This is a genomic window from Microbacterium songi (assembly GCF_042747925.1).
Classification (GTDB): Bacteria; Actinomycetota; Actinomycetes; order Actinomycetales; family Microbacteriaceae; genus Microbacterium.
Genome location: NZ_JBHZIE010000001.1, coordinates 168507 through 221061, shown reverse-complemented (window position 1 = coordinate 221061; position 52555 = coordinate 168507). Strand labels below are relative to the sequence as shown.

The 52555-nt window shown below is 66.1% G+C and carries 69 protein-coding genes, 2 tRNA genes and 1 pseudogene (2 of these 72 only partly in view); 29 read left to right on the top strand and 43 right to left on the bottom strand.

Annotated elements, in window-relative coordinates:
• On the bottom strand, positions 1-14 hold the 5' end (the start) of the coding sequence (locus ACFM35_RS01195; protein WP_378837318.1) for a hypothetical protein. The gene continues 322 nt to the left of window position 1, outside the view; only the first 14 of its 336 coding nucleotides appear in the window; its start codon is at positions 12-14; the stop codon falls past the left edge of the window.
• 104 nt (positions 15-118) lie between these two features.
• Positions 119-820 carry a TetR/AcrR family transcriptional regulator C-terminal domain-containing protein gene (locus ACFM35_RS01190; protein WP_378837316.1) on the bottom strand — a complete coding sequence of 234 codons (702 nt, stop codon included), beginning with the start codon at positions 818-820 and terminating at the stop codon, positions 119-121.
• 146 nt (positions 821-966) lie between these two features.
• On the opposite strand from ACFM35_RS01190, the gene ACFM35_RS01185 reads away from it, so the two are divergent.
• Positions 967-1746: a mechanosensitive ion channel family protein gene (locus ACFM35_RS01185; RefSeq protein WP_378837313.1), complete on the top strand. Its 780-nt coding sequence runs from the start codon at positions 967-969 to the stop codon at positions 1744-1746.
• A 119-nt stretch (positions 1747-1865) separates the two neighbouring features.
• Here the strand turns inward: ACFM35_RS01185 and ACFM35_RS01180 are convergent, their stop codons facing one another.
• The gene (locus ACFM35_RS01180) at positions 1866-3431 is read right to left on the bottom strand and encodes an MFS transporter (protein ID WP_378838605.1); all 1566 of its coding nucleotides are present in this window, start codon (positions 3429-3431) and stop codon (positions 1866-1868) included.
• Between the two features lie 65 nt (positions 3432-3496).
• Between ACFM35_RS01180 and ACFM35_RS01175 the strand changes: the two genes are divergently transcribed.
• The gene (locus tag ACFM35_RS01175) at positions 3497-4027 is read left to right on the top strand and encodes a MarR family transcriptional regulator (RefSeq protein WP_378837311.1); all 531 of its coding nucleotides are present in this window, start codon (positions 3497-3499) and stop codon (positions 4025-4027) included.
• An 18-nt stretch (positions 4028-4045) separates the two neighbouring features.
• Here ACFM35_RS01175 and ACFM35_RS01170 read toward each other — a convergent pair whose 3' ends face one another.
• Positions 4046-4900, bottom strand: a complete 855-nt coding sequence (locus ACFM35_RS01170; protein ID WP_378837309.1) for an NmrA family NAD(P)-binding protein — start codon at positions 4898-4900, stop codon at positions 4046-4048.
• Positions 4901-5102: 202 nt separating this feature from the next.
• Here ACFM35_RS01170 and ACFM35_RS01165 point away from each other — a divergent pair, with 202 nt between their 5' ends.
• From ACFM35_RS01165 to ACFM35_RS01150, 4 genes are all read left to right on the top strand, one after another.
• Positions 5103-5552 (top strand): SRPBCC domain-containing protein, encoded by a 450-nt coding sequence (locus ACFM35_RS01165; RefSeq protein WP_378837307.1) that lies wholly within the window; start codon positions 5103-5105, stop codon positions 5550-5552.
• Between the two features lie 14 nt (positions 5553-5566).
• Positions 5567-5923 carry a YciI family protein gene (locus ACFM35_RS01160; RefSeq protein WP_378837305.1) on the top strand — a complete coding sequence of 119 codons (357 nt, stop codon included), beginning with the start codon at positions 5567-5569 and terminating at the stop codon, positions 5921-5923.
• A 5-nt stretch (positions 5924-5928) separates the two neighbouring features.
• Positions 5929-7149 carry an RNA polymerase sigma factor gene (locus tag ACFM35_RS01155; RefSeq protein ID WP_378837303.1) on the top strand — a complete coding sequence of 407 codons (1221 nt, stop codon included), beginning with the start codon at positions 5929-5931 and terminating at the stop codon, positions 7147-7149.
• 80 nt (positions 7150-7229) lie between these two features.
• On the top strand, positions 7230-7760 hold the full coding sequence (locus ACFM35_RS01150; RefSeq protein ID WP_378837301.1) for a hypothetical protein: 531 nt from the start codon (positions 7230-7232) through the stop codon (positions 7758-7760).
• Here ACFM35_RS01150 and ACFM35_RS01145 read toward each other — a convergent pair.
• Both ACFM35_RS01145 and ACFM35_RS01140 read right to left on the bottom strand, forming a co-directional pair.
• The gene (locus ACFM35_RS01145; RefSeq protein WP_378837299.1) at positions 7736-8590 is read right to left on the bottom strand and encodes an MBL fold metallo-hydrolase; all 855 of its coding nucleotides are present in this window, start codon (positions 8588-8590) and stop codon (positions 7736-7738) included. The genes ACFM35_RS01150 and ACFM35_RS01145 overlap by 25 nt on opposite strands.
• Entirely contained in the window at positions 8590-9177 is a 588-nt protein-coding gene (locus tag ACFM35_RS01140; RefSeq protein ID WP_378837296.1) for a dihydrofolate reductase family protein, read from the bottom strand. The genes ACFM35_RS01145 and ACFM35_RS01140 overlap by 1 nt, the downstream gene beginning before the upstream one ends.
• A gap of 73 nt (positions 9178-9250) precedes the next feature.
• On the opposite strand from ACFM35_RS01140, the gene ACFM35_RS01135 reads away from it, so the two are divergent.
• From ACFM35_RS01135 to ACFM35_RS01125, 3 genes are all read left to right on the top strand, one after another.
• The gene (locus tag ACFM35_RS01135) at positions 9251-9631 is read left to right on the top strand and encodes a winged helix-turn-helix transcriptional regulator (RefSeq protein WP_378837294.1); all 381 of its coding nucleotides are present in this window, start codon (positions 9251-9253) and stop codon (positions 9629-9631) included.
• A gap of 180 nt (positions 9632-9811) precedes the next feature.
• Positions 9812-10717, top strand: coding sequence for a pyridoxal-phosphate dependent enzyme (locus ACFM35_RS01130; protein ID WP_378837291.1), 906 nt, complete (start codon positions 9812-9814; stop codon positions 10715-10717).
• Between the two features lie 126 nt (positions 10718-10843).
• Positions 10844-11569, top strand: coding sequence for a CPBP family intramembrane glutamic endopeptidase (locus ACFM35_RS01125; RefSeq protein ID WP_378837288.1), 726 nt, complete (start codon positions 10844-10846; stop codon positions 11567-11569).
• Here ACFM35_RS01125 and ACFM35_RS01120 read toward each other — a convergent pair.
• Positions 11566-12000: a YybH family protein gene (locus ACFM35_RS01120; RefSeq protein WP_378837286.1), complete on the bottom strand. Its 435-nt coding sequence runs from the start codon at positions 11998-12000 to the stop codon at positions 11566-11568. The genes ACFM35_RS01125 and ACFM35_RS01120 overlap by 4 nt on opposite strands.
• Before the next feature lie 814 nt (positions 12001-12814).
• Here ACFM35_RS01120 and ACFM35_RS01115 point away from each other — a divergent pair.
• On the top strand, positions 12815-13249 hold the full coding sequence (locus ACFM35_RS01115) for a fibrillarin-like rRNA/tRNA 2'-O-methyltransferase (RefSeq protein ID WP_378837284.1): 435 nt from the start codon (positions 12815-12817) through the stop codon (positions 13247-13249).
• 25 nt (positions 13250-13274) lie between these two features.
• Here the strand turns inward: ACFM35_RS01115 and ACFM35_RS01110 are convergent, their stop codons facing one another.
• Positions 13275-13856, bottom strand: coding sequence for a histidine phosphatase family protein (locus ACFM35_RS01110; protein WP_378837282.1), 582 nt, complete (start codon positions 13854-13856; stop codon positions 13275-13277).
• A gap of 332 nt (positions 13857-14188) precedes the next feature.
• On the opposite strand from ACFM35_RS01110, the pseudogene ACFM35_RS01105 reads away from it, so the two are divergent.
• The 3 genes and pseudogenes from ACFM35_RS01105 to ACFM35_RS01095 form a co-directional block, all read left to right on the top strand.
• Positions 14189-14584, top strand: a pseudogene (locus ACFM35_RS01105) (GNAT family N-acetyltransferase); the annotation flags it as partial.
• A 65-nt stretch (positions 14585-14649) separates the two neighbouring features.
• Positions 14650-15225, top strand: coding sequence for a dihydrofolate reductase family protein (locus ACFM35_RS01100; protein ID WP_378837279.1), 576 nt, complete (start codon positions 14650-14652; stop codon positions 15223-15225).
• A 398-nt stretch (positions 15226-15623) separates the two neighbouring features.
• Positions 15624-15926, top strand: a complete 303-nt coding sequence (locus ACFM35_RS01095; RefSeq protein WP_378837276.1) for an alpha/beta hydrolase — start codon at positions 15624-15626, stop codon at positions 15924-15926.
• A 66-nt stretch (positions 15927-15992) separates the two neighbouring features.
• Here the strand turns inward: ACFM35_RS01095 and ACFM35_RS01090 are convergent, their stop codons facing one another.
• The 3 genes from ACFM35_RS01090 to ACFM35_RS01080 form a co-directional block, all read right to left on the bottom strand.
• Positions 15993-16511, bottom strand: coding sequence for a tetratricopeptide repeat protein (locus ACFM35_RS01090; RefSeq protein WP_378837273.1), 519 nt, complete (start codon positions 16509-16511; stop codon positions 15993-15995).
• A 76-nt stretch (positions 16512-16587) separates the two neighbouring features.
• Positions 16588-17286: a Type 1 glutamine amidotransferase-like domain-containing protein gene (locus ACFM35_RS01085; RefSeq protein WP_378837270.1), complete on the bottom strand. Its 699-nt coding sequence runs from the start codon at positions 17284-17286 to the stop codon at positions 16588-16590.
• Complete coding sequence (locus tag ACFM35_RS01080) at positions 17283-17855, bottom strand: GNAT family N-acetyltransferase (protein ID WP_378837268.1); 573 nt, start codon at positions 17853-17855, stop codon at positions 17283-17285. Before ACFM35_RS01080 ends, ACFM35_RS01085 begins: the two co-directional genes overlap by 4 nt.
• A 375-nt stretch (positions 17856-18230) precedes the next feature.
• On the opposite strand from ACFM35_RS01080, the gene ACFM35_RS01075 reads away from it, so the two are divergent.
• On the top strand, positions 18231-18917 hold the full coding sequence (locus ACFM35_RS01075; protein WP_378837266.1) for a 4a-hydroxytetrahydrobiopterin dehydratase: 687 nt from the start codon (positions 18231-18233) through the stop codon (positions 18915-18917).
• 160 nt (positions 18918-19077) lie between these two features.
• Here ACFM35_RS01075 and ACFM35_RS01070 read toward each other — a convergent pair whose 3' ends face one another.
• Positions 19078-19374, bottom strand: coding sequence for a hypothetical protein (locus ACFM35_RS01070; RefSeq protein ID WP_378837264.1), 297 nt, complete (start codon positions 19372-19374; stop codon positions 19078-19080).
• A gap of 256 nt (positions 19375-19630) precedes the next feature.
• On the opposite strand from ACFM35_RS01070, the gene ACFM35_RS01065 reads away from it, so the two are divergent.
• Positions 19631-19978, top strand: a complete 348-nt coding sequence (locus ACFM35_RS01065; protein WP_378837261.1) for a DUF5655 domain-containing protein — start codon at positions 19631-19633, stop codon at positions 19976-19978.
• A 111-nt stretch (positions 19979-20089) separates the two neighbouring features.
• Here the strand turns inward: ACFM35_RS01065 and ACFM35_RS01060 are convergent, their stop codons facing one another.
• From ACFM35_RS01060 to ACFM35_RS01050, 3 genes are all read right to left on the bottom strand, one after another.
• Positions 20090-21235, bottom strand: a complete 1146-nt coding sequence (locus ACFM35_RS01060) for an RNA polymerase sigma factor (RefSeq protein ID WP_378837258.1) — start codon at positions 21233-21235, stop codon at positions 20090-20092.
• Between the two features lie 5 nt (positions 21236-21240).
• Positions 21241-21648: a YciI family protein gene (locus tag ACFM35_RS01055; RefSeq protein ID WP_378837256.1), complete on the bottom strand. Its 408-nt coding sequence runs from the start codon at positions 21646-21648 to the stop codon at positions 21241-21243.
• A 246-nt stretch (positions 21649-21894) separates the two neighbouring features.
• Positions 21895-22905: a DUF5937 family protein gene (locus ACFM35_RS01050; RefSeq protein ID WP_378837254.1), complete on the bottom strand. Its 1011-nt coding sequence runs from the start codon at positions 22903-22905 to the stop codon at positions 21895-21897.
• 46 nt (positions 22906-22951) lie between these two features.
• Here ACFM35_RS01050 and ACFM35_RS01045 point away from each other — a divergent pair, with 46 nt between their 5' ends.
• Entirely contained in the window at positions 22952-23353 is a 402-nt protein-coding gene (locus ACFM35_RS01045) for a cupin domain-containing protein (RefSeq protein ID WP_378837251.1), read from the top strand.
• Between the two features lie 118 nt (positions 23354-23471).
• Complete coding sequence (locus ACFM35_RS01040) at positions 23472-23759, top strand: DUF4287 domain-containing protein (protein WP_378837249.1); 288 nt, start codon at positions 23472-23474, stop codon at positions 23757-23759.
• Positions 23760-23962: 203 nt separating this feature from the next.
• Here ACFM35_RS01040 and ACFM35_RS01035 read toward each other — a convergent pair whose 3' ends face one another.
• Both ACFM35_RS01035 and ACFM35_RS01030 read right to left on the bottom strand, forming a co-directional pair.
• Complete coding sequence (locus ACFM35_RS01035; RefSeq protein WP_378837246.1) at positions 23963-24859, bottom strand: alpha/beta fold hydrolase; 897 nt, start codon at positions 24857-24859, stop codon at positions 23963-23965.
• Positions 24856-25002: a hypothetical protein gene (locus tag ACFM35_RS01030; protein WP_378837244.1), complete on the bottom strand. Its 147-nt coding sequence runs from the start codon at positions 25000-25002 to the stop codon at positions 24856-24858. The genes ACFM35_RS01035 and ACFM35_RS01030 overlap by 4 nt, the downstream gene beginning before the upstream one ends.
• A gap of 1 nt (position 25003) precedes the next feature.
• On the opposite strand from ACFM35_RS01030, the gene ACFM35_RS01025 reads away from it, so the two are divergent.
• The gene (locus ACFM35_RS01025) at positions 25004-25603 is read left to right on the top strand and encodes a winged helix-turn-helix transcriptional regulator (RefSeq protein WP_378837242.1); all 600 of its coding nucleotides are present in this window, start codon (positions 25004-25006) and stop codon (positions 25601-25603) included.
• A 152-nt stretch (positions 25604-25755) separates the two neighbouring features.
• Here ACFM35_RS01025 and ACFM35_RS01020 read toward each other — a convergent pair whose 3' ends face one another.
• Together ACFM35_RS01020 and ACFM35_RS01015 are read right to left on the bottom strand one after the other, a co-directional pair.
• Positions 25756-26352: a GNAT family N-acetyltransferase gene (locus tag ACFM35_RS01020; protein ID WP_378837240.1), complete on the bottom strand. Its 597-nt coding sequence runs from the start codon at positions 26350-26352 to the stop codon at positions 25756-25758.
• Positions 26353-26716: 364 nt separating this feature from the next.
• Positions 26717-27520 carry an aspartyl protease family protein gene (locus tag ACFM35_RS01015; RefSeq protein WP_378837237.1) on the bottom strand — a complete coding sequence of 268 codons (804 nt, stop codon included), beginning with the start codon at positions 27518-27520 and terminating at the stop codon, positions 26717-26719.
• A 164-nt stretch (positions 27521-27684) separates the two neighbouring features.
• Between ACFM35_RS01015 and ACFM35_RS01010 the strand changes: the two genes are divergently transcribed.
• Entirely contained in the window at positions 27685-28068 is a 384-nt protein-coding gene (locus ACFM35_RS01010) for a hypothetical protein (RefSeq protein ID WP_378837235.1), read from the top strand.
• Positions 28065-28511: a MarR family winged helix-turn-helix transcriptional regulator gene (locus tag ACFM35_RS01005; protein WP_378837232.1), complete on the top strand. Its 447-nt coding sequence runs from the start codon at positions 28065-28067 to the stop codon at positions 28509-28511. Before ACFM35_RS01010 ends, ACFM35_RS01005 begins: the two co-directional genes overlap by 4 nt.
• 329 nt (positions 28512-28840) lie before the next feature.
• On the opposite strand, the gene arr is transcribed toward ACFM35_RS01005, so the two are convergent.
• Positions 28841-29302, bottom strand: a complete 462-nt coding sequence (gene arr, locus ACFM35_RS01000) for an NAD(+)--rifampin ADP-ribosyltransferase (RefSeq protein ID WP_378837230.1) — start codon at positions 29300-29302, stop codon at positions 28841-28843.
• A 640-nt stretch (positions 29303-29942) separates the two neighbouring features.
• Positions 29943-30797 carry an NAD(P)/FAD-dependent oxidoreductase gene (locus ACFM35_RS00995; protein WP_378837227.1) on the bottom strand — a complete coding sequence of 285 codons (855 nt, stop codon included), beginning with the start codon at positions 30795-30797 and terminating at the stop codon, positions 29943-29945.
• A gap of 566 nt (positions 30798-31363) precedes the next feature.
• Between ACFM35_RS00995 and ACFM35_RS00990 the strand changes: the two genes are divergently transcribed.
• Positions 31364-31834: a hemerythrin domain-containing protein gene (locus ACFM35_RS00990; protein WP_378837225.1), complete on the top strand. Its 471-nt coding sequence runs from the start codon at positions 31364-31366 to the stop codon at positions 31832-31834.
• A 146-nt stretch (positions 31835-31980) separates the two neighbouring features.
• On the opposite strand, the gene ACFM35_RS00985 is transcribed toward ACFM35_RS00990, so the two are convergent.
• Positions 31981-32517, bottom strand: a complete 537-nt coding sequence (locus ACFM35_RS00985) for a hypothetical protein (protein ID WP_378837223.1) — start codon at positions 32515-32517, stop codon at positions 31981-31983.
• Positions 32514-32975 carry an SgcJ/EcaC family oxidoreductase gene (locus tag ACFM35_RS00980; protein WP_378838602.1) on the bottom strand — a complete coding sequence of 154 codons (462 nt, stop codon included), beginning with the start codon at positions 32973-32975 and terminating at the stop codon, positions 32514-32516. The genes ACFM35_RS00985 and ACFM35_RS00980 overlap by 4 nt, the downstream gene beginning before the upstream one ends.
• A 72-nt stretch (positions 32976-33047) precedes the next feature.
• Here ACFM35_RS00980 and ACFM35_RS00975 point away from each other — a divergent pair, with 72 nt between their 5' ends.
• The gene (locus tag ACFM35_RS00975) at positions 33048-33524 is read left to right on the top strand and encodes a MarR family winged helix-turn-helix transcriptional regulator (RefSeq protein WP_378837220.1); all 477 of its coding nucleotides are present in this window, start codon (positions 33048-33050) and stop codon (positions 33522-33524) included.
• A 37-nt stretch (positions 33525-33561) separates the two neighbouring features.
• On the opposite strand, the gene ACFM35_RS00970 is transcribed toward ACFM35_RS00975, so the two are convergent.
• The 3 genes from ACFM35_RS00970 to ACFM35_RS00960 all read right to left on the bottom strand — a co-directional run bounded on the left by ACFM35_RS00970 (position 33562) and on the right by ACFM35_RS00960 (position 36761).
• Complete coding sequence (locus ACFM35_RS00970) at positions 33562-34080, bottom strand: GNAT family N-acetyltransferase (RefSeq protein WP_378837217.1); 519 nt, start codon at positions 34078-34080, stop codon at positions 33562-33564.
• 114 nt (positions 34081-34194) lie between these two features.
• On the bottom strand, positions 34195-35814 hold the full coding sequence (locus ACFM35_RS00965) for an ABC transporter permease (RefSeq protein WP_378837215.1): 1620 nt from the start codon (positions 35812-35814) through the stop codon (positions 34195-34197).
• Positions 35811-36761, bottom strand: coding sequence for an ABC transporter ATP-binding protein (locus ACFM35_RS00960; protein WP_378837213.1), 951 nt, complete (start codon positions 36759-36761; stop codon positions 35811-35813). Before ACFM35_RS00960 ends, ACFM35_RS00965 begins: the two co-directional genes overlap by 4 nt.
• Positions 36762-36888: 127 nt before the next feature.
• Here ACFM35_RS00960 and ACFM35_RS00955 point away from each other — a divergent pair, with 127 nt between their 5' ends.
• Complete coding sequence (locus ACFM35_RS00955; protein ID WP_378837211.1) at positions 36889-37335, top strand: VOC family protein; 447 nt, start codon at positions 36889-36891, stop codon at positions 37333-37335.
• Between the two features lie 228 nt (positions 37336-37563).
• Here ACFM35_RS00955 and ACFM35_RS00950 read toward each other — a convergent pair whose 3' ends face one another.
• The 7 genes from ACFM35_RS00950 to ACFM35_RS00920 form a co-directional block, all read right to left on the bottom strand.
• Positions 37564-38016 (bottom strand): DUF1801 domain-containing protein, encoded by a 453-nt coding sequence (locus ACFM35_RS00950; RefSeq protein WP_378837208.1) that lies wholly within the window; start codon positions 38014-38016, stop codon positions 37564-37566.
• Positions 38017-38033: 17 nt separating this feature from the next.
• Positions 38034-38306, bottom strand: coding sequence for a YegP family protein (locus ACFM35_RS00945; RefSeq protein ID WP_378837206.1), 273 nt, complete (start codon positions 38304-38306; stop codon positions 38034-38036).
• A 61-nt stretch (positions 38307-38367) separates the two neighbouring features.
• Positions 38368-38441: transfer RNA gene (locus ACFM35_RS00940), tRNA-Met, on the bottom strand.
• A gap of 35 nt (positions 38442-38476) precedes the next feature.
• Positions 38477-38548: transfer RNA gene (locus tag ACFM35_RS00935), tRNA-Thr, on the bottom strand.
• Between the two features lie 64 nt (positions 38549-38612).
• Positions 38613-39716 (bottom strand): M23 family metallopeptidase, encoded by a 1104-nt coding sequence (locus tag ACFM35_RS00930; RefSeq protein WP_378837203.1) that lies wholly within the window; start codon positions 39714-39716, stop codon positions 38613-38615.
• Positions 39717-39904: 188 nt separating this feature from the next.
• Complete coding sequence (locus tag ACFM35_RS00925; protein ID WP_378837201.1) at positions 39905-40708, bottom strand: inositol monophosphatase family protein; 804 nt, start codon at positions 40706-40708, stop codon at positions 39905-39907.
• Positions 40708-41682, bottom strand: coding sequence for a hypothetical protein (locus ACFM35_RS00920; RefSeq protein WP_378837199.1), 975 nt, complete (start codon positions 41680-41682; stop codon positions 40708-40710). Before ACFM35_RS00920 ends, ACFM35_RS00925 begins: the two co-directional genes overlap by 1 nt.
• A 163-nt stretch (positions 41683-41845) precedes the next feature.
• Here ACFM35_RS00920 and ACFM35_RS00915 point away from each other — a divergent pair, with 163 nt between their 5' ends.
• Positions 41846-42286 carry a hypothetical protein gene (locus tag ACFM35_RS00915; protein WP_378837197.1) on the top strand — a complete coding sequence of 147 codons (441 nt, stop codon included), beginning with the start codon at positions 41846-41848 and terminating at the stop codon, positions 42284-42286.
• A gap of 792 nt (positions 42287-43078) precedes the next feature.
• Here the strand turns inward: ACFM35_RS00915 and ACFM35_RS00910 are convergent.
• Positions 43079-43591, bottom strand: a complete 513-nt coding sequence (locus ACFM35_RS00910) for a helix-turn-helix domain-containing protein (protein ID WP_378837195.1) — start codon at positions 43589-43591, stop codon at positions 43079-43081.
• Positions 43592-44028: 437 nt separating this feature from the next.
• On the opposite strand from ACFM35_RS00910, the gene ACFM35_RS00905 reads away from it, so the two are divergent.
• Entirely contained in the window at positions 44029-44556 is a 528-nt protein-coding gene (locus tag ACFM35_RS00905; RefSeq protein ID WP_378837193.1) for a hypothetical protein, read from the top strand.
• Between the two features lie 61 nt (positions 44557-44617).
• On the opposite strand, the gene ACFM35_RS00900 is transcribed toward ACFM35_RS00905, so the two are convergent.
• Together ACFM35_RS00900 and ACFM35_RS00895 are read right to left on the bottom strand one after the other, a co-directional pair.
• Positions 44618-44926 (bottom strand): hypothetical protein, encoded by a 309-nt coding sequence (locus ACFM35_RS00900; protein WP_378837191.1) that lies wholly within the window; start codon positions 44924-44926, stop codon positions 44618-44620.
• A gap of 70 nt (positions 44927-44996) precedes the next feature.
• A complete protein-coding gene (locus ACFM35_RS00895) occupies positions 44997-45164 on the bottom strand; it encodes a hypothetical protein (RefSeq protein ID WP_378837189.1) in 168 nt (55 codons plus the stop codon).
• Positions 45165-45566: 402 nt separating this feature from the next.
• Here ACFM35_RS00895 and ACFM35_RS00890 point away from each other — a divergent pair, with 402 nt between their 5' ends.
• Positions 45567-46472 (top strand): hypothetical protein, encoded by a 906-nt coding sequence (locus tag ACFM35_RS00890; protein WP_378837187.1) that lies wholly within the window; start codon positions 45567-45569, stop codon positions 46470-46472.
• 11 nt (positions 46473-46483) lie between these two features.
• Positions 46484-46975: a hypothetical protein gene (locus ACFM35_RS00885; RefSeq protein WP_378837185.1), complete on the top strand. Its 492-nt coding sequence runs from the start codon at positions 46484-46486 to the stop codon at positions 46973-46975.
• A gap of 128 nt (positions 46976-47103) precedes the next feature.
• Here ACFM35_RS00885 and ACFM35_RS00880 read toward each other — a convergent pair whose 3' ends face one another.
• The 7 genes from ACFM35_RS00880 to ACFM35_RS00855 all read right to left on the bottom strand — a co-directional run bounded on the left by ACFM35_RS00880 (position 47104) and on the right by ACFM35_RS00855 (position 50937).
• Entirely contained in the window at positions 47104-47763 is a 660-nt protein-coding gene (locus ACFM35_RS00880; RefSeq protein WP_378837183.1) for a hypothetical protein, read from the bottom strand.
• A gap of 70 nt (positions 47764-47833) precedes the next feature.
• Positions 47834-48094, bottom strand: a complete 261-nt coding sequence (locus ACFM35_RS00875; RefSeq protein ID WP_378837181.1) for a hypothetical protein — start codon at positions 48092-48094, stop codon at positions 47834-47836.
• A complete protein-coding gene (locus tag ACFM35_RS15985; RefSeq protein ID WP_489672258.1) occupies positions 48091-48441 on the bottom strand; it encodes a WhiB family transcriptional regulator in 351 nt (116 codons plus the stop codon). Before ACFM35_RS15985 ends, ACFM35_RS00875 begins: the two co-directional genes overlap by 4 nt.
• Positions 48442-48469: 28 nt before the next feature.
• Positions 48470-48715 carry a hypothetical protein gene (locus ACFM35_RS00870; RefSeq protein ID WP_378837179.1) on the bottom strand — a complete coding sequence of 82 codons (246 nt, stop codon included), beginning with the start codon at positions 48713-48715 and terminating at the stop codon, positions 48470-48472.
• Positions 48716-49061: 346 nt separating this feature from the next.
• A complete protein-coding gene (locus ACFM35_RS00865; RefSeq protein ID WP_378837177.1) occupies positions 49062-50192 on the bottom strand; it encodes an AAA family ATPase in 1131 nt (376 codons plus the stop codon).
• Positions 50189-50530 carry a hypothetical protein gene (locus tag ACFM35_RS00860; RefSeq protein ID WP_378837174.1) on the bottom strand — a complete coding sequence of 114 codons (342 nt, stop codon included), beginning with the start codon at positions 50528-50530 and terminating at the stop codon, positions 50189-50191. Before ACFM35_RS00860 ends, ACFM35_RS00865 begins: the two co-directional genes overlap by 4 nt.
• A gap of 200 nt (positions 50531-50730) precedes the next feature.
• The gene (locus ACFM35_RS00855) at positions 50731-50937 is read right to left on the bottom strand and encodes a helix-turn-helix domain-containing protein (RefSeq protein ID WP_378837172.1); all 207 of its coding nucleotides are present in this window, start codon (positions 50935-50937) and stop codon (positions 50731-50733) included.
• A 158-nt stretch (positions 50938-51095) separates the two neighbouring features.
• Here ACFM35_RS00855 and ACFM35_RS00850 point away from each other — a divergent pair, with 158 nt between their 5' ends.
• The gene (locus ACFM35_RS00850) at positions 51096-51839 is read left to right on the top strand and encodes a hypothetical protein (RefSeq protein WP_378837169.1); all 744 of its coding nucleotides are present in this window, start codon (positions 51096-51098) and stop codon (positions 51837-51839) included.
• Between the two features lie 5 nt (positions 51840-51844).
• Positions 51845-52555, top strand: the 5' portion of a protein-coding gene (locus ACFM35_RS00845; protein ID WP_378837167.1) for a site-specific integrase. It continues 537 nt past the right edge of the window; the window shows 711 of its 1248 coding nt (coding positions 1-711); the start codon lies at positions 51845-51847; its stop codon lies beyond the right edge, outside the window.

The following is a 52555-nucleotide window of genomic DNA, read 5'->3' as shown; positions in this document are numbered from 1 at the left end:
GTCAGCGACTTCATGACCACCCCTCTCGACCGGCGCGTTGCCGTACGACAGGGATACCCGGCGAGGCGCGGGTATGTCTTGCGTCTTGACCTTCGGCGTCTTGTGTGAAGCGTGCTCGCTACTGCGACAGTTCGCGGTCCAGCCGGTCCAGCAGAACTTCGAGGGATACTTCGAACTCTTCTTGGCTCCGATCCTCGCTGAGGAGCGACCGGAGGCGCCGCACCTGGGGCGCGCTGTCCAGCGAGATCCGTCCGTCCTTCTGCGGGATGCTCGCGTCGCCTTCGTCGAGAGGCTCTTCGACCGGGCCGGTCTGCGCCCCGCGAACCGCGGACTCCAGAAGGAGTTGGCCGAGGAGGAAGCTGCTGAACGACCGATACGCATCCACCGCCTGCGCGTCCGTGAAACCCTGGCCGATGAGGGCCGACAGGAACGTGTCGACCACTTCCACGCTGCGCAGGGGAGGACGCAGCCACGGCGCCGCAGGATGCCTTGTTGCGACGAGCGGAAACGCGAGCGGGTGGTCGCTCGCTATCCGGCGAACCTCATGGGCGACGGTCTGCAGGAATGCCTGCCAGTGCTTGTCGGCCTCCTTCTCCAGAGCGGAGACCAGGCCGCTCATCAGGAGCGCCACCACGCCTTCGAGAAGGTCCTCCTTCCCGTGCACATAGCGATAGAGCGACATCGCCTCGACGTTCAGCCGCTGCGCAAGGGATCTCATCGAGAGGCCTTGCGCCCCCGACTCGTCGATCATCTCGAGCGCGCTGTCCACGATGAGGTCGCGACTGAGCTTCGTCGACGTCGATCGCGGGGACTCTCTCACCACAAGTGCACCTCCGTGTCAATCCTCCCCCCTCCGATCGACCCGGATGCGGAAGCTTACAGCGTAAGTCTTATGCTTACGGTGTAAGTCTGCGCGTCAAACCCGTCGACGTGCGGCATCCACCCCTGTGAAGAAAGACAGATCCCATGAATATCCCCCAAGTCCTGCAGGACGCGCTGGCCGTGGTCATCGCCTTCGTCCCGCTCGCACTGCTGTTCCTGCTGATCCTGATCGTCGGGCTGATCGTCGCGAAGCTCATCTCGAAGGGCCTGGAGAAGCTCCTCGAGAAGGTCGGCTTCGATCGCCTGGTCGAGCGCGGCGGCATCAAGAAGGCGCTCGCATCGTCGAAGCTCGACGCGTCCGACATCGTCGGGAAGATCGTGTACTACACGCTGGTTCTCTTCGTGCTGCAGTTCGCATTCGGTGTCTTCGGGTCGAATCCGGTCAGCGATCTGCTCGCCGGCATCATCGGCTTCCTGCCGAAGATCATCGTCGCCATCATCATCATCGTCATCGCCGCCGCGATCGCCGCCGGAGCGAAGGGACTCATCCAGAACACCCTGGGCGGGCTCTCGTACGGCAGGATCCTCGGCAACATCGTCGCCGTCTTCATCCTGTTCCTCGGCGTGACCGCGGCGCTGAACCAGATCGAGGTCGCGACGACGGTGACCACGCCGATCCTCATCGCGGTCCTCGCGATCATCGCCGGTGTCATCATCGTCGGCGCCGGCGGTGGACTCATCAAGCCGATGCAGCAGCGCTGGGAAGCCATGCTGACGAAGGCCGAGGAGGAGGCCCCCAAGATCCAGCAGGAGGTGCAGAAGGCGCCGAGTGTCGCCGAGCAGGCTCAGCAGGTGACGGCGCGGGCCCAGAGCGCGACCCGCAGCACTCAGCCGCCGCGTCCGACCCTGCCGCCCCGCGCCTAGGCCGCACCGCACACGCGGTCGTGCGGATCCGGGCTTCCCCTGGATCCGCACGACCGTTCGTGGTTTCCGTGCGACTCCCCCGGCCCCTGCCTCAGCGGCGCGCACGCGAATCGAACGGTTCACACGGGTGATGCGTCCTCGAAGGCGCCCACGGCCGTCGAACCGGGTGCCATGACGACGACGATCACCGCGGCGACCGCCAGGACGACCGCGCCCGCGAACATCGACGCGCTGAGCCCGACGGCGAAGGCCTCACGGGCGGCGACGGCGAGCGCCTCACCCTGGGGCCCGATCGCCCCCGCGATGCCGAGGGCCGCGCCGGCACCGCTGTCGGCGGCATCCTGGATCTCGGGTGGGAGGCCGTCGAGCGCCGGCGCGATGTCGTCGCGGTAGGACGCGACGAGGATGCTGGAGAGGACGGCGATGCCGAGCACCCCGCCCACCTCCCGTGTGATGTCATTGACGGCACTCGCGACGGAGCGACGCTCGGCGGGGAGTCCATCGATGATCAGCTGGGTGCCCGGGGTGATGCCCATCCCGAAGCCGATGCCGAACACCAGCACTCCCCCGGCCAGCACCCAGAGCGAGGGTTCGAGGCCGCCCAGGAGTCCGCGGCCGAAGACCGCGAACCCGATACCCATCAGCAGCAGCCCCAAGGACCCCGGCACACGCGCGCCCAGACGCTTCGAGAGCGCGGCGGACGCGCCGATACCCGCACCGACCCCCACCGGCACGACGAGGAGAGCGAGTGCGGCACCCAGCGGGGTGTACTCGAGCACGATCTGCAGGTACTGCGGTGAGAGGACGAAGAACCCGAGCGAGGCGAAGAACTGGATCGTGACGATGATCGAGCCGGCCGCAAGTCCTCTGTTCGTGAACAGCCGGACGTCGAGCGAGGGAACCGTCGCCCGCAGCTGGTGCACCACGAAGGCGATGAAGCCCGCGACGCCGACGGCGAGGGCGACCAGGGTCACCGCATCCGTCCAACCGCGCTGCGGACCCTCGACGACCCCGTAGACGAGACCTCCGAGGGCGACGACCGACCAGAGCGCACCGACCGCGTCCAGCGAGAGTGCGGGGTTGCGGTTCTGTGCCACCAGGAAGAGCACGGGAAGTATGAGGACGAGGGCGACGCCCCCGAAGAGAAGCTGCACGCTCCCCCACCAGAACGCCTCGAGAAGAGCGCCCGAGATGATCGAGCCGGCGACGGCGCCGGCTGAACTCACCCCCGACCACACGCCGATCGCGAAGCCGCGGCGTTCCTCGGGGTAGGCGTCCACCAACGCGGAGAGCGTGACGGGGAACACGGCGGCTGCCCCCACGCCCGACAGCGCACGCAGTGCGACGAACCACTCGGGGTCGGGCGAGAAGGCGGAGGCCACGCTCGCGCCGCCGAAGATGATGAGGCCGATCACGAGGACCGTCCGGCGGCCGACTCGGTCTGCCGCCAGCCCGGCGGTGAGCAGCAGAGCAGCGAAGGTGAGGGCGTAGGCATCGATGATCCACGTGAGCTGCGACTGGTCGGCGCCGAGATCGTCGGCGATGTCGGGCAGCGCGATGGCGAGCGCGGAGTTGCCCGCGACCACCAGGGCGAGTGCTGCGCACAGCACGACGAGCAGGGCGCGTAATTGAGACAGAGTCAGAGTGGCCTTCGTGGCCCCGGGCGAAGCAGTGGACATGTCGATCCCTTCATTTAGTTCCGAAACCGAGTGTCTCGGTAACGGAACTAAATGTCAAGTAGGATGTCGGCATGGATGCGACGAGCGAGCCCCGCCGGACCGCGCCGTGGTCGGCTGAAGACATCGAACGTGGCCGGATGTCGGCGGACGAGCTGTCCTGGGCGCTCCGGTCGGTCAACCGTGCCGCGACCCGGCTCGACCACGCTCTCGCCGCGAAGATGGGACTGCGCGCGCTCGACTACGAAGCGATGGGTCACATCATGGATCGCGAAGGAGCGATGCTCGGGCCCGCCGAGCTGGGTCAGAGGCTCGGCATCAGCACCGGATCGGCCACGGAGCTCGCCGACCGGCTCGAGCGTGCGGGCCACATCCTGCGCGCACGCGATGAGGCCGATCGCCGCCGCGTGGCGCTCGTGCCGCAGCAGAGCGCGGTGGGACGGATCCTCGACGAGCTCGGTCCCCTGTTCGAGGCCCTCGACGATGTGGCCGCGGGCTTCACCCGAGACGAGCGTGCAGCGATCGAGCGATATCTCCGGCTCGCGGCGAAACGCCTGGAGACGCGCGCCGAAGAGCTCGGCGGTTCCCCGCATCCGTCTCCGTAGCCCGCGAAACCTCACCCGTCAGGTGATCCATGCCGTCCGGTAATCGTCCACGAACTGCTCGAGCGACGTGGCGGGCTGGCCGGTGAGCCGCCGCACCGCACGGTTCGGGAACGCCGAGATGTTGAGCCGCACGACCCGGTGGATCATCTTCTGCACCTCGAGGTAGTCCTGCGGCGCGCCGGCGGATGCGAGCCGGGCCAGATACGCGTCTTCGCGTGGCCGTGCGTAGCGGATCGGGCGGTCGAGCACCGCGCTCATGATCTCGGCGACCTGCCGGTAGCCGAGGCTCTGCTCACCGGAGAGTGTGTACGCCTTGCCGATATGCCCGGGCTGCGTCAGTGTCGCCGCCGCCGACCGCCCGACGTCTCTGGCATCGATGAAGGCGGTGCGCGACCTGCCGGCCGGGACGAAGATCTCCCCGTCCCGGCGAATGGCCTCGGCGTACGTGGTGGAGAGGTTCTGCATGAAGAAGTTCGGCCGCAGGAAGGTGAAGGGGCTGCGGGTCTCACGGAGGTACTGCTCGACCGCGTGGTGCGGCGTCCTGCGATTGGCCTGCACCCCCTGCAGGCTCAGGAAGACGATCTGGCGGATGCCTCGCCGAAGGGCCGCGTCGATCACCGGGAAGAGCGTCGCCTGCACATCCGCGATCGCGGGCGGCCGCAGGAGGAAGAGCCGATCCACCCCGTCGAGGACATCTCGGATCTCGCCGGCGCCGGCCCCGTACGAGAACTCCCTCTGTACAGCGGCATCCGGGATCCTCTCGTCCCGCGTCGCCCGCACGCCGGCGATGACGTCCTGCCCGCGAGCGAGAAGGTCCGCGACGACGGCTGATCCGACGGTGCCGGTCGCGCCGGTGACGAAGACCGCGCTCACGGCGCCCTCCTGACTCTGGTGATGCATGCCGCGAGACCGGCGAGCTCGTCGTCGGACCCGTATCCGCTTTCCGCCTGGGCCATCAAGCCACCGTACCCATGCGCGTACCGCACTGTTCGGGAGGAATTTCCTCGGGAATGTCGAAATGCGTGGTGCTCAGACGTCTTCCTGGTGCGTCACCGTGGCGCACAGAGAGGACATCATGACCACGCAGAAGATCCAGCTCGCCATCAAGGCCGCACCCGAGGAGGTCTGGCGGGCCCTGACCAGCGCCGAGGTCAGCCCGGCCTATTACTACGGCTTCGAGGCCCACTACGACCTCACCGAGGGCGCGGCCTACTCCTACGTCGTGGAAGGACAGCCCGTCATCGAGGGGCGCGTGGACGAGATCATCGAGAACAGGAAGCTCCGCATGACGTTCGTCGGTCGATGGACACCCGATGTCGCCCGCCTTCCCGTCAGCACGGTGACCTATGAGCTCGGGGAGACGGCGATGGCCGTTCCCGGTCTCACGGCCCTCACCCTCACGCACGAGGGACTGCCCGACACCGAGACGGCACGCGATGTGGAGAAGGGGTGGGTCCTGATACTGTCCGGCTTGAAAACGCTTCTCGAGACCGGGCACCCCCTCGTTCCCGCTCCCGCGGCCTGAACAGGAGGACCAGCATGCAGTACGCGATCTTGGCCATGGAGGCAGAAGCCGACTACGCCGCACGCACCGATCCCACCGAGGCCGACGAATACTGGGCGTCCTGGGCGGCGTACGTGGCCGCGTTGAACGCCAGCGGGGTCATGACGGCGGCGGCGGGCCTCCAGCCGCCGAACCTGGCGACGACTCTCCGGACCCGCGGCGGGTCGACGGACGTGCAGGACGGTCCGTTCGCCGACGTGAAGGAACACCTCGGCGGCGTCTTCCTGGTCGACGTACCCGACCTGGATGAGGCGATGCAGTGGGCCGCGCGGTGTCCCGCAGCAGTGCGGGGCAGTGTCGAAGTGCGGCCGGTCCTCCCGCCGATGCAGTGATGCGGGTGGCCTCCCCCACCGACGAAGCGCTCGAACGGGCCTACCGCGGCTCGTTCGGGCGCCTCGTCGGATCGCTGTTCCGCAGCAACGGCGACCTCCAGCTGTCCGAAGACGCGGTGGCGAGCGCGTTCACCTCGGCGGTCTCGGCGTGGCGCGCCGGTGGCATTCCCGAGGCGCCCGAAGCGTGGCTTCGGGTGGTCGCCCGTAATCACGCGCTCACCGCCCTTCGGAAGCGGTCCCGGACGAACACCGTGGCGCCGGAGGTGATGGATGGTCTGCCCGCGGAAGCGGAGACGGACGACGGGTCGGATGTCGACGAGCGGCTCGCTCTTCTGATGGTGTGCGCTCACCCGGCGATCGATCCGCGCATGCATGCCCCGCTGATGCTGCAGGCGGTGCTGGGGGTGGACGCGGCGCGCATCGCCTCGGTCTACCTGGTGCCCGCGTCCACGATGGGTCAGCGGCTGAGCCGGAGCAAGGCGAAGATCCGTGACGCCGGTCTGCGCTACCGGGTTCCCGATCGGGAGGAGCTTCCCGGACGACTCCAGGCGGTGCTTCAGGCCGTGTACGGCGCGTACGGACTCGCCGACCCGATCGCAGACGCGGAAGAGGATCGAGATGTCGCACTGCGCGCCGAGGCCATCCGGCTCGTCGAGGTCATCACCGATGTTCTCCCTGACGAGCCCGAGCCCTGGGGACTGCTGGCGCTTCTGCGGCACACCGAGAGCCGCCGGCCAGGCCGCTTCGTCGATGGCGAGTTCGTGCCCCTGCCCGCGCAGGACACGCGGCTGTGGTCGCCCGACCTCCGCGTATCGGCAGACGACGCGCTTCGTCGCGCAGCAGGACTCGGCGGCGTGGGCAGATTCCAGATCGAGGCTGCCATCAGCGCCGTGCACTCCGCGCGGGCAGATCGGGGGACGACCGACCACGGCGCCCTGGTCACCCTGTACCGCGGCCTCCTCCGCGTCGCGCCCTCGACCGGTGCGACGATCGGAGCGGCCGCGGCCTTCCTCGCCGCAGACGATGTGGACGGTGCCGTCCGGACGCTCGGGAGCATCCCGTCCGACCAGGTCGCGACGCATCAGCCGTACTGGGTCTGTCGCGCGCAGATCGACAGGCGCCGCGGCGACGACGGCGCGGCACGTGAGGCGGCGGAGCGCGCCATCGGACTGACTGCCGATTCTGCGGTCCGTCGGTATCTGATCGCAGAATGGTTGCGAGGATGACTTCCGCCGACCGACGCGGGAGCGGTGGGCCGGCCCGCTAGCCCCCCAGGGGTGTCGGACGGTCGTGGCATGGTGTCGGCATGACGGATCACGATGAGCGGCCCCCGATCGGTGACGTCGTCGACGAGCGGATGCTGCGTCGGTGGTATTGGCTGAAGTCCGAGCTCGTCGAGATCGCGCGCGCCAGGGGCATCCCCGCTGTCGGAGGGAAGGTCGAGGTGACGGACCGGATCGCCGCCCATCTTTCCGGCCGCCAGCTGACGCCGGTGAAGAGGGTGGAGCGCAGAGACGTCCTCCCCGCCGTTCTCGGCGCCGACACCATGATCGAACCGGGTCAACGCTGCACGCAAGCGCTGCGGGAATGGTTGCGCGGCCGGATCGGGCCGTCCTTCACCTTCGACGCGGCGACCCGCGCGGCGGTCGCCGCGGGCGGGATATCGCTGGGCGAGCTCGAGATGCTCTGGCGGCAGCCGCGCCGCGAGTCTTCCGAGCCGGCGGAACAGTTCGAGCTCAACCGGTTCTCGCGCTCGTGGCACCACGACCATCCCGGAGGCGGTCACGTCGAGATGCTCGACGCATGGAGGGTTCATCGATCGCGACCCCGGGACTGATGCGACGCGACGCTTCGTTCGCGCAGCAGGGCGGCTCGTTCGACGTTTCCCTCGTGGATGTCCCGCACCCACTCCCATCCGGGGCGAGGAGCGGTGACACGGGCGTCGGCGGTCGTCCGCGCATCACGGAGGTCGTGTATGTACGCCCGATCCGCGGCAATCCGGGCGTGGAGCTCGTCGACATCGCCTACGGAGCCGTGCCCGGGCACGAAGAGGTCGGCCCCTGACGCGGCCTGTTCGAGCAATTCCAGACCGAGGAGGTAGTCGCCCAGCGGGTCGAGGCCGTCGCCGTACAGGTCAGGCATCGGCACGAGCACATCGGAGAGCATGTCGCCCGCGACGATCACTCGGCACTCCTCGATGAGCAGTGCGGCATGCCCCTGCGCGTGGCCGCTGTGCTCGAGGATCCTGACGGAGGGGCCATCCCAGGGAAGCTCGACCGTGCCCTCCGACAAGGGTGTGAGCAGACCGAACAGGTGCAGCGGGACGTCGTCCGCGATCTCGGGTGGAAGACCTGCGGCTATCTGCGACCGCCAGTCGGGTTGTGCCCGCAGATGCTCGAGCGCGTCGTAGGCGCGCGCTGTGCCGTAGCGGGGCACGTCGCCGAGGAGCGGGTGCCAGAGTGCGTGGTCCCAGTCCGGGTGCGTCGAAAAACCCGCCACGACCTCGAGGCCGAGGGCGCTGACCCCCGTGGCGAGGTCGATCAGTTCGGAGGTGGTCAGACCCGGGTCGATGATGAGGGCCCGCGAGCCGTCGTCGACGACGGTCGAGTTCGTCTCGATGCACTCGCTGGTGTGCACCCGCACGCCCGCCGCGATCCGGGTGAGCATCAGTGGGCACCCCCGTTCCGCAGGATCGCGTAGTGCCGCATGGTCACGCCCGAGTCGAACCTGGCGTCTCCCAGCAGTTCGAGGTCGAGCGGTCGGTCGTAATCGTCGAACAAGGTGCGCCCGAAGCCGAGGTACGCCGGGTGTGTCCAGAGAAGCAGCTCGTCCAGAAGCCCGTGACGCAGCAGCTGGGTCGCGATGTTCGCGCCGCCCACGCCGATCCGGCCCTGCGTCACCGCGCGCAACTCGGCGAGCTGCTCCAGAGCACCGCGGGCCATGATCGTCGTGTTGTGCAACGCCGTCGTACGGGTGCGGGAGACCAGCACCTTCGGCTTCGCCGTCCAGATTCGACCGTAATCCTGCAGGAAGTCGGGTAGCGAGTCGTCGTCGGCCGCTCGCGGCCAGAACTCCTCCATCGCCTCATAGAACACACGGCCATGCACGATCGCCGACACCCCGCGCGCCTGCTCGTTGGCGGCGCGGTGGTACTCCTCATCTATGCGGAGCCACTCGCCCGCTCCGTTGTCCCCCGGCACCTGCTCGATCCGCAGATCGATCGACACGTTCATCGAGTACACGAAACGACCCATGCGGAGCTCCTCATAGTGATTGCGATTTGCAACCACTATGCTCGGCTGTGCACGCAACTGTCAAGGAGGCGGTATGGATCCCATCGGAGCGGCGGTCGACGTACTCGGCGACCGCTGGACACTGCTCATCCTGCGCGACATCGTGTTCGAAGATCGGCGCTATTTTCGCGCGCTTCTGAACGGCTCGCCCGAGGGCATCGCGACGAACATCCTCTCGGACCGGCTCGCGCGCCTTCTGGAGGCCGGCATCCTGGTGCGCGGCGCAGCCGGACGAGGGCAGCGGGCCCGTTACAGCCTCACGGAGGCGGGTATCCGCACCGTCCCGATCCTGATGGCGTACGGCGCCTGGGGAAGCGCCTGGAGATCGAGCGATGCGGAGGCCGAGGCATCCCCCGTGCCGTCTGAAGTCGACCTCACGCGTGACCTGCGCATCCGGCATGAGCGCCCCCTCTGACACGGTTCTCCCTCTCTCTGCATGGCGCATGATGAGCCTGCGAACTTCGACGGGCTCGACCGCCCTCTCGGGGTATTCGCGTACATCGACCACGCACTGCGCCAATGCTTCGAGCCGACCCGCTCGAACCCGCGGAGCACAAACTGCGCCTCAAGCGGGGCGGGTCGACATACTCGGGGGATGTTGTCTTTCCTCAGCGGGCCCACCCCGGTCGAACGCGCCCCGCGTCTGAGCGTCGAGATCGGGCTTCGCGCAGACCAGCTGCTGATCAAACGCGACGACCTCATCGGTCTGGGCGGCGGCGGCAACAAAGCGCGGAAGCTCCAGGTCACTATCGAGGAAGCCCTCGACGCGGGCGCGACCACCGTCGTCACGACGGGCGCACTGCAGAGCAACCACGCGCGGCTGACCGCCGCCGCGGCCGCTCGGGTGGGGTTGCGCGCAGTCCTCGTACTCGAGGGCGAGCGGCCCGGAAGGCCGACAGGTAACCTTCTGCTCGAAGAGGTGATGGGCGCCGAACTCGTCTTTGCAGGATCAGGCGACATCGATGGGGCCGTCGCTCAGGTCATGCGACGGGGAGCGGTGCACCGGATCCCGTTCGGCGGCACGTCGCCGAAGAGCGCGCAAGCCTATCGAGCGGCCGGACTGGAGCTGCTCGAGCAGGTTCCGGATCTCGGAATGGTGGTCGTCGCCGTCGGGTCGGGCGGCACGATGGCAGGCCTGGTCGCCGCGTTGGGCCCAGAACGCGTGATCGGCGCTCATACGGGTGCCGTCGAGGATCCGTTCGGGATCATCGCTGGTCTCCTTGCCGACATGGGAGCGGCGGGCGGCGACCGGCTGCGCATCGCCGTCGACCACGTGGGTGCCCATTACGAGACGCCCGGACCAGAGGTGCGCGACGCCCTCCTCCTCACCGCGCGTTCCGAGGGCGTCATCCTCGATCCGATTTACACAGCACGTGCGATGGCCGCGCTCGTCAGGGCCGCGGGTCGCGGCGAGATGGGTGACGCGCCCGTCGTCTTCTGGCACACCGGCGGGATGCCAGGCCTTTTCGGACATCCGGAACTCGTACTGGCAGATGCGTAGCATCGTCGTCGCACACACAGCGGCGGGATCGCCAACGGGCTGGCACGCTCCGGCGAGCGCCAACCTGCCGGACCGGCAGCCCACGCGGCGAACCCCGCTCGCAGCAGAATCGAGGAGAGCGAGAGGATGCTGAAAGGGGATCAGTGGCGAGCGATCGCGTTCGGCGTCACTGTACACGCGGCGCGCTTCGGCGTGATCATGGCGGCGCTCTCCACCGCAGCCGTTTTCGGCGTCTCCGGCTGGTACTTGGGGCTCGCGGCCAATGCCGCATGCGTCGTATTCGCGATTGTCCTCGTCTCGATGCGGGGACTCTGGCGCACAAGTGGCCTGTTCGTCGTTTGGCGGGGTCGAGTGGCGGCGCTTCTGCTTCTGCCGCTTGTGGCCGAGGTATTGCTGTGGGTCGTGCCATACGGGTTGGAAGACCGCCCGCCCGGGTTCGGGCTGTGGGGACTGACATTGCTTCTTGTGGGAATCAACGAGGAGTTGATCAGCCGCGTCGTCGTGCTCGAGCGGATGCGCTCCTCCTTCACCGCCCCCGCGGCCGTGACCGTGACCGCGGCGCTTTTCGGGCTGCAGCACCTGTCGGCGCTCGTCACGACCAGCCGGAGCGTCGAGGACGTGATGCTGAACGTTGTCGTCTCGGCCGGGTACGGGGCGGCGCTTGCTGCATTCCAATACCGATTCCGCTGGGTGCTGCCGCTGATCCTGATTCACGCCGCAGCCGACTTCACGACGGTTCTCACCCGAGCCCCGTTGCCTGACCTGCTGGTGGCAGGGACGGTGGTGATGTTCGTGGCCCTGGCCGCGGTCACGCTGCGCGGGCGGCGAACGGAGGCCCGCGGCGCGGTCTAGGGTTCGAGGGTCGTGAGTCCCTGGCCGGTGGTGGGGTCCCAGGGGACCGATTCATGATCGTGAACGATCTTCCATCGGCCGTCGGCCCGCTTCCAGACGAGCGTGGCGCGGACCCACATGGACACCTCGTCTCCCGAGTGGAGGACGCCGGTCACGTGGTAGAGAAACGCTGTCGAGCCGACGTTGCCGTCGACATAGATCTGCAGGTCGCGCACCTCGTAGTCAGGACCGCTCGCGTATCCGTCGAACCACGCGCGTGTCTGCTCCGCCACCTGCTCGGAGCCGCGAAGCCGCAGTGGTGGCAGAACGTTGTACGCAAGGACGTCGGCGGCCTGCGCGTCCGCAAGGTACTGAGCGTCGCGAGCCGCGATCGCTTCCACTCGCTCGCCGATCAAGGTCCGAAGTTCGTGTCCTAGCGTGTAGTCAGTCACGAATCAAGAGTTGCACCAGGTGAGGCTCTTGGCTAGGTCCCTGCGAAGCGGCGAGAGGTCCAGTCACCGCCGCGCTACGTCCACACCACGGGCGACCCCTGCGGGTGCATTCTCTGGACGGTACGACAGAGCGACCGTGCTGGAGTCTTTCCATGTGCGCACTCCGAGGAGCCTGAGATTGATCTGCGGAAGCCCGGTGTAGGCGCGGGCGTCTCCTGCGACGATTTTTCCCATCGGTTCCTCCTCATGCATAGCGTGCCGAGCCTGTCGAGCCCCGCTCAGCATCGTGCCTTCGACCCGTCCGATCAATACCCTCCTCGCGATGCCTACCTCGCGATTTCGAGAGCGACAGCGATGGCTGCCGGCGTGTGACTCCTCTCGGCGGCCCGTCCGTGAACGGCAATCCGCTGCCCCGCAGTGCGGAGGGTCAACGGCGCGGCGCTGAGTGATGAGCCGACGAGGCCTCGTCGCTGAAGGGGCGCATTCCTGTCGAGCCCTCATCCGTGTAAATGGCGATCGCTCCTACCGCGACGCCGGACACCTCGTCCGCACGGTGACCGAAAAGCAATTCCGCCCCGCTATCCCAATACACAACCCGGCCGACGGCATCAGTCATCACTACGGCGTGCACCATGGGCCGATCGTATCCAATCGCGTCGCGCGCGTATCCAATCGCGTCGCGCGCACGGGAGGTTCATCGGGGGGTGTCCTCCGCGGGACTGACGGCGCATGCGTCATGCGGGTGGCATTCACGCCTCGGCAGGACCAGACTCGATGGCGTGGGCGCGAAGTGTGCGCCGGCGGCGAGGGAGCGATGACTGACAAACTGTCTCCTCGATTGCGTCAGGTCGTGGATGCGCTGCCACTCGAACCTGGCATGCGAGTGCTGGAGATCGGTGGGGCGCCAGGCGCGGCTGCGCGCGCCGTGGCCGACATCATCGGGCCGCGAGGTCACATCATGGTCATCGATCGATCGCCTCGAGGTATAGCCCTGACGAGCGCGGCTTGCGTCAGCGAGATCGCCGTCGATGTGTTGTCGGTCCTGCAGGCGCGGGTGGAGGATTTCGTCCTGCCGCCAGGTACCGGATTGTTCGATCTGGCGTTCGCTTGCCGAGTGGGGGCGCTCGACGGCCGTCACCCGCACCTCTGCCAGCCCGCCGTCGCCAGCATCACTAAAGCCCTCACACCTTCTGGACGACTCTTCGTGGACACGGGTGACCCGTTACGCGAGCTCGAACTCTCCTGCTGAGTGATCGTTCAGCGGGCGATGTGCCCTAGCCGACCTGCCCGTGGGATGGGAGCGGGATGTGGGTTGTGTCGTTGAAGAGGCGCAGCATCAGGTCACCTGCCGCGTCCTCGTGGAGGATGGTCAATCCGGCGTTGGACACCGTGAGCCGTAGCCAGCTCGAAGGACGTGCTTCGACGGCGAGCGCCACGAATTGCGAGATGACGAAGCTGTGGGTCACCATCACGACGCGGCGAGGTCGATCTCGCGAGCGCAGTTGCGACCACGCGGCTGCCAGAGCGAGTCCGTCCTCATCGCGCTCGTCTTCCGGTACGGCATCGAACCAGTCGAGTCGGCGCCGCGTGTATTCGTTGCGGAATCGGGCAGAGGGGACGGGGGTTCGATCATCGAGAAGGTCGGTGGACCAGGTGTCGATTCTCAGGTGGGATGCAAGGAGGCCGGCGGTCTCTTGTGCACGACGTTTCGGCCCGTGCCAAACAGCACCGATTTCTTGGTCGGCGAGTCGACCAGCGAGGGCGAGCGCTTGTAGGCGACCTGTGCTCGACAGTCCCGGATCGGCGCTGTCATCTCCCGACGCTTCACCATGACGCACTAGCAGGATGCTGCCCACCCGCAGATTCTATTCACACCGCCTCCGCACGCCGCGAGAGATCTGCGACGTGCCTCGGAGACCCGGCTCAGACGATCTACCATGCTCCCGTGGGCCCACCAGTTGTCGCGGCGAACGATCCCGCTGCGCGATGTGGCTGCGGTCCTCACGGCGGAGTGCGCGAGAAGATCGATGCGGTAGACATGGCAGATGATCTCGGGGCCGCATTCACCTGATGAGACGGTGCTGAGCTTTCAACGACTCAGTGACGACGACCTGGACGCGGTGCACCGGCTGCACGGCGACCCCGCGACGAATGTCCACAACCCCTATGGGCGTCACCGGACGAGGCAGCGAGTGCGGCGACACTTGCGGATTGGGTGGAGCACTGGCGTCGACGCGGATACGGTTACGAACTCGCATTCGCGCGAGACGAATTGGCCGGAATCGAGGGAGGACGCCGAGACGTGTGGCGCGGCATGCCCGTCGTGAACCTCTATTGGCGCTTACTCCCCTCGTTTCAAGGGACAGGATTGTCCGTCGCCCTGGCGCAGCGGGCCCTCCAACTGGCGACAAGTGCGGAGACGACGGACCTGATCGTCGCCCGCATGCTTCCGGCGAACGTCGCGTCGATGCGGGTGGCGCAGCGGCTCGGCCTGCATCGGCGTCCGGACCTCGACGACGTCCACGACGGTTTCGCATGGGTGATCTACGCACACAGGCCCGACCCTCGCAGCTCGTCCGCGTGAAAACGGCCGGCGGGCAGCATCCTCCCCGGGTTGAGGGACGGTTGATCCACTTCTAACATTCACGAATGGCCGTGATCGTTGTGAACCACGTCAGTCTCGACGGCGTTATGCAAGCCCCGGGGAGAGCGGATGAGGACACCCGCGGGGGGTTCACCCACGGAGGCTGGGCGGCGTCCGCCGACGATCCGAAGATGGGCGAGGCCATGGGTGTCGCCATGGGGGGTCAGTTTGCGTGGCTGTTCGGACATCGCACCTACAACGACCTGCTGGGCCATTGGAACGAGGTCGGAGGTCCATTCAAGGATGGCCTCAATAACGTTCCGAAGTACGTCGCCACGTCCGACCCGACGACAGAACTGCCCTGGCCGAACTCCTCTGTGGTGAGCGGCGACGTCCCTGCGGCAGTCACCGCACTTCGCGCGGAGGTCGACGGCAATGTCGTGATCATGGGAAGCGGCGAACTCGTCCAGTCGCTCCTGCCACACGGTTTGGTCGACGAGATGCTTTTGATGATCCATCCGGTGACACTCGGAAGAGGGCGCAAGCTGTTTCCCCTCGACGGTGCGCTCAGGCACTTCGCACTGGAGAGTGCGGAGACTACGGATGACGGCATCCTCCTCGTAAAGTACCGCGGTAAATAGACGCCCGCGCCCGACCGTTGACATGCCCCCCGGGTCTAAATCACGGTGGTTGATCGAGGCGATTGCCCGAGAATCAAGATGTGAGAGAGTCGATCTTTCGGGCCGGTACAGACAGAGGTCACGCCCCTCTGATCGTTTTACACGGTTCGGATGGAAGCGCGTGCGACCTGCTGCCCCTTGCCGAGGCGATCGCTCCCGCGGCCCCCGTTCTGGCCGTCCGCGGAACAGTCGCCTCAGAAAGCGGACACGCATTCGTCCGTCGGTTCCCGGACCGTCGGATTGACGAGGAGGATCTTCACCTTCGGACATCTGAGCTCGCTGCGCTCATAGCCGATTCCCTTGCTCGCCACGATCTCCAGAGTCCCCCGCTGGCAGTGGGCTTCTCCAACGGAGCGATCATGACCGCAGCCCTGTTGATGACACACCCGACTCTCCTCGCCGGCGCCATCCTGCTGCGACCGACGGCGCCCTTCGCTTCGATCCCGGACGTGCGCATCCCCGGCAGTCCGGTGATGATCGTCGACGGAGCAGCGGACGATCGCAGAACGCCAGCTGACGGCGTCCTCCTCGCAGATCAACTTCGCCAGCTCGGCGCGATGGTCACACACCACGTCATCGACACCGGTCACGGTCACACCGACGTCGACCGCCAATTGGCGCGCCGGTGGCTTGGAAGCACGACGTTCCGCTCCCCGGACTGACCTCGTCTCACATTCCGTGCACGCGGAGGTCCCTGGTTCCGCCTCGAAAGTCAGCACGCCGATCTTTCACCGGGACATTCCTGGCGACCCTGCGTCCAGCGAAGCCAGGTACTCGGCGTTACCGCGTATGGCCGGCTTGTATCTGTTCAGATCAGGCGTGTCGACATGGTCGGCGAGAACGTTGAGGAGGATTGCGAGCGCGGCGTTTGCGTGCCCAGAAGCGTGTAGCGCGAGGGCTTCGAAGACTCCGAGTGCTACGGACTCCGGGAACTCACCGCGCGCCCGGGAGAAGACCGCCCTCGACTCGTCGATCCGGCCGAGGTTGCGGAGCGTGCTTCCGAGCTGCAGGAAACAGCGGCGGCGAACATCTCCTGACAAGCCCTCTTCCATGGCCTGTTCGTAGAAGCGAAGCGCAGTCGCTTCTTCCCCTGCCGTGTCATAAGCGCCACCGAGTTCGTAAAGCACCCGCGGATGCCGAGGGTGGTCGTGGTGGAGGGGCAAGAGAGCCTCGATGGTGGGACCCATGTTGTCGCGGTCACGTGCGGCGAAGATGCTGTCGAGCTGAGCGTCAAGCAAATCTGTCATGGTCGAATTTTCCTATCAACGTCGGCCAGGACCGCGGTCATCGTGAGCCCGCTGACGCGTCTCGATAGCAGACCCTTCATGACGCGGAGTCGGCTCCGTGGTCGCTGATCGGGAAGAGCTTCCAGCGGCCCTCTGTGATGATGTCGACCACGCCGTCGGTGACGCTGATGGCCGTCTGGTCGTCGATGGCGTACGACCGGCGGTCAATGCCTGCCGCCCATTTCTCGGCCGCAGCGAACGAGTTGCCCGGTGCCCCCTCGAGCGCGAGGTGCGGGCAGATCGAGAAATCGACGAGCCCGAGCGCGCTGTCGCCCCCGAGCGGCGGTTTCCATCCGACGAACTCTCGACCGATCTGCGGCGTCATCACCATGCTCCCCGCGCTCATCCCCACCCACACTGTCTCGGCCAGTGTCGGGAACATGTCCACCAGTCCCGACTCGACGATCCAGTGACTCAGGTAGAGAGCATCGCCGCCGGCTGCGAGCAGTACGTCGGCCTCGGCAACGAGCGGCTTCCACCGCTCCTCGTCGATGCTCGGCAGTGCGGTCAACTCCAGCACGCCCACGGACTTCCACCCGAGATCGACCATCGGATTCTCCGATCGCCCGCTGATGAACTCCCACGCCTTGATCCCAGGGCCGAGCCAGGGGTGCCCATACTGGGCGGTGGGTATGCACAACGCCGTCGACGTCGCTATCGGTTTGCCGAGCAGTCGTTCCAAAGCCCCACGGATGGAGGGATTGGTCACTCCTGCCGACGTGAGAAGCAGCTTCACGGTGTCCCTCCGAGGCTGCGACGGGACGCGGCACCCGACGGGCCGACTCCTGCCGTCTGCGCCACATCGAATTTGAAGCCCACGTGCGAGTCGACGAACCCGAGCCTCCGGTAGAACCGGTGGGCCTCGTCGCGGGCGGCGTCGGAGGTGAGTTGCACGAGCGGCGTCTCCAGATCGATCGCCGCTCGTTCCACAACCCACCGCATCATCGCGCTCCCGATACCGGAGGAACGGTTCGTGCTCGCGACACGAACGGCCTCCACGTGCAGCCTGGTACTCCCCTGACGCGCCATCCCAGGAATGACCGTCAGTTGCAGGGTTCCGACGACGCTCTTCTCTCGGTTCACCGCCACGACGACTTCGTTGCCGGGATCGTGGATGATGCGATCGAGGGCAGCCCCGTACGCGGGTTCGCCTTCATCGTTCGCAACGTCCCCGCGACCGGCACTGACGGGGTCGTCGGATAGCAACCGGATGATCGCTTCCAGGTCATCGAGCGTCGCACGACGGACGAGCATGCGTTCGTCTCCGACTTCGATGGACGTGGGAAGGGCCAGACGCTCAATCACGCTCCATTCTCTCGACTGCGGCCGGTTTTGTGGTCACGGCCCGCTGCATCCCCCTCTCGATCCCTTGCGCGGCGGGGCCTGTCACGCTGACCGACCCTTCCTTGAAGCGAGACGGTCCTGGACGCCAGTGATCTGGCTGACGGGTGGTTCGTTCACCACGCCTCGTTGCAGGAGACGTGCGTCCCCTGTTCGTTTACGACGAAAGTGTTGTGCCCACCGGTCTTCATTGCGGATGCCGGTATAGGCGAGGTCGTCGCGCTGGCCCCTGAGGGGTCTAGCGCTGACAGGCGGCGCGGGAGATACTTACCTCTCTCCGGGCGAGGCTCGGCCCTGCGCATCGATACGAACGACGCGATCAGAGATGGGATGTAGTCGATGGATATGTTGACGGGCGCGGAGATCGCGCAGGCGGGACTGAGCGACTGGCGCAAACTGGCGCAGGGTCTGCATGCCCGCTATCTTGTCGACGACTTCGGCGCCGGGGTGCGGTTCATCACCGCGGTCGGCGCGGCCGGCGACTCTTTCGGGCACCACCCGAGTGTCTCGATGGGCTCCGGGTATGTCGACCTGAAGCTCGTCAGTCCCGACGCCGTCTACAGGGATGACGCGGGCATCGAGCATGTCGTCGAATGGGTCACTCAAGCGGACGTCGACGTCGCGCGGACCATCTCGGACCAGGCCGCAGACCAGGGTTTGGTCGCAGACCCGGCCGCGGTCAGCGTGATCGAGCTCGGCCTCGATGCAACGAACTCTGCAGCCGTGGCGCCGGTGTGGGCAGTGCTGCTCACGGGGAATGCCGAGGCACAAGGTCACGGTTCGCCTAGCGACGAGATCAGGGACGCGACGGGGCGCGTCCCCAACCTGTGGTTCGGGGACGCCGATGTCGAGGCGACATCCACGCAGCGCTTCCATGTTGAAATCTACGTGCCAGCCGAGACAGCCGACCGACGAATCGCTGCTGCGATCGCCGCCGGCGGGTCCATCGTCGATGACAGCGGTGCGCCGTCGCTCACCGTGATCGCCGACCCGGAAGGGAACACCGGAGTCATCTGCATCGCCTGACCTGATCACCGCAGATGCGACCACGAGAACGCTTCGCTCTCGACGCCCAGACTCCCCGAAACGAAGAAACCCCCAGAATCTTCCGGAAATGGGGGTGGTCTCGGACACCCGGCGGCGCCGGGTGAACCGAGTCCCGGGCAACCGAGCCATTGCCGACCGGTCAGCGAGACAGTGGGCGAAGCAGATCCTCGGTAACGGGGAGCGACACTGAGTAGTAGATCTGGTCTGCGGTCATGTCACCCCAATCATCCTTCTTCACCCGTACTGCCGCGGACGAGACCTCTGCGATCCGCACACGAAGCCACGAGCCGTCGTCGAGCCGCAACTCGTAAGGGTCGGCAAGATACCCCAGGCCGAGCTCGTCAAGCGTCTCCTCTGCGAGCATCCATTCCACGGCGTCTGTTCGCTGACGCCCCAACAGATCGACTGCCACGAATCCCTCGCCGACGGGCTTCATCCACCCGACTCGTTCCCCGTCATCGGAACGTCGATGTTCGATCCAGTCCTCTTCCACCCGTCAAAGATAGCGACCCACCAGAAGAGCATGTCCGCAGGACGACCGGCTTGCGGGCGTGACGCGAGGAAGGCGACCGGCGTACTGTCTGCTGCATGGGTGAGCGCTTTTGCAAACCGCGTCACACTACCCGCTCGGACGGCCGTTCCACATTGGTCACGACTAGTGATCGGGGCGTCTATGGGTCACGATAGTGAGAGTGGATGCGCAACATCTGTTTCCAGGGACGCTGAAAGCGATATACGACACGCTCCGCTCCCATGTGCTTGCCGTGGACGGCGGCATCATCGAGGAGTTTGCGAAGACCCAGGTGAGCTACGGAGCAGCTCGGAAGTTCATCTGGCTCAGTCCGCTCACGAAGAGCAAAGCACTTCTTACGGTTGACATGTGGGACGAGCATCGGGATCCGATGATCCGGGACGTCATTCGCTATCGCGAGGACAAATTCACCCATCAGATCGAGGTGCGTACGGCGGAGGACGTCGAAGCCGTATCGACGCTTGGTTGGTTCGCAGAAGCCGCTCGCTGGGGGCGCAAGGAGCGCTGACGGCACTGCCCAAGCTCGCGAATGCAGCGCCCATATAGGGATGGTCGCCCGGGAAACAAGGACGCCCCTTCTCGCACGTCATCCCGCGCGCGATCGAAAGAGTGCCTGGCCTCAATTAAGGCCCTGGCCCAGACGAAGGCGCTCCGCCTGGCGCAGAAGATGCTGTTGTTCGAGGGTGCTGGTCGCGCGCCATGCGGCCTCCGCGTACTCGGCGGCCGCCGCATCTACTTCGCCGGTCCGTTCGTGGAGGTACGCGAGCACGGCGTGGTACCGCGGGACATCATCGCCGACAGGGTCGAGGGCGGCGAGGCCCGCGTGCGGCCCGTCAGCCTCACCGATCGCGACCGCTCGGCCCAGCCGGATGACGGGCGAATCCCCGAAGACGAGAAGCTCGTCGTACCATTCCACGATCTGCACCCAGTCGGTCTCGGTAGCACTCTGCGCATCCGCGTGCAGCGCCGCGATCGCGGCCTGCGCCTGGTACTGCCCCAGCCGATCCTGTGTGAGCGCCGACTGCAGGATGGCGACTCCTTCGGTGATCGCATCCACGTCCCACAGGGCGCGATCCTGCTCGGCGAGCGGCACCAGCTGTCCACCTACTACACGCGCCGGCTGTCTCGCATGGTGCAGCAGCATGAGCGCGAGGAGCCCGGCGACCTCTGGCTCATCAGTGAGTGCGGCGAGCTGCCGCGTCGCGCGGATCGCCTCGGCAGCGATGTCGATCTCCCCTGAGTAACCCTCGTTGAACAGCAGGTAGAGCACGCGCACCACACGGGACAGATCGCCCGGCTGATCGAGCGGGATGCCGACGAGCCGCTGCTTCGCGCGACTGATGCGCTGCGCCATCGTCGCCTCGGGTACGAGGAAGGCATGGGCGATTTGCTTCGTCGTCAGGCCGGCGACTGCACGCAATGTGAGTGCGATCGCCGACGTCGAGGTGAGGACCGGATGCGAGCACAGGAAGTAGAGCCCGAGCGTGTCGTCATGCTGCGGCACGGCGCCGGGTTCGGGCTCTTGCGCGAACAGCTCCTGGCGGGCGGCGCGCGCCGCATCGCTGCGCACTTGATCGAGGAACGCACGCCACGCGACGGTGACGAGCCACGCACGGATGTCGCGCACTCCCTCGAGGACCGGTCGCTCGAGCGCTCGCACCAGGGCGGTCTGCACCGCATCCTCCGCCGACGAGAAGTCCGCGCCGCGCCGGACGAGGATGCCGACGACCTCCGGAATCGCACGGCGCAGTGCCGTTGCATCCACCTGCGTCATCCCACGTCGGCCGGCGGCGCGCCCATCACCTCACGCAGTTCCAGCCACTCCCCGAGAGGCTTGCCGCCCGCCCACGGAGCAGCAGACAGCTCAGACGCAAGCTCGAGCGCTCGAGGGTAGGAGTCGACCTCGATGAGCATCCAACCCGCGATGAGGTCCTTCGTCTCGGCGAACGGACCGTCGACGACGGGCGGGCGCCCCTCGCCATCGAAACGGACCCACGCGCCCCCCATCGAGAGTCCCTCCGAGGAAACCATTTCCCCCGACGCGATCAGCCGCTCCTCCATGTCCTGCATGTACTGCACGTGCGCGGCCCACTCATCCGGCGTGAGCTGATCCATCGGGACCGCGTTCACCGCAGGACGTCCGCCCCGGTAGTGCTTCAGCATCAGATACTTGGCCATGACAGCTCCTTTTCGGTGCAGCCCATTCTGGCCGCCTCAGATAGGAGACGGAACTGATCCGGCGATCTCTACATCGGCCGGCGAAATTCTCGGCGTTGTTGCTGCGGCCCGCTCATGGAGTCGCCCGCGCGAGCATTTCGGCCTTCGACCAGTGTGGGATTGTCCGATCGCGCACATGCGCGATCAACGTTCGCTTCGAGCGGCGCGCAGATGGATCTTCGACGTGCGCTCGCCCGAACCCGCGCGTCAGCGGTTCACGACGAGGGCTTCACCGAGGGGCGTGCGGACATGGAGAACCCGGGGCCCGTCGCGTGCGCTGTCGACAAGGCCGTTGGCGCGCAGCACGCCGAGATGATGGGAGGCGGTCGACACGGAGAGCGCGGCAGCTGCGGCGGCCTGGGTCGTCGAGCAGGGATGGTCGAGTTGAAGCAGCAGGCGCGCCCGCCCCTCGCCGAGTAGCGCTCCAAGGGCCGTCGCCGTGCTCTGACCCCGGTTGTGCCAGTCGGTCGTCACGCCGTGCGCAGGATAGAAGAGTGCGGGTACAGCGGGTTGCTCCGTGATGACCGCGCATCCACGGCCCGCCATCATGACCGACGGTACGAGCACGAGGCCATTGCCGGCGCAGTCAACCGTCTCGCTGTGAAAGCGGGTGCGCACACGAACGACACCGTCGTTCCACGTGATGGTCTCGTGGATGCCGGCGATCATGGCCCCGAGGCCGAGGTCGGCGACCTGCCGAGCCCGGACGGCAATGTCCGCCCGAGCCACGCGGGTGAGCTGTTCCCAATGTGGCGCGAGCACAGCATCCCAGACCGTCCGCCAAGCGTCGGTGATCGCGCCACGCGCGCTCGCTGGATCGTCGAGGAGCCGGCGAATGCGGGCTTGCCTCGCTTCTCGTGACCGGGAGAAGACCTTCTCGAGGTCGTAGGCGATGCGTTCGTCCGGCACGGCAAGGAGTCGCTCGATCTCGTCGCTCGCGGTCATGTCGCCGGAGGGTGTGGCGCTGAGGAAATCCGGCATGTACGAGTCCACGCCGATCACATCGGACAGGAGTCGGAACGCGCCGGCCGGTGCTGCGGAGCGAACCGTTCGGAACCACCCCCACTGCAGTGGGTGGGCTTGCGGCACGAGCATCGAGCGCACGGCGAAACACAGCTCGTGGCCGGGAGAAAGACCGAAGCGGAGCGCAGAGATGTCGGCGAACGCGAGCTGGAAGTCGACATGGTGCTCTCGTCGCGCTTCGACCTTTCGACTCACATCGAAAGGCTAGCCCGCTCCTTCCGACGGGTCGAGAGTCGCTTCTGTGGACACCATCGCAAGGGATCAGCATCCGATCGAATTCGGCAATCGCGGTCTTGTGCCGGCAGACCGAATCCGCATCTCCGGGTCGCGCACGCTCAAATTCGAAGGTGTCGCCTACGGCTCGGGCGTCTCGTTCTTCCTCGTCACGAACGATCCCGGCATGGGGCCCGGGTTGCACCGGCATCCGTACACCGAGACGTGGACCGTGCTCGAGGGAGAGGCGACCATCGCGATCGGCGCTGAGCAATACATCGCGCGCACCGGTGACACCGCGGTCGTACAAGCGCAGGTCTGGCACGGCTTCCGCAATACCGGCGACAGTGTGCTGCGGATCGTGTGCATGCACGACTCCCCGGTGATTCTGCAGGAGGACCACGACGACGCCGAAGGTGCGAATGGTTGAACACGAAGGGCGTCGTAGGACGATGACCCGCCTAGCTCCCCGCTTTCCGCACCCTATGAATCACTCGCCCTCGGGTGCCGTTCCGGACCAAATTAAGCTCGAACCGAAGAAGGAAGACATGTCATTCCAGGCCTACCTCGACGCCATCGAAAAAAAGACCGGCCTCACGCCTCGCCAGCTGCTGGACCTCGCCGAGAAGCGCGGATTCGACGGGCCCTCCGTCAAGGCTCAGGAGGTGATCGCGTGGCTCGCCGACGACTACGGATTGGGCCGTGGCCACGCGATGGCCCTCGTGTCAGTCATCAAGAACGGGCCGGTCGTTCCGACCAAACACGTCGGGACAACCGGTACCCACCGCGACGAGTCCGAGACGCTGTGGCTGGACGGCATCGCAAGCAAGCCATGACCCGGCCACCCCGTGCGGCGGGCGCGGTGGGCGGGCCCTACAGCCCGCAGAGGGATCCGCTTCTGGGAATGATCTGTTGAGCTGATCTACTGTCGGTCGAGCGCTCGTCAGGTGACATCACAGCTCCTGCTCAGCCATCGCCCTTCCGCCAGCAGGCACAGTCTCCAAGTTCGGACGCGTTTCCGAGCGGTCGATCGACGTCGTCAGGAGTCGGAAGAAGAGCCAGGCGGTTTAGTTTCAGTGAACGTGACGGCCAGACGACCTACCGCCGTCGGGTCTTCGATCTGCGGGAAGTGACCGAGTTCGGGCCAACGGGTCACGTCGGCCCGTGGGTTGAGGCTAATGATGGCGTTCAGGACGGGTTCGCCAGAAATGTGGTCCTGTCCTCCCCAGCCGACGCTGAGGCGGCCCGGCCAATTTCGAATTGCGCCCTCCCACCGATCTGCGAGCTCGACGCGTTCACGGTTGAAGTAGCTGAGCTTGTCGATGATTTTGTCTCCGCCGTTGTAGGCGAGTAACGACCACTGGTCGTCGCCCTCGTCTTTCGTGAGCGGGTGCTCGGCGGAGAACACCCCAGCGAGCTGCTTCCGGATGACCTTCGGTGATATCAGTCGCGCGAGGAGTGGTCCCCATCGGCCGCGGAGAAGCTTCTGCGCGGCAGTCAGGTTCGCTTTTCCGATGACGACGGAGCTGTTCGTCATCATCACCCCGTTCAGTATGAAGGTGAGGCTTCGGTCGATGTCGCGGGCCATCAGCTCGGTCGCGACGGAGTCGCCCAGGTCGTGGGCGATGAGTAGTGCCGGCTGGCCGGCGATGAGTGTTTCGACGATGTCGGCTTGCGTTTTGAGCGAGTAGACGACGTCGGTGGGCTTGTCGGAGAGTCCGAAGCCGAGGAAGTCAAACGCGAGGACCGATGCTCCCGTCGACTCGAGGGCGGGGAGAATGCCCCGCCAGTCGTAGCTGCTGGACGGGTAGCCGTGGAAGAGAACGACCAGAGGCCCGTCGCCGCCGGTGCGGCGGACGAAGATCCGGTGCCCGTTGACGGTCTCCCATCGGCCGGTGGCCGCCCACTCGGCGACTCGAGTCGTCAGGCCGCTCACGCGAGGCTTCTGACGATGAGGTTGGCGACCTGGGTGGCGTCGATCATTCTCTCGGGGGTAACGACCTGGTGCATGGTCATGGCGGTTCCTTTCATCGAGTGAGTTGCGTCAAGCAACTTGATCGAACTGTAGGCGAGTTGCATAATGGAACGCAACCCCGTCCGGCACTTTGCGAGCCTGGCGAGAGAAGCCGGAGAAGTCATGAAGCGCACTGACACGTCGACCTGGCCATGCACCATCGCCCGCGCCAGCGTCATCTTCGGTGACGCCTGGAACCTTTTGATCCTGCGGGAGGCGTTCTACGGCAACCGTCGTTTCGACCAGCTACAGGAGGCCCTGGGCATCGGCCGCAACATCCTGACGGATCGGCTGACCACCCTCGTCGACGAAGGTCTCCTCGAGCGGGCCCCGTACCAGTTGCACCCACCCCGGTACGAGTACCTCCTCACAGTGAAGGGTCAAGACGCGTTCCCCGTCTTGCTCGCCATGGCGACCTGGGGTCGCGCGCATACTCTCGGCCCGGACGAGGATCCACTGATCTTCGAGCACGCCACATGCGGTCATGACTTCGACGCGACGATCGCCTGCTCGCATTGCGGCGAGCTGGTCCGCCCCGAAGACACTGGTTTCCGTCGAGGTCCGGGCTACCCCGATTACGACCCTGCAGAAACGACAGTCCGCACAACTGAGAAGGTCGCCCACATAGATGCAACCTCGACGCCCATCGCTCTCAAGCGGCAGTGAAACGCAACCGACCCGTCTCGCCGACTTGGAACGACGACATTGCATAGAGCTGGTGCCGCCCGGTAGCTGATCCACCAACGGGACAACGCTGTCGCGGTGGCCGACGCTCAATTGCAATCCTTCGTGCGTCGCGAGCGTGTGTGAGGTGGGATTCATCCGTAGACGAGGTAGGTGCCGGGCTTGCTCGGCTCGCGCAGCTCGAACTGAAGATGCAACCTGGCGGACTCGAGTAGGCGAACTTGATGCTCGAACTGTTGGTTGGTGACGAATACCGTCCGCGTCAGTTCCCATCTCTCGTCGAACCAGGTCCTCATCGCCTCGAGGAGTCGTGTGTCCATGTCGGAAGCGATCCGCGACTGTCGGACCCAGAAGTAGATGACGGCGTCGATCTCCGTCCACACGGGATTTGCTGCGACGGGGGTCACGGTGGCTTTTGCGAGGAACGTCGCGGTGGTGGGGAAGACGTAGACGCAGCCGAGACAGTCGGTCTCGTCCGGGGCGAGCACGGTGTAGGTGAACGCACGCCGCTCCAGGTGGCGTTGCTCGAGATTGGCGAGGTCTTCGCGATTAGCCTCGACGGTGAAGTCGTCCTCCGGCCAGCTCGACTGCTCCCACACCCGCAGATCGACGCGTGTTTCCATGACCGCCTCGTGATCACGCGCTGCGTCCGAAGCCAGGATCGGCCGCAACAGGAACTCGTCGGTTTTCAGGCCGGCCGGGATGTTGCGCCGTGGATCGTCAAGCGACATGCGTTCGGGCTTCGAACTTGCCCGTCCGCTCCTGGCCGCGCCTGCGAGCTGCTTCGCCGGAGGCGAGACCGAGCGAGGTCTACCGTCCTGAGCTCGCGACATGTCTCTATCTTCACGCCACGAGACGGACCCAGTCGCAGGTGGTTTCAATCTCTGCCAGACGACGCCGAAGTGCGGACGCGGCGACGAGGCGTGTGATCAGATCAGGAACTCGGGTCTAACCTCCGCGATGCCAGAGAGTTCAATCTGGAGTTGCTTGGCAAGGGTTTCGCCGGCTCTGAGCCAGTCGGTGGGTGGCGGGATCGGCAAGAAGCACGCCTCCAGGTTCTGCGGACCTACCGTTGCCGGTCCGATGTGCTCGTGGTCATCTGGTCTGATCGCGGTATCCCCACCAGCCGTCGGCGAGATCCAACGCCCAGTCCGCTTGTCGGAGGACCGGCATGCCGAGGATGAGGTCAAACGGCGGATCCCCGGCATGTTCGATCCCGGCAATATCGGCGATACCGGCAATCGTGGGGGTGAAGGTCCGCCCGCCCACTGTCAGGCCGGCCATCCGAACCATCTCGATGTTCGACTCGACGCCGCTGGCGTCGATTCCCGACGAGTTGCCCTCCGGGCGGAAGAGTCCGCTGTGCCGTCGAGCGAAAGCACGGTCAACGATGCTGATGCTTGCTCCGGAATCCCAGATGGCGTTCGCCGCGATGTCACCCCAATTCGCCGTCACGTAGGGGTGCCGCCGCGAAGACTGGACCAGATCGCGACGGTGATCTACAACGCCTTCGCCATCGAACTCGAGGACCGCCGCGGAGAAGAGGAAGTCGAGTCGATGCTCGCCCAAGACGTCGAGCCCGAGAAGAGATGGCGCACCGGGCAGAGCCTCGACATCGAAACGTGGTCGAGCGATCCGCAGACCGCCGATCGCCATCATCTCCGCCACCACCCGGTCGGGCCGACGGTTGCCTCCGAAGACTCCCCGACCCGCATCTGATCGGGCCGGCGCGCTCTGCAACTTCCGGCTGAGTTCGCCCGCCGCGAGAGCGCTCTGCGCTCCCCCGGTATCGACGATCAGACGTTGATGAACACCGTCAACGTCTACCAGGACGGATACGACAATCGCTTCCGCGACATCGGGATCCGGGTCAAGATTCAAGCCCACAGCGATGCCCACACCGACACCATAGGTCCGCAACACAGCACACGGAAACAGCACAAGGGCGCTCCGGGACATGCGACTACCACCGCGGTTGGGTGCCGTTATCGGATCCCCTGACGGACGGCCGACGACGGATAGATTGACGACATATTGCATGCGTATCGCATACAATTGATGCTATGAGCGCGGAGGAATCAGAGGCAGCCATTGCCCGCTGGCACGACGCGGTGAACCGGAAGGATCTCGCGGCAGCCCTCGGCACCGTGACGAATCCGATAGTCATCAACGGGCCGAAGGGCGCCGGGCCGATCACCGATGAGGGATTCGTGGAGTGGGTCACCCGGTCCGGCATCACCTTGCATCCACGGTCGTTCCACCCGATCACGCAGCGAGTGATCGTCGTCGAACAGGACGCGCGATGGCCGGAGGATTCATCGTCCACCCGTCTGGCGACACTGTTTCGCGCGAGTGGTGGCCGCGTGTCGGCAGCGCTCCGGTTCCCGGCCTTGAGGCCGGCTCTGGAGTTCGCCTATCTCTACACCGAGCTGGCAGCGACCGAATGAGCGAGGCCGGCGCCGGCCAGGCGCTCTTCTCCTTCGTTCGGCACTGGTCCCGACGCTGGGACGGCATCGGTGCAGAGGAACGCGCAGCTCGGGGCCGCGATGTTCTCGCGGTGGAGGCCGTCCACGCACTAATGCAGGACCACGACCATCCCGCTGTCAACGACGTCGCGAGGGAGCTGGGGCTGGATCAGTCGAACGCCTCGCGGCTCCTTTCGCACGCGGCCGATGCCGGCTACCTCACCCTCAACGTCTCGCCCTCTGACCGACGACGACGCACCGCGGCCTTGACCGCCGCTGGACACCAACTCCTTGCAGCAGCTCACGCCTGGCAGGACGAGGTGTACCGCAGCCTCACGGCAGAGTGGACGAACGTCGAGCGAACTGCTTTCGCGCAGGCCATGAGCCGTCTGGTCGCGACGTCTACCCGACTTGACCAACACTGACCTCCGATCCGACCCACTGAGGCGCCCTGTCACGGGTCCGCGAACGGACCGGTCTCGCAACTTCCGCCGTACCGTTGGCATCAGGTACTCCAAGCTATGGGCGTGGATCTGGACCATGGTCATCCCATCGGGCAGTGGGACAGAGGCTTCCCTCGGTGCCGCTAGCGCCGGCCGCCAGTTCGGCTTGTCAGTAGCGGCGGACATCGCCGCTACTGACGTCTGCGACGGCGCGTGCGCCTCTACATCTTCGTCACGGGCGTCGGTCGCACCGAGCATGAAGGCGCGGACGAGAGCTACCTGAGCCGCAAGCCGGATCCGCTCTGGCTGGGCTAGTTGATGATGTGCCCTCCCTCACTTGAGAGGAGCACCGATAGCCGTTGCCGCCACGTCTGCAACTGGTCGGGCGACAATCGGGTCCACTCGGTGATTTCACCCACGATCCGCAGTGGGTGAAGGCTCCGGTACGAACGGGTGGGATTTCCGGGGAACTTCTTGTCGGTCACGTTCGGGTCATCCTCGAACATCCCGGTGGGCTCGACCACGTAGACCCGGGGAGCCGCAACGCCGCCACCGAGCTCGGAGGCGATCTCCGCGGCCAGGCCGGCGCCGTCGGCGACCGCGGTGAAGTAGACGTGGTTCATCACGATCTCTGGACGGTAGTTCGAGCGGTGACCGGCTGTGAGCATGTCGCCCACCTGCAAGTCCGCCACGGTGCCGTGGAAGAACGGGCCCGTCTCGTTCGCTACTGACACCTGAGCTCCTTCCGTAGACGCATTCGGGCCTGCGATCATGCCACGACACTGGGCCCTTGCAGCAAGACCCCCTCCGCGCCATATCCTGGAAATGGCGGAGCACGGCCGTCGCAGGCGTGCGCGTTACGACGACGATGCAGTCGAGTTTCGCTACGACGCGGACCGGTAGCCGATTCGCCGGCGGCGGTTGAATGCGAAGTGGGTGAGGCGACTAGGGCGTGTTGCTAAACCTGGCCCGAATGGTTCCGAGCCAGCCTTGATGGATGTCGCGTGATGTGGTTCCCGATGAGGTGCGGCTGTGATCGGTCCCCCTGTTTCCACAGGTCAATCGGCCGCTCGTGGCGGACTGACGACGAAGAACCATCTGGTCTGCGACGGAAAAGGGCGTCCCTTGGCGTTCTTGCTGACGCCGGGTCACAGCTCGGACACCTCTTGGATGCAGGTCACCCTTGCACAAATCCGGGTGTCGGGTTAACGCGGTCGGCCCAGGTCCCGGCCGGACCGGGTGATGGCGGAATCGCTCACCGCAGGAAGAAGCGTCGTCGAGCGCTGCCTCGGGCAGCTCAAGCAGTCGCGGGACATCGCGATGCGATCAGACAAGACCGCCCGTAACTACCACGCCGCACTTAGCCTTTGCCGCGACACCCCACTGGCTGGAAGGCAGCTTCAGTAGCACTCGCTAGGATCCTGGGAGATCACGAGCGATGGCGACGGAGGCGGCAATATCGGCGGCCGCGGCCAGCCCTGAGGCCAGGGCGGTGATGATGGCGGCCGGAATCCTGGGATCGGCTCGCTTTGCCACGTCGCCGGCCGCCCAGACGCCGACGCGGTTCGTTCGCCCGAGGGCATCGACCTCGATACCATCCCGGCCGGAGCGGATACCAAGATCGTTTGCAAGCGTGGATCGCGGAATCGGGTTTGGTGGGATGAACACGCATGCAGCCTCGGTGACCCCGCCATCGTGCAGCATGATCCTCACTCCCGCTACTGAACGGGTCACTGCCGCAACACTCTCGGGTGCTATGACCGGAACGGTAGAGGACAGCCCACGCAAGAGGCCCCCCACGTGCTCGGCGTGGCTCCCGTCGGAGATCACCGCGATGGGGCCGGACGCGAACTCGTGACCGTGGCAGTACGGACACGGCAGCACGACATCACCCCAGAGTTCGTGGACCCCGGGAATGGGCAGTAGGGCATCTTCTACGCCGCTGGCGATGAGGAGGCGTTCGACGCTCCACTCAGAATCCGACGTGACAAGCACCAGCCCCGACCCCTCCTCTCGAACCGAGTCCACGCGCTGCTGGACGATCCGCACACACGGGTAAGCAGCGAGTTCAGAGTGCGCAGCGGACCGCAAGGCCGCCGGTGCGGCCCCGTCCCACCCGAGCACATTGCCCATTTGAGACGACGACACATTCCGGTAGCGCACATCGTCGAACACGAGCGTCTCGACGTGCATCCGACCGAGGGTGAGCGCCGCCTGCAGCCCCGCGGGACCGCCACCGATGATTGCCGCCTGATACTGAAGAATCACGCAACCATTCTGGCCGGACGCGTCCACAGCAAACAGACACCCCAAGAGCGCCCATCAGGCTTCAGCAACACGCCCTAGGCCAGCTCGACCACATGCCTGGCGAGGAACGCAGCGCTCTTCAGAGTCAGCCGTCGCTCCGCCCTGCGGAGCATGCGTGTCACCTTGACGACGTCCCGGTCGAAGCCGCCCTCACGCCCGACGACGCCGTGAGCCCACTCAAGGGAGGCTTGCGGCGGCTGCCCCCCTTTCGGAAGCTGTCCTCCGAACAACGACTGCAATCGCACCCTCGGATCTTCCCGGTCACCGAACATTTTCGCTGCCCACTCGCTTTGCATCTCGATACCTCCCTCCTCAGCCAAGCTCGCTCCCGGCGCCCACACATCCTCCGCACGACGGATATTTGAATCACAGAGGGATGGGTATGCGTCCGCCCCTGCGGAAGCTTTGGGCCACCGTGGCTCTGAGTAGGCTGGTGTGAGCGTCGCGTGCCGGTGACAGTCCGTCTCGGGCATGGAGGCGCCGAACCGAAGGATCGTGGATGCTCGCATCAGCCCCTTCGTCGTCGCTTGACTGAGGGCGACACGACCAGGCTTCTCGCCTGGAGCACCGAATTGCGTACCGTGCATCAGCGACTCCGAGACGCGCTCGGTGTCGCGCAACAAGCGGTGCGCGAGGGCGACCACGCTGAGAAGGCCGGTCGCGACCTCCTGCTCTTCTGCCATGGTTTCTGCGCTGCTCTCGACGGGCACCATCGCGGTGAGGACCGTGCCCTGTTTCCGGCGATCGAGACAGCGCACCCAGATCTAGGACCATCACTGCGCGCCCTTGAGCGGGACCACTCGATGATCGGCCACCTTCTCAGTGGACTCCGTGACGCCCTGGATCGGGCCGCTCCACCGGTGGAGCTCGAACGGCACCTGGAAGGCGTAGCCGCCATCATGGAGAACCACTTCCGCTACGAAGAACGGCAATTGCTCACCGTCCTAGAAAGTCTGCAACTGCACGCCGAAGTGGAAGACGTCCTCGGCCCGTTGTGAACCGAGCCGGCGTCCCGTAGGCGGACCCGGTGAGGGCGGCCCGCGGGGCGCGATGTGACAGAGCGAACTGTGCCGTCTCGCGACGACACGCACCCCACGTAGTCGGTGAGGCTGCGCGCGGTCGGCCAGGCTTGGGCTGCCGGGGGTCACCGAGTGCCGGTGATGTGGAGGGCCTGCATCATGGCCATCAGGTAGACCGGTATGACGATGAGGTTCTTCACAGCGAAGGTCACAGCGTCGGTGGTGCGGTGCGCGTAGGCGGGGTCGACGTTCAGTGCGGCAAGGAGTGTGGTCGTCCGATCGACCGTGACGGCGTATTCGAAGGCGGCGTTAAAAATGAGGGCCAGGGCGGTCACGACCGTGAGTTGCAACAGTATGCCGGCCCAACCGCTTCGCCACGCGTGGCTGATGTCACGGCCGACAGCCGCCCACTGACTACCGGCGAAGACGTCCGTGGCACTCCAATTGCGTCCGAGCGCGATCATCGCCACGACCAGAACGATGCGGAGCAATTCGACGATCACTTCCAACCAGCCGTTGTCGTTGCGCGTGAACAGTTGCACGGTGCGCAGGGTGGCCGGGACAAGAGCGGTCGCGAGCAGGATCACGCTGCCGAGGTAGGCGACGGACGCCGCTCCAGTCACGCGGAGGCCGGCGGCGAGTTGGCCCAATAGCCAGCTCACTTAGCTGCACGCGTCATCATGCGCCCGATAAGCGTCTTGGACCACGGGCGGTAGCGCGTGTTCTGGAACCCCTCCACCACCCAGGTCCCGTCGATGAGTCGAAGCAGAGTCGTGTTGGTGGACACCCGTTTGCGGGACGGGCGGGTTCTGTGTCGCTGCCAGGACATCAGGATGCCGGCTCGCTGCACCACGAAGACCGTGTCCTCGCCCACGAGACGCAGCGTGCGGTCGACGGTCAGCAGATGCGACCCCTTCATGATTCCCGCGAACAACGCCCGGTGACCGTCAGCGATCTCCGCGCTTCCGGTCATCACCGTGCCATCGAAAGCGACATACGTCGCTGTCTGGGAATGAAGTAGGCCGTAGGCGTCGGCGTCACCTGCCGCCCAGGCATTCTCGAGCGCGCGCATCGTCCTGATCGCTTGCTCTTCACGGCTTGCCGCTGTGCCTTCCACCATCATCGGTCTCTCCTGATTTACTTAGATCGAACGTAGCAATTACTACGGCGAATCTAAGCTTTAGGGAATCAGATGTCAACCGAGTCAGGCACCGCTCCTCGTCGTGATGATCTCGGCCGGCAACTCAGCACCGCCGTGGTCCTGTTCCACCAAGCCGTCGCGGCGCGGGTGGGGCTCTCCGCCGGCGACCTCAAGACGCTGGAGTTGATTGAATCGGAGGGTCCGTTCAGCGCCTCAGAACTCGCGCAGCTCACGGGTCTGACCGGAGCCGGCATCACCAACGTCATCACCCGACTTGCTGCGGGCGGTCACATCGAGCGGGAGACCGACTCTCGGGACCGACGACGAGCAATCATCCGAGCGACGACGACGAACAATCCCGAACTCACGGACGCGTTCGCCCACCTCGGCATGGCACTGGGAGCGGCGATCGGGGACTACAGCGACACCGAGCAGGCCGCAATCACAAACTATCTGCAGCGAATGGTCCACATCCTCCGAGACGAAACCGCGCGCCTCGGACCCACACACCAAGACAGCCGGCGCTGAAGGCTTTGCTTCCGGGATCGTGGGCGGCGCCTCGCAATCATGGGTTCCTGCGTTCCCGTCGTAGCTCGGCGAGGTCGATCGCCCACACGTTGACCGTGAGCGTCGTTCCCCGGAAGGGAAAGTCAGCGGTCCCGTCGAGCGCAAAACCTACCTTGCGACACAGCGCGTTAAAGGGGCCGTTGTCCACCGACGGAAAAGCTGTGAGCAGCCCCCTGTGACCGTTCTCGACCGCATCGCGGACCACCAGCTCTAGAGTTTGTTGGGCGACGCCCCTTCCCTGGGCTTCAGGCACGACGAACCAGCCGGTCTCGTAAACGTCATCGCCCCGCCAGGTCGTCGACCACCAGCCGATCGCCGCAACGGCAAAGTCGCCGTCAGTCACGGCGAACATCCGCGCGGTACCTGTCGCCCAGTGGTCGAGGTATCGGAGATGTCTGTTCTCGACGTCGGAGTCAGACTCCGGACCACCCAAGTGTTCCGTCATGGCTGGCGCATTGCCCACCAGCAGGAGAGGCAAGTCCTCGTCCGACCAGGGCCTGATTGCGATAGTTGACATGAACACATTTTGCTCGGTGCATCCGCCCGAACTACGTCGTGTTATAGCGGCAGAACGAGAACGACTAAGTAGGCGGTGCCTCGCGGGCCGGGTCGGATCCCTGGACGAAAAAGTTCACCCGTCGGTGGCGAGCTCACGCCGCCGCATGAGGATGAGGGATGCCGCTCCGCCGACGACCACCGTGAGCAGCAGCCACCACAGTCCACGCACGTCCACACCGTCGGGGGTCATCTCGGGTGCGACGCCGACCGGGGCGAGGTGCACCAGCCAGTCCGGCAGGCCGAAGAGGGGTCCGAACAGTCCCAGGATCATTCCGATCACAACGAGCGACCAGCCGATGATGATCGTCGCGCGCGGCGCGAGTACGAAGACCAACGCGGTGAGCACGAGGAAGACGGATGCCGCGGCCACCTGGCCGCCGCCGGTGACGCCGACATCCTGCATGAGGGACCACTCGCCGCTCTGCGACGCGATCCCGACCGCAGCGCCGGCTGCCCCGGCACCGATCACGAGAACGATGCCCGCGAGCGCCACCACGAGGTAGTCCCCCAACCATCGAACGCGACCGACCGGAGCCGCGCGGATCGGCTCCGCTCGCCCTGCGGCCTCCTCTTGGCGCGCGCGGCAGACGATCTGCACGGCGCAGCAGGCGGCCAGCACCCCCAACATCGTGAAGAACACCGAGACGGTCGCCTGCGCGAGGTCTGCGCTGCCGCCGATCGCGGTCAGAACCTGATCGATGGCGGGGTTGTCGGCGCTGACGGATTCGACCACCGACGCGAGCGATGTCGACAGGATGCCGGTGAGCAGCCCGCCGATCGACCAGCCGATCACGGCTCCGGCCGTCAGACGCATGACCAGAGCGCTGGGCGAGCGCAGCCCGGCGCGGGCATCCGCGCGGCCCGCGCGTTCGGGGATGAAGCTCTGATCGAGGTCGCGGGAACTCTGAAGAATCACCGTCACGCCGATCAGCGCGCCGCCGAACGCCAGGCACAGCAGGATCGGCCACGGGTTGTCGTCGGCGAAGGGACGGACGTTCTCGCCCCAGCCGAAGGGCGACAGCCAGGTCAGCCACGAGCTCTGCATCCGCTGAAGGTCAGCGCTCGGACTGCCGAGCGCGTTGCCGATGCCGCCGAAGAGGAACGTCACGACGATCACCCAGACCGCCAGGGAGTTCGCGCCGCGGGACGTGCGGATCAGCTGCCCCGCGAGAAGGCCGACTCCGAGGAACGAGATGCCGACGGCACCGACGGCCGCGCCTGAAATCAGGGCACCGGTGGCGTCCGCGCCGGTCGCGAGCAGCGCGAGCGCTGTCAGGAGCGCGAGCACCAGATTGGCGAGGATGCCGTGGAGGATCGTGGCTGCGAGCGGAATCATGCGTCCGGCCGGAGTCGCCGAAACCAGTTCGGAGCGCCCGAGCTCTTCGTCCATACGCGTGTGGCGCACGGCGAGGAAGGTGTTCATGAAGGCGGCGAGAATCGCCAGCCACGGGAAGATGAGGAAGAGCATGAAGGCGCTTTCGTCCGCCCCGGACGGCAGCCCCCGGAACAACAGGATGACCGGGTTGGCGATCGCCGCCGCCAACAGTGAGGTGCGGTCCTGCTCGGTGCCGTAGGACTGCGCCACCCCGGCATACGCCGCGTAGGCCAGCAGGGCGGCCCCGACCGACCACAGCAGCACCTGCACCCAGTCGCGTCGAAGACGCTGGGCGAGCAGCGGGCCGAGCGTGTTCACGTCCCGACCGGTTCCGCTTCAGGTCCCGTCGTGTCTCCGTAGTGCCGCAGGAACAGTTCCTCGAGCGACGGTGGCGCGATGTGCAGGGCCTGCACGTTGCGTGCAGCGAGCTCGGGAAGGGCGTCGTTCACCGCATACGAGTCGACCGTGAAGCGCACGCGGCCCTCTTCCTGCGCCACATCGTGTGCACCGGGAATTCCGGCGGCCGCCGCCACGTCGGATCCCGCGAACGAGATCTCGGTGCGCGTCAGGTGCCGGAGGTCGGCGAGCGTGCCCGACTCGACGACGCGGCCGGCGCGGATGATCGAGACTCGGTCGCAGAGTTGCTCGACCTCGGAGAGGATGTGGCTGGAGAGGAGCACCGTCGCACCGGCATCCCGAACCCGCACGATTTCGCGCCGGAACATGACCTCCATCAGCGGATCGAGCCCGCTCGTCGGCTCGTCGAGGATGTACAGGTCGGCCGGCACCGCGAATGCCGCGATCAGCGCGACCTTCTGGCGGTTGCCCTTCGAGTACGCGCGCCCCTTCTTGCGGGGGTCGAACTGGAACGCCTCGAGCAGGCGCGCTTTCTCATCACGATAGGCCGCGTCGTGCCGGCCCGCTCCCCGAAGCCGCGCGAGCAGGTCGATCGCCTCACCACCGGAGAGGTTCGGCCAGACGCTCACATCGCCGGGGATGGAGGCGATGCGGCGGTGGATCTGCGTCGCGTCGCGCCAGGGATGAAGACCGAAGACGGATGCCTCGCCCGACGTCGCTCGCGCAAGCCCCAACAAGATGCGGATGGTTGTGGATTTGCCGGCGCCGTTCGGGCCGAGGAATCCGTGGATCTGTCCCTTTTCGACGGACAGATCGAGCCCGTCGAGCGCCCGGCCGCGGCCGTAGCGCTTTTTCAGGCTGCGCGTCTGGACCACAGCGCCCGTGTTCGTGTTCGTGTGTGTCGCCACGGCGAGTGACGCTACGCCCGTTTCGTGGACTTGGGAATGGCTTCGGTCGATCGCTGAGGTTACCGCCGCGACCGTGGCTAGGGAACAGGTCTTGCCGTCCGGTTAACCGTCCTCGGCTGCGGTCGTCTTGCTCACTCTCGATGCGAACCCGCAGGATGTCAGGGTGCCTCTTTTCGATCACCTCGGATTCACCGTCGAAGATCTGACCCGATCATCCGCTCAATTCGACCCCGTCATGAGGGCGCTCGGATGCACTCGGCAGGATGCAGAACAGTCGGTGTCCTGGTACAAGGGTGAAGAGGAGCTGATCCTGTTTCCCGCGCGGGAGGTGGGCACCGGGCCGCACCGGACCGGCCGGGTCGGTTGGCAACATCTGGCCTTCGCCGTCGACTCCCGAGATGAGGTCGATCGCCTGCACGCGATTGCGGTGGGAGCAGGCTGGACGACGGTGCGCGAGCCGAAATTGTATCCGCGGTTCAACGATCGCTATTACGCCTCCTTCATGGAGGACGAGAACGGCATCCGCCTCGAGTTCATGTGCAATTCGCCGCAACAATCAGTCGACAAGCGCTGAAGAGTCGAACGGATACGTTGCTGTCAAGCGGAGGGATCGATGGGTTCGCCGCGAGCGTTCGAATCCTCGGTTGATATGAAGGTTCGAACATCACTGCCACGTTGAACTTTCTAGGTGTCCTACAATCCCCCGCCTCGGCGCGGCTCCGTCAATCGCGTGGGTGGCTGTGGCGCCTGTCGAAGGTGGGCTGTAACGAGACGAGCAGATCCTCGGGATCGGCGGTGGGGTTCAGCGCCTGCTGCCGCCGACGCCGGGCACGGAGGTGATCTGCCTCATCCACCCGGCGATTTGGACGCTGTCGATATCGTCCAGGGTCTGCAGTTCGACGCCTCGTGTTGCTTTGCCCATTCCCACGGGCGTCACGGGAGGTACGGGCTCGAGCAGGGTCGCGCCATTGACGAACATGAGCTTTACGTCAGACGCAAAACCTCCGCAGCTGAAGCACCAGCCCTCGCCGACGCCGTAGTACGCCATTCCCCACTTCACGGCTCTGTAGAGGTTGGGCAAGGTCGCGGCGGCTAAAGCGTCTACGGCCTGGACGACGCTGCGTTGAGGCTCGGGAAGACTGGCGATGTAGGCGAAGACCGGCTTGTCCCCGACAGCTGCTTTTGCGGGACTCGCTCGACCCGTCATCGCTTGCGGGAGCTGCGTTCGCTCGCCGTCCTCCCCGGTACCTGCCATCTCCCACCTCACTGTGCTCACACGCCGGTGGCGTCTCCTGCGTTGAGCCGGACGTTGTCGGCCGACCGTTCGGCGTTTCTTTTCGACGCGAACGCTTCTCCGGATGCCGCGACTTTATCGCTGCCACGCCAGGCCCGCCACCGATAGCTGCCACCCGCGTCCGCGTAGATCTCGTACCTCGCGGTCGCCGCGCCGAGCTCGAAGGATCGCGCGGCACGGAGGGCGCCCGTCTGGTCATGGAGGGTGCAGCGGATGCCCGGGCACGCCTCCGATGCTCTCGACCGTGGCACCAGCCGAGACTCCCCGAGACGAAGAAACCCCCAGAATCTGGCGGGATTCCGGGGGTTTGCGTAGCGGGAGCGGGGCTTGAACCCGCGACCTCACGATTATGAGTCGTGCGCTCTCACCAACTGAGCTACCCCGCCGCGAGGCATCCGTTCCCGAGGGACCGGAGGCTTCGAGCCCCGAGACAGGATTGAACTGTCGACCTCTTCCTTACCAAGGAAGTGCTCTACCACTGAGCTATCGGAGCGCACCCGAGCGAGCCCAGGCAACTAGAAGAGACTACCAGAGCGGCGGCGTCCCCTTGAATCGGGTCAGCAGGTCGCGTGCGCCTGCAGCCACGGAAGCGGATCGATCGCGGTGCCGCCACCGGGCTCGATCTCGAAGTGCGTGTGCGCCCCGAAGGAACGACCCGTGTCACCGGTCTGGCCGATGAACTCGCCGACCGAGACCTTGTCGCCGACCTGAACCTGGCGCGACCCGTAGATCATGTGCGCGTAGCGGCTCGACACCAGCTGTCCGTCGATGACGTGGTCGATCACGATGGTCACGCCGTAGGCTCCCCCGTCATCGGTCGAGATGCGCACGACCCCGTCGGCGATGGCCTGGATGTGCGCACCCTCGCCCGGCGTGAAGTCGATGCCTTCGTGCAGCGTGCCCGAGCGCATGCCGAAGCCGTAGCTCATCGGCACACCCACGGCGAACGGCCACTGGATGGGGCAGTTGGGGTCGGCGGTGAAGACCGAGCTCGAGGTCTGACTGATGCCCGCGACACCCGCCATCTCGACGAGCGTCCCCGTCTGATAACTCTCGGAGCGATCGACGCCGACGTTCTGCGTCTGCGATGGCGCGACATACGCCTGGATCTCGTTCGAGGTGGCCGGCACGTCACCGGCGGGCTGTGCGAGCATCGCGGACGTCGTGTCGAGCGACCCCGAGGACGAGGCGACGGCCTGCGCGGGGGTGGTCATCCCGACGGCGAGGAGACCGACGATGCCCATGACACCGACGGAGAAGGATGCCGCGGTCATGCGCTTGAACGAATGCCCCGCGACCTTCGGACGGCGTGACGCCTTTTGCGATGCGGCCGCCGTCTTCTGGCCGGCGGCGACCCGGACGGGCGACGTGTCGGCTGCGGGGCCCGCGATCACGGGGTTCTCACCGGTGAAGGAGAACAGGCGCGCCGCGATCTCGAACTCGTCGACTGACGGAGCGGACGACGCTGCCGGTGTCGACCCGGTCGACTGGGCGGCACGTCGCGCACGGCGACTGGTCGACGGATCGATGTCGACGTGTGGAGGGGTGCGCAGTGGCTCGTCGCGACGGACGTCGGAGGTGGCCTGCGAACCCGTGGGAAGTGCACGGCTGGAGCGTCGCGTGGGCGCGAGATCAGCAGCCGATGAGGGGTCGAAAGTCAAGACGCAGGAAGGCTTTCAGATCGAGTCGCCCGGGGGGTGCGACGGGGTGGAACATGGAGCTGTCGATCATTCTGCCGTTCGGGCGAAGATAACGATCAGGTAAACACTACCGGTAACATCCTGGGAGTCACGTGCACGGGCCTTTGCACGATCGGCCCGGACGACATCCCTCAGAGCACCGCCGCTCGTCATTCCGGACCCGCGGCGGCAGCCTGCAGCCGGTCGAAGAGCGCAGGGCCGCTCGCGATGATCATCGCGTTGTCGGCTCTCGCCCCGGGGAGACCGCCCACGACTCCGCCCGCTTCTTCGACGAGCAGGGCACCGGCGGCGTGATCCCAGGGTTTCAGTCCGCGCTCGAAGTATCCGTCGAGACGCCCCGATGCGACGAAGGCGAGATCGAGCGCCGCCGACCCGATGCGTCGCAGATCTCGGGCGAGCGGCATCACTCTGGCCACGCGGGCGAGGTCGCCCGCGTGCGTCGCCGGGTCGTACCCGAAACCCGTGGCCAGCAGCGCGCCCGCGGGCGAGAGCTCGGCATTCACGGCAAGACGGTCCGAGCCGAGCCACGCCCCGACACCCTTCACCGCATGGAAGAGCTCGCCGTTCGCGGGACTGAAGACCACTCCGGCGAGGGCGACCCAGCTCTGCGGGTCGGGCTCGCCCGCGACTGCGGCGATGCTGACGGCATACGAGGGGATGCCGTAGGCGTAGTTCACGGTGCCGTCGATGGGATCGACGATCCAGGTCGTGCCGCTTCGCCCGACCTCCGCCTCCGACTCCTCCCCCACGAAGCCGTCGTCGGGCCGTTCAGCAGCGAGACGCGCACGGATCAGCGCCTCGACCTCGCGATCGGCCTCGGTGACGATGTCGGCGATGGCTGACTTGGTCGCCGCGATCGAGACGCCCTCCGCGCGCCGACGGCGAGCGAGCTCACCCGCCTCCCGTGCGATGTCGATGGCGAGTTCGGCCAGCTGTCGGTCGTCGTCCGTCATCAGCGGGTCGGCGGCAGCGGCGGTGCGGGCGGGTAGCCCTGCCCGTGCGGGGTGGGCGGCGCGGGCGGAGCAGCGGGAGCACCCGGCGGACGGGCACCGGGGCTCATGCGACCGGTGTAGAACGCACCCCAATCAGGCGAGCCGTCGGGCATCACGGGCAGCGGCGTCCGACCGTCGGCGAACATCGGCCAGGGCAGCGGCTGCACGTGCGCCTGCGGCTCGAGCGATGACGACGATCCGGCGAACACGGGCGGCGCCTGCGGAGGGAACGGTGCAGGACGAGCGGATGCCGCGGCCGACGGGTACGGGCCACCCACCGTGCCCGGGCCCGCCGGGCGGGCCTTGCGGGGGGCGAGCAGCAGGTTCATGAGGGGGATGAGCGCGGTCCCGACCGCCGCGAGGATCGTGATCGCCACAACGAGACGCCAGTACCACCCGCGGAAGTCGATGAACTCATTGAGCATGAGCGACAGGACCAGCATCAGCGCGAGCAGCCCGACGAGTGCCACGGTGATGCCGGCGATGACGCGGACGAAGGTCGTGGGGTTGCGGCGGACCGCCTTCGCGAACAGCGTGACGTGCAGCAGTGCGAGCTGCACGATGAGCACGATGAGCAGGAACTCGACGAAACGGACGAACCCGAGGCCGGAGCGGGTGTCCGGCAGCCAGATCATCACGGCACCGATGACGAGGATCGCCACCCAGCCGACCATGCTGGCGAGCGCGAGCCACCCGGGACGCCTCGGGGCGAGGTGGACGTCGAGGATCGCCGCACCGGCGAACGCCGCCAGCAGGAGGATCGTCGAGAACGCACGACCGATGATGTCGCCCGTCGAACCCACCAGCACCCACACGACGCAGAGGAGGGCCGCAGCGATCAGCGCACCGATGGCCACCCAGATGGCCGCCCGCTGCAGCTGCGGGCCGGCGGCGCCTCGAGTCGGTACGTCACGCGGAGGTTCGGGAGTAGTCATAATCGCTCCTGATCGGGCGAATTTCTGGTGGCGAGTGAGGGATTCGAACCCCCGAAGTCGATGACAGCTGAGTTACAATCATGGCCCCTCGCTGTCCCCGGTCATCCTCACTCGTCCTGTCTCCTCCTATTCAGAGGGGAGCAGCTACCGAAAGGCTGACCAGATGGCCGATCCTATCCTCCGTCCTCCGGCATCGCGTGCCCGCAATGTGCCCGCGCGCGTTTTCCAAATGGACCGGGCGAGCGGCCTCCGGTGGGCTCTCTTCGGGGTCGTCTTGGGAGTGCGCGCAGCCTGGCGCTCCAGCCGTCTACACGCCACCCACGCGCCGCTGCCGGGGCTCCCTGGGGTGACGTTCGAGGAGGCCCGTCAGATCGTTGCTGAGGCTGAGCCGGACATGGTGGTGGACCGTGACGGGTTCGAGGATGCGGAGGCGTGGCACGTGCTGCGGGGGCCGCGGGCGCAGATCGTGGACGGCGACGAATCGGCTGCGCTCGTCGGCCAGCCTGCGGCGCTCGTCAATAAGGCGACGGGGCTCATCGAGCTTGTGCCGGTGGGGCCGAACCTCGCGAGGCTCAGCGCAATGAGAGCGGTGGCACGTTCCTAGGGTGCTCTGGCTCCTCGCCCGGCTGCGACGTTGTGAAGGTCCAGGCCAGCGTGTAGCCCACCGGGGGCGTGACCGCCAAACACCATGCACGAGGATCAAACGCTGCGTGATCGATGCGGGGCGAGGGACCGAGAGGTTGCCCCGCTTCCTCTGCCGGACCCCAGCTCTCGGTGAACTTCAGCGCCGTAGGCACAATCTCGTCTTCTAGCCTGTCGAGGACGCGAGCTAGCGTCGGCAGCACTGGCTCCCCCGCCCACGGTTGTGTCGTGAATTCGTGCCTAATGCGTGTACCAGGCTGCACGTTGCTCACGTAGGCGACGCCGAAAACCTCCTCGCGCCCGTGCTCGTCTGTTGTGCTGCCAGAGAAGCCACGGATATCGCACCCGTTCAGTGCGACGGCGTGCTCGGCTGTGACCCGCCTCCACTCCTTGACCTCGATGCCGCGCGCACGCCGCACAGCCGATAAGTCAGGGTCGTGGAACGCCTCCTCCCACCACTTCCTATGCTCTGAAGACCGCGACGCCATCTCCGTAGTTTCCCTGTCGAGGATGCGCCTGACGTTGTCAATGCGATCAAGCACCCAAGGCAGGTAGTCGTTGAATTCCTGAGAGCCATACGGCGGGCGCTGCGCCTGCTCATTGAGTGCTCGTCGCGCGTGCCAGAGCGCCGACGTGGTGCGCGGTAAAAGTCGTCCGCGACGTGGATCGATCTGCATAACCCCTCCCCAGTGGTTGCCTCAGAGGTTAGCGAGCACCAGGCTGCCACGCCAGGAACGCCACGACTACGACCGACCTAGGCCGAGGTTGCCCCGGCCGTGACCCACGCGAGCCACTGGTCCACGGCGGGCAGGTCTTTGTCGTCCGAGTCGTGCCGGATGAGCGCCAGGTGCTTATCGGTGGCGATGCCCAGACTGATCCAGTAGTTCTTCACATCGCCCGACGTGGGGTGGGAGATGGTGGCTCGGTGGAGCACCCCGTCTTTGTCCCAGTGGATCACCTCGTGCTCTGCGTCCATCCGGTCCAGCAGCTCGTGAGCCTTCAGGACGGCGCGCTCAGCCAGGCGGGCTCGCTCGGCTCGGAGATCGATCACCCTGGCCTCGGTGGCGGCCATCGTTTGCGCGCGGTCGAACGGGATGCCCGCGGCCTTGCAGATACGCGACACCGTGGAGGACGCCAGTCCGGTCTCGCGAGCGATGACGTTGCGGCTCATGCCCTCGCGGGCGAGCTTGCGAACCCGAGCGCGAGTGTGCTCATCTACCGCTGTCCTGCCGCGTGCATGAGGCCTCGCGGGGGTGTCGTCGGTCATGAGAACAGCAGCTCTGTCGCGTCGGTCATATCGCGCGCTCGCGGACCGCGAGCGAGACTCGGCAGCCCGCGAGCAAGGTGATGACTTTGGGGGGCTAGGTCCAGCGCCAAGGGGTCCGCCTCGTGTTGGGGTGCCCCGGGCGCGTGCACGGGGCACAAGATGATGATGTGCCGCCGTGGAACCCGCCACTGACTGAGCCCAGGATACGCGCGAGATAGGACACCCGCCCGCGTGTTCCCGGATAGTGCGTCCGCTCGGGGCTTCAAAGCGCCCCCCCACGCGAGAGTCACGACTGCGTGACGATCTGGCGTGTTAGGAGCGGCGCGGGTTCGTGTTCGAGACAATTTTGCATCGCGTACGCAGAGGGAGTGACAGTGATCAACACGCCAAGCCCGATGCGTTGGGTACCAGAAGATGTGCACCGCCACAAAGTACGCGTGCTGAGCGGATGGGTTATCGGTTTGGCCATCGTCACGGCGCTAGGAACGCTCGTGTCTGGTGTGATGTTCATGGGATCAGTGCTCTTCGCTGACTTTGACACCCCCGTTGTCGTGTCATCGCCTCGGGACTGCCGACTCAGTGAGGACCAAGCCGCCCCAAAGCTCTTCCTCGCAGTCGACGTCACTGCAATCTCCTATGTGTACGGGCTTGACGGCGCGAGTCCGATCAACGCGCGCGGTCGAAAGGTAGAACGAGTGGCCGTCGTGCGGTCCTTGCCTCCGCTCTCAGAGCTCGACGATGCTGAGTTCCTCCGGATTCTTCGCGAAGGGGAGGAAAACCCCAGCTGGTTCCGTGACGACGTGCTCTCTGGGGTCCTCGTCGCGAGCGTCGACACCGGAGAAGCGAGCGGCAGTCTGGGTGGCCTGAAGACCAGGTGGAGCCTAGGAGAACCCGCGGCGGCCCAAGATCTCCCCCTAGGCATAGAGTTCACACGCTCGGCATGCACTGTGACTCGTACAAAGTGATCGCGTGAACGGGCACCGACTGCCTCCGTCAGCGATCAAGGTCTGAGCCGATCCGGCCACATCACGTCTCGTGGGCAGCGCTCGCTTCCCGGCTTTTCGGGATGTGGCCATCCATCGCCGGATAGCCTGCGAACGGGACGGGGCCGTGGGACGAGATGAAAGCGCGGTGCACGCGCTCGCAGGCCAGCCGCAACGTGGTGGACCAGCCCAGCAGCTCACCCCGATAAGCGCAGCGGTAACGCACTACACCAGCCGTCACGCGGCGGATCTCGATACGCCCGTATTCGCGGTCCTGAGCGTCGGTGAGCACCCAGACGCCCGGCTCCAGCTCGCGCGCTGCGTACAGCGGATGCCAGTGCGGTTCGGCCACGGTTCCCCTTCCCCGGCCGAGGGGATCAGGCTACGCGAGGACCACCGACATGGCCACGACTCCGCGCGCCTCACCCACCGTGGATCGACGGACCCTCGAACGGCTGAGGCACCACCACGCGCGCCGACGACAGCACGACCTTGCAGGAGTTACACGCGACTCCGCCTGGGATGTCCTGCATGACCGTGCCGCATTCGGGGCAGTGGGGCTGCGCCGCTGCGTCGAATCCATCGCTCATGGCGGGAGCCTACCGAGGCGCGTCACGCCATGCGAGCCTCGTGGGCCGCTGATAAGGGATCAGATCCCCTCCCCAACAACCCCACATATACGCGGATCTCCAAGGCCGCGGGCACAGTGCGGACACAGCCGAACCCCCAGAATGAGGGCTCGCACCGCTCTGGTGCTCTCGACGTCAACACTCGCGCGGGTTTGCTGATCAACCTAACCACTGGGTGTCGCAAATACATGACGGGCGGCGAGCCGCTGCTAGCGTCAAAATCGCGAGCCGGGGGCTCGCGCACCAACGCGGGTGGGGACCCGCTCTATAGGGGGGAACTCACTCATCATGGCGCGGAGAACGCACGTCTCAAGGACGGTTCAATACTGGCGGCTCGTAGATGCCCGCACGGGAAACCGTGTCGTGGATCAGGACTGGGACGCTGTGCTGCGCAGGTTTGTGGGCAATCGCACGCGCCACACAATCGACGGTCGCGAGCACGCAGGCACCGCCTACCCCATCGATGTACCACACGAGTGGTCGGATGCGCTCGATGTCTCGCATATCGCGAGGGCCGTTCCTCGACAGAACCAAAACGTGACTCACGGAATCGTTCTAGCGTCCGGCAAAGACTTCGTGCCTAACCAGGAGAACAAGAGTTCGGGTGCTCAGAAGGCAATGCAGCTCGACGGCGACGATTGGGAACCTGTTGACAACCTCTTCGTCTGGTTCCTGCCGTTCGCCAACATGTTCGGAGTTCTGGCTGAGTCCGTGTCTGCATCGCGGGCGGCCACTTTCGCAGACTGGCTCACGCGCGCCACCGCGGCCGACATGAGCGATCCAGATTTCGCCTGGCTTGCGCGGCCGGTAATTGACCAGGCACAGCTCGCGAGGCTGGCCAGCGCCCATGGCCTGCGAGCGGTCAACTATGCGGGAGAGTTCGGCACAGCTGTGAATGACGCCAGTGGCGTCCGAGCCCTGTTTCGAGGCCCCAACCGCGCTCCGGGCGCGCTCCGCATTGAGATCAAGGCAACGCTCGTGCGCGGTAAGAGTACTCACGGCGACGAAGAGATCATGCTCCAGTGGTTCAACGACAACTTCGGTGCACTCCAAGGTCAAGTCGAGAAGGCCCAGGTGACTGTGGCCCAGGCGGACACCCCCGCGGCCGAGGTTGATCTCCTGCACCACCGACTCACTCGCAAGACGCAGGTGCGTATCGCGACCGGTGCAACGAGGGCCTTCACGCCTCTGTCGGCGGTCGGATCTATCATCGAGGCATTCGTCATCGACAAAGATGATCTCGTCAGACTTCGTGCAAGCGATGACTAAGGAAGCCAGGTATGCCCGAAACTAAGCGCGACGCATCGCTTTGGTGGGCACTGGGCGTATGCATTGTGATCGTCCTCGCAGGTGGGGTCGGACTCTCCTACCCGCTCGGTTACGTGAAGAATGTCGAGCTGGCGGCAGGGCTCACAAACGTCGCGACGATTGGCGGAATTGTTAGCGGACTGTCACTAAGCGGGACGGCCGTCCTCACGCTGAGCGGAAGGTACACCGTCCGTATCGTTGAGCGATTCGGAGCTGCGATTCGCTTCGTCCTGTTTGGTGGGTTTGCCGTTCTAGTGACCGCTTCATTGCTCTGCGCCATCTCCGTGATGTGGGCAGATGAAGTTTGGCCTCGCTACGTTCTAGCGTTCACCGTGCCGGTGATGCTCGTGACGTTGCTAGCTACGGCATTGCTGATTAATAGCGCCTTTGCATGGGAGCGCGGCAGTAAGAATGTCCAGGAGGTCGCTGGACCATACAAGACGAAAGGCACCACCCCCGCCTAGCCCGCCTGTCACCAGCGGAGCGTTCATCGTGGGGTATGTCACGGCCACCAGCAAGCTGAGCGAGAGCTGTAACCCGCCCACGAAAGCCCCCTGCGCTGTTGTGGCAGCGCCGGGGGCTTTCAGTTCGACTAAGCCTGGGCGGGGTTGAGGGCCTCGATGCGGTTGACGTTGGCCCAGTTCAGGGAGGGCTGGCCGTCGTTGCTGAAGGCGCGGCTGTAGTCGTCCTCGTCGGCACCGTAGACCGCGGTGCGGGATGCCACGCCCACGTCGCCAGAGACCCCCTCCTCGAAGACCGCGCGCCATGCCTCGGCCTTGGCGAGCGCAGTGGCCTCGGCCTCGGCAGTCACGGCGTCTGGCGTTCCGAGCGCGACCAGGCGAGCGAACGAGAGTTCCCGGATCCGCTCCGCCTCTGCGGGGTCGGTGGCCCCCACCACGTCGGCATCATCGAGGATGGCGGCAACGCGGCGGGCGTCCGCTGCCGACATGATGGCCTCCAGGCCCTGCCCGGCATCGCGGAGGGCGGCGACCTTCTCGCGCTCTCGGGCGAACTTGGCCACGTCGTCCGCGGTCTGCGGTGCGAGCGCTGCCAGGACGCTGGCGGGCGTCTGCGTGACTGCGGGCAGCTCGGGCGTCGCGGCGATGAACGCGGCCTTGGCGGCCCGGATCATCTCGGCCTTGCGGCGGCCGATGGCGGCGGCGTTCAGGTCTGGGTCGGTGAACACCTCGGCGGCGCGCAGAGCCGAGATGTAGGAGGCGTACGCAGCGCCAGGGGTGGTGGTGTTGGTCATGCTGTGTGTCCATTCGTGCGAGGCCAGTAGGCCGGTTGACCGCGACGCAGATGCGCCGCGGAGGTTGGGGTCAGTGCTCCAGTTGCTGGAGCCGGGCGTAGATGAGGTCTCGGATGTACTCGCCCGTGGTCGGGTCGTCGTCGTCCAGAGGCTGGATCCACGCGAGCAGCGCGGCCAGGCGGCGGGCATCGGAGTTGGCGATGATCGAGCCGATGCCGATACCCGCCTCGTAGAGGGCTCCCACCTGCCCCGCCTCTTGCGCTATGCCGTGGTTGTCGGGTGCGGTTTCGGCGAGGGCGGCGAGCGCCTCGTCGCGTGTGGCGATGGTCATGCGTTTGCTCCTATCGGTTGTGTGGCCCGGCGACACTGTGCGCCGTTCTGCGGCCTCGGGTTCGGTTGGGGGTCCCGGGATGCCTGAACAGGCGTTCTAGGGTCTCCTACCCCTGCTACAGCTTTAGCCGCATCTATGTCCGCTTCATCTCGTCGGCGGATCTCGTAGTGCCGGCCTGCCCAGTACCCGGCTAACGGCTTGGCAGCGGTGGCGTAGGTCGTGCACTCGACGAGGATCGGGCACGCCCCGCAGATGGCGGCGAGCGCAGGCAGCTCCTCGTCCGCGAGGTCGTCGCGGTCCGCCGTGAACTGCAGCTGCGAGGTGCAGGCCGGGCGATGGTGAGCCATGGCGGTGGCAAGCGCTGCCCATGCCGCCCTACCGCGGGCCACGGTGCACCTCGTCAGCTCGGCGCAGCTCGGCGATGATGTCGGCCTCATCTTCAGGGCTGAGAGGGCTATCGGGGTGCCGGATGATGCGGCTGAGCTGGTCCCCCCAGTGCTGCGCGGGGATGTAGCAAACCGCGTCCACCGGCACCGCAGTGTCATAGATGACGCGCGGCAGCGGTTCCACGATGGAGCGCCACAGCCACTCGGTGAGTTCGGTGGGGACTCCCGAGGTCATGGTGCACCTCGGTCAATGCGGACGATCTCGTGACGGCCGACACAACGACCACCGCAGCCGCCACCGTCGATCTCGCGGAGGGAAGGCTGTGCCGCCTCAGGCGTGGACCACAGGGTGATCGTGGGCACACTGCACCAAGCGATCAGGGCGTAGTCACCGGCCCCGTCCACCCACTCCACCCGGCGAATGGCGCACTCCAGGAACGTGCGGGTGCAGCGGTGCAGAGAAGTGCAGTTGTGGCGTCGGTAGACCTTCATCGGCCCGAGGGGCCTCTCGGGCACTACTTCATCCGGGACGGAGTCAAATAGCTCCTGGAGGGACATGGACGTCAGTTTGGGCTCGGTGTTCATAATGCTGTCTCCTGTGCAAATTCGTTGAGGTCGAGGGTGGGGATCTGGGGCAAATCTGGGACGTGTTCCTGTTCCCCCCTATAAGGGGTGGGGAACGCGGAACACTCGGTCCGTTCCTCGTTCCTGACTGTTCCGGCGGAACGCGGAACACTCGCGGCTCTGAGTTCACGCATAGCTGCGGCTAGCCGATCGTTGGACCAGCGATACCCCCGCGCCTTGAGTTGTTCACGCGCATCACGCACGCTCGTCGGCACCGGATCCAGCGACTGGAGCACCATGAGATCCGCAGCGGTCTGAGGGTCGTCGCGGCTCTCTCCGTCTGCGGTATCGCCGGACGCTGCCCAGAATCGCCAGTCCAGCGCCTCGCCGCTCTGGATGAGCTGGAACACGGCAGCGAGGGGCTCCCGCTCTCCCGCTGGTGAGGTCGCGCGCAGCCCGCCGTGTCTGTCTTTGGCGATGCTCAGTGCGGCCTTGCCTCCTCGGCCGGGCGCGAACGGCTCGCGTACAGCGACGCGCAACATCACTCCGTCGACGGCGCGTTTCTTTGCTGCCGTGCCCGAGCTGCCGTAACCCCTCGACTCCGCGCCCTTGGCCTCGTGGTCAATCGCAACGACGGCAGCGCCGTGGCTGGCCATGGCGGCCATGGTGAGGCGGTTCACCCGTGTGAAGTCGTCCGCGTCATTACTGTTCGCGCCGAACATGGGCAGCAGCTCGCCCACACTGTCCAGGAGGACGAATCCAGGCACCCAGACGCGAGCCTCGCCGATCACTCGCAGCAGCGTGTCGGAATCTTCGGGGGCGGCGTAGCGGAACCGTGCAGGGTCGCTCAGCGTTTCAACCTGCACGCCCAGGGTGCGCAGGCGGGCAATCGTTGCGCGCGCCCCGTTGTGGTCGAGATCGAGCACGAGGACGCTGTGGCCCTGGAATAGCTCGTCCGCGGCGATGCAGGATGCGGCGAGCGTCTTGCCTGACTCGGGCGGGCCGAACATGACGTTGACCGCTCCCGCGTATAGCAGCCCAGATCCGTCTGAGCGACGGCCGATTGTGGGGCGTGGTGGTTCAGGTGCATCCCCCGTCAGCAGCCCGGCAACGTCGGCATACAGGGCGGGCGTGTAACCCGCGCTCACGATGCACGCCCGAACGTCGAACGCGCGGCGTGCGTTCGGTAGGGCACCAGTCCCTGGCGTTCGCGCTCCTCGGCGTATGCCTGCGGTCCGGCAGCCTCGGCAGCATCCAGGCGACGCAGACGCTCAGTGGATGCCTCACGGGCCACCCGTCCCTCGTGCGCTTGCAGGGCCGCCATGGATGCGATGCCGCTGGACAGCCGGGGCGGGCTCAGCCACTCCAGAGCTGCGATCCAGCCATTGGAGAACGCCTCCAGGTAGGCCTCGCGCGCCTCATCGTTCGCCGCCCATCGAGGCCAGGGAGCCTCGGTCGCGCTCGTGGCGGAAGGTAGAATAGACATCGGAGAAACCGTTCCTCTAGGAGCCTTGGTCGGGCCTTGGGTGGTTGGTTTCCAGGTGGTGGTGATTGCGGGGCCGCCTTGTCGGGGGCGGCCCTCAGTCGCTGCGGTAGCTGATCGGGTGTCAGGTGCCCTGCCCCAGGCCCGCGTAATTCCGCGGGTCTTCAGCAGTGCGGGCCCGGTGCGGGCGCAGGCGGGAGCGTTCACTCCTCCCGGCCGAATAGCCGCAGCAGCTCTGGCCGCTTGACGAACCACCGCGCGCCGATCTTGATTGCCGGGATGTCGCCGCGCCGCACGGCCGCATAGGTCTGGCGCAGGCCCTGCCCGAGCATCTGGGCGGTCTCCTCCACCGTCATGGTGAGCGGTGCGGTAGCGGCGGTCGTGCGGTCCGCGGTATCTGCCTCGTTCATGTCTTCCTCTCGTTGCCTCTGGGAGCTTGCGCTGTCCTGGGCTAGACCGTAGGGTCACCAGTATGACGAGAGCAACCGCTGGTAGCCCAAAGCACACACTCGCTGGAGTAATCGGTGCGAATCTGCGGGCGCAGCTCGATAAGCGGGGGCTATCTGTCGTGTCGTTTGCAACAGAGATGGCCCAGCGCATGGGCAAAGGCTGGCAACGCCAGGAGGTGTACAAGGTCCAGCGGGGCGACCGTGTGCTGACATCCGACGAGCTGATGGCGGCGGCTCTCGTTCTGGGCTGCACGGTGTCTGAGCTGATCGCCAGCGACGACGCTGTGCAGATCGGCACCCAGTCGGTAGGGCCTTCCGAGTTGGCGGACGCTCTCACCCGTCCCTCTCCAGAGATCGACGGGTGGGCTCGGCTCCAGGATGCCGGGGAGGCGCTGGCGGAAGTGCGGGCTGCGTGGATGCGCTACACCAACACCATCGACATCGTGCGCCACCGCATCGAGGCCTCGGATGCCTTGCGCGAGCGCGTGGAGGCATTCCAGGCCGAGGCGCTGCGGGGCACGGCCGAACAGCTCTTGGCCGCAGAGAGCGACGATGCCGCGCACAGTCGAATTCTTGAGGCCGAACGTCTCCGGGACGCGGGCGACGACGACGCAGCGCACGCCCTGATGCTCGGCAGCGCTACCCCTGCACGGCTGAGTAGAGCCGACATCGCCACCAACGCGACACCCCAGGTGTGGGCAGCAGTCGATGCGCTCGCCACGACGGATCTTCCAGCGAGGGTCTGGGCCTGGCGCGGAGACCGCAATGAGCCTGCCCAACCAAAGACCACGGGAGCGGCTGGGGTCGCGTCCGCAACAGAGAAAGGAGATCGAGATGGTGATGGATCAGAGAGAGGACGGTGAGGGCAATGGCGCGTGATGGTATCGGCAGGCGTTGTTACTGCCGTGATGAGGATGGGAAAGCCCGCGGTTCAAGCTGCCTTAAGCTGGGCGGCTCGCGTCACGGGGTCTGGGAGTTCAGAGTCAGCGCGGGTAGCGACCCGGCGACGGGAGCGCGGCGCACGGTGAAGCGCTCGGGGTTTGCTACCCGAGGCGAGGCTGAGGCGGCCCGTGACGAGGTGACCCGCAAGCTAAGGCGGGGGGCGCTGCGGTTTGACGTGCCCACGTTGCGGACCCACCTGGACGACTGGCTAGACCGGACGGAGCGCAGCGGCGAGCTGGCCTCAACCACGCTGGCTGAGTACAGGCGGTATGCGAGGGACTATGCAGTGCCTGTCCTAGGCCACATGACCCTCGACAAGATACGCAGAGCGCACGTCGTGCAGTGGGTAGACGGCATGGTCTCGGACGGCCGCGGTCCCAGTGCGATCAGGATGGCGCACGCGATGTTGCGCAGTAGCTTCACCGCGGCGGTCCAGATGGATCTCATCGAGGTCAATCCCGCCACCTCGGTCAAGCTGCCGAGGGAGAAGAAAGCACCCGTTGCGCCCTGGGAGCCCGACGAGGCAGGCCGATTCCTCGACATAGCAACTGCCCACCGCCTTGGCGCTCTGTTCGAGCTAGACGTCATGACGGGGATGCGGCGAGGTGAGGTGGTCGGACTGCGGTGGCGGGACGTG

What these genes read in the sequence shown, in the direction of transcription:
- ACFM35_RS00870 (WP_378837179.1), bottom strand. Translation starts at nt 48,715, where the DNA reads ATGACCTCGGGAGTCCCCACCGAACTCACCGAGTGGCTGTGGCGCTCC.
- ACFM35_RS01175 (WP_378837311.1), top strand. Translation starts at nt 3,497, where the DNA reads ATGGATGCGACGAGCGAGCCCCGCCGGACCGCGCCGTGGTCGGCTGAA.
- ACFM35_RS01055 (WP_378837256.1), bottom strand. Translation starts at nt 21,648, where the DNA reads ATGGCCAAGTATCTGATGCTGAAGCACTACCGGGGCGGACGTCCTGCG.
- ACFM35_RS01140 (WP_378837296.1), bottom strand. Translation starts at nt 9,177, where the DNA reads ATGGGTCGTTTCGTGTACTCGATGAACGTGTCGATCGATCTGCGGATC.
- ACFM35_RS00975 (WP_378837220.1), top strand. Translation starts at nt 33,048, where the DNA reads ATGTCAACCGAGTCAGGCACCGCTCCTCGTCGTGATGATCTCGGCCGG.
- ACFM35_RS01005 (WP_378837232.1), top strand. Translation starts at nt 28,065, where the DNA reads ATGAGCGAGGCCGGCGCCGGCCAGGCGCTCTTCTCCTTCGTTCGGCAC.
- ACFM35_RS01125 (WP_378837288.1), top strand. Translation starts at nt 10,844, where the DNA reads ATGCTGAAAGGGGATCAGTGGCGAGCGATCGCGTTCGGCGTCACTGTA.
- ACFM35_RS01075 (WP_378837266.1), top strand. Translation starts at nt 18,231, where the DNA reads ATGGATATGTTGACGGGCGCGGAGATCGCGCAGGCGGGACTGAGCGAC.
- ACFM35_RS01025 (WP_378837242.1), top strand. Translation starts at nt 25,004, where the DNA reads ATGGAACGCAACCCCGTCCGGCACTTTGCGAGCCTGGCGAGAGAAGCC.
- ACFM35_RS00860 (WP_378837174.1), bottom strand. Translation starts at nt 50,530, where the DNA reads ATGTCTATTCTACCTTCCGCCACGAGCGCGACCGAGGCTCCCTGGCCT.
- ACFM35_RS01010 (WP_378837235.1), top strand. Translation starts at nt 27,685, where the DNA reads ATGAGCGCGGAGGAATCAGAGGCAGCCATTGCCCGCTGGCACGACGCG.
- ACFM35_RS15985 (WP_489672258.1), bottom strand. Translation starts at nt 48,441, where the DNA reads ATGGCTCACCATCGCCCGGCCTGCACCTCGCAGCTGCAGTTCACGGCG.
- ACFM35_RS00910 (WP_378837195.1), bottom strand. Translation starts at nt 43,591, where the DNA reads ATGACCGACGACACCCCCGCGAGGCCTCATGCACGCGGCAGGACAGCG.
- ACFM35_RS01165 (WP_378837307.1), top strand. Translation starts at nt 5,103, where the DNA reads ATGACCACGCAGAAGATCCAGCTCGCCATCAAGGCCGCACCCGAGGAG.
- ACFM35_RS00950 (WP_378837208.1), bottom strand. Translation starts at nt 38,016, where the DNA reads ATGGCAGGTACCGGGGAGGACGGCGAGCGAACGCAGCTCCCGCAAGCG.
- ACFM35_RS00920 (WP_378837199.1), bottom strand. Translation starts at nt 41,682, where the DNA reads ATGACTACTCCCGAACCTCCGCGTGACGTACCGACTCGAGGCGCCGCC.
- ACFM35_RS01070 (WP_378837264.1), bottom strand. Translation starts at nt 19,374, where the DNA reads ATGAAGCCCGTCGGCGAGGGATTCGTGGCAGTCGATCTGTTGGGGCGT.
- ACFM35_RS00855 (WP_378837172.1), bottom strand. Translation starts at nt 50,937, where the DNA reads ATGAACGAGGCAGATACCGCGGACCGCACGACCGCCGCTACCGCACCG.
- ACFM35_RS01030 (WP_378837244.1), bottom strand. Translation starts at nt 25,002, where the DNA reads ATGCAACTCGCCTACAGTTCGATCAAGTTGCTTGACGCAACTCACTCG.
- ACFM35_RS00875 (WP_378837181.1), bottom strand. Translation starts at nt 48,094, where the DNA reads ATGACCATCGCCACACGCGACGAGGCGCTCGCCGCCCTCGCCGAAACC.
- ACFM35_RS00880 (WP_378837183.1), bottom strand. Translation starts at nt 47,763, where the DNA reads ATGACCAACACCACCACCCCTGGCGCTGCGTACGCCTCCTACATCTCG.
- ACFM35_RS01100 (WP_378837279.1), top strand. Translation starts at nt 14,650, where the DNA reads ATGGCCGTGATCGTTGTGAACCACGTCAGTCTCGACGGCGTTATGCAA.
- ACFM35_RS01040 (WP_378837249.1), top strand. Translation starts at nt 23,472, where the DNA reads ATGTCATTCCAGGCCTACCTCGACGCCATCGAAAAAAAGACCGGCCTC.
- ACFM35_RS00980 (WP_378838602.1), bottom strand. Translation starts at nt 32,975, where the DNA reads ATGGTGGAAGGCACAGCGGCAAGCCGTGAAGAGCAAGCGATCAGGACG.
- ACFM35_RS01145 (WP_378837299.1), bottom strand. Translation starts at nt 8,590, where the DNA reads ATGCTCACCCGGATCGCGGCGGGCGTGCGGGTGCACACCAGCGAGTGC.
- ACFM35_RS01020 (WP_378837240.1), bottom strand. Translation starts at nt 26,352, where the DNA reads ATGTCGCTTGACGATCCACGGCGCAACATCCCGGCCGGCCTGAAAACC.
- ACFM35_RS01095 (WP_378837276.1), top strand. Translation starts at nt 15,624, where the DNA reads ATGACCGCAGCCCTGTTGATGACACACCCGACTCTCCTCGCCGGCGCC.
- ACFM35_RS01185 (WP_378837313.1), top strand. Translation starts at nt 967, where the DNA reads ATGAATATCCCCCAAGTCCTGCAGGACGCGCTGGCCGTGGTCATCGCC.
- ACFM35_RS01115 (WP_378837284.1), top strand. Translation starts at nt 12,815, where the DNA reads ATGACTGACAAACTGTCTCCTCGATTGCGTCAGGTCGTGGATGCGCTG.
- ACFM35_RS01130 (WP_378837291.1), top strand. Translation starts at nt 9,812, where the DNA reads ATGTTGTCTTTCCTCAGCGGGCCCACCCCGGTCGAACGCGCCCCGCGT.
- arr (WP_378837230.1), bottom strand. Translation starts at nt 29,302, where the DNA reads ATGATCGCAGGCCCGAATGCGTCTACGGAAGGAGCTCAGGTGTCAGTA.
- ACFM35_RS00915 (WP_378837197.1), top strand. Translation starts at nt 41,846, where the DNA reads ATGGCCGATCCTATCCTCCGTCCTCCGGCATCGCGTGCCCGCAATGTG.
- ACFM35_RS00970 (WP_378837217.1), bottom strand. Translation starts at nt 34,080, where the DNA reads ATGTCAACTATCGCAATCAGGCCCTGGTCGGACGAGGACTTGCCTCTC.
- ACFM35_RS01150 (WP_378837301.1), top strand. Translation starts at nt 7,230, where the DNA reads ATGACGGATCACGATGAGCGGCCCCCGATCGGTGACGTCGTCGACGAG.
- ACFM35_RS01090 (WP_378837273.1), bottom strand. Translation starts at nt 16,511, where the DNA reads ATGACAGATTTGCTTGACGCTCAGCTCGACAGCATCTTCGCCGCACGT.
- ACFM35_RS01135 (WP_378837294.1), top strand. Translation starts at nt 9,251, where the DNA reads ATGGATCCCATCGGAGCGGCGGTCGACGTACTCGGCGACCGCTGGACA.
- ACFM35_RS01160 (WP_378837305.1), top strand. Translation starts at nt 5,567, where the DNA reads ATGCAGTACGCGATCTTGGCCATGGAGGCAGAAGCCGACTACGCCGCA.
- ACFM35_RS00885 (WP_378837185.1), top strand. Translation starts at nt 46,484, where the DNA reads ATGCCCGAAACTAAGCGCGACGCATCGCTTTGGTGGGCACTGGGCGTA.
- ACFM35_RS00925 (WP_378837201.1), bottom strand. Translation starts at nt 40,708, where the DNA reads ATGACGGACGACGACCGACAGCTGGCCGAACTCGCCATCGACATCGCA.
- ACFM35_RS00895 (WP_378837189.1), bottom strand. Translation starts at nt 45,164, where the DNA reads ATGAGCGATGGATTCGACGCAGCGGCGCAGCCCCACTGCCCCGAATGC.